The 41,195-nt window shown below is 68.2% G+C and carries 39 protein-coding genes and 1 riboswitch (1 of these 40 only partly in view); of the genes, 14 read left to right on the top strand and 25 right to left on the bottom strand.

What is annotated here, in order from left to right:
• Positions 1-41 precede the first annotated feature (41 nt).
• Positions 42-239, top strand: a riboswitch (cobalamin riboswitch).
• A gap of 112 nt (positions 240-351) precedes the next feature.
• Positions 352-2,505 (top strand): TonB-dependent receptor, encoded by a 2,154-nt coding sequence (locus tag ASF08_RS08520; protein ID WP_056143781.1) that lies wholly within the window; start codon positions 352-354, stop codon positions 2,503-2,505.
• A gap of 46 nt (positions 2,506-2,551) precedes the next feature.
• Here ASF08_RS08520 and ASF08_RS08515 read toward each other — a convergent pair whose 3' ends face one another.
• Entirely contained in the window at positions 2,552-3,109 is a 558-nt protein-coding gene (locus ASF08_RS08515; RefSeq protein ID WP_056143778.1) for a DUF1993 domain-containing protein, read from the bottom strand.
• Positions 3,110-3,204: 95 nt separating this feature from the next.
• Positions 3,205-4,314 carry a hypothetical protein gene (locus ASF08_RS08510; RefSeq protein ID WP_056143777.1) on the bottom strand — a complete coding sequence of 370 codons (1,110 nt, stop codon included), beginning with the start codon at positions 4,312-4,314 and terminating at the stop codon, positions 3,205-3,207.
• Between the two features lie 233 nt (positions 4,315-4,547).
• Between ASF08_RS08510 and ASF08_RS08505 the strand changes: the two genes are divergently transcribed.
• The 3 genes from ASF08_RS08505 to ASF08_RS08500 all read left to right on the top strand — a co-directional run bounded on the left by ASF08_RS08505 (position 4,548) and on the right by ASF08_RS08500 (position 7,713).
• Positions 4,548-6,878 carry a Tex family protein gene (locus ASF08_RS08505; RefSeq protein WP_056143774.1) on the top strand — a complete coding sequence of 777 codons (2,331 nt, stop codon included), beginning with the start codon at positions 4,548-4,550 and terminating at the stop codon, positions 6,876-6,878.
• Positions 6,879-6,983: 105 nt separating this feature from the next.
• On the top strand, positions 6,984-7,286 hold the full coding sequence (locus tag ASF08_RS24655; RefSeq protein WP_156629513.1) for a hypothetical protein: 303 nt from the start codon (positions 6,984-6,986) through the stop codon (positions 7,284-7,286).
• On the top strand, positions 7,261-7,713 hold the full coding sequence (locus tag ASF08_RS08500) for a BLUF domain-containing protein (protein ID WP_056143771.1): 453 nt from the start codon (positions 7,261-7,263) through the stop codon (positions 7,711-7,713). Before ASF08_RS24655 ends, ASF08_RS08500 begins: the two co-directional genes overlap by 26 nt.
• 108 nt (positions 7,714-7,821) lie before the next feature.
• Here ASF08_RS08500 and ASF08_RS08495 read toward each other — a convergent pair whose 3' ends face one another.
• From ASF08_RS08495 to ASF08_RS08460, 8 genes are all read right to left on the bottom strand, one after another.
• Positions 7,822-9,168, bottom strand: coding sequence for an L-serine ammonia-lyase (locus ASF08_RS08495; protein WP_056143768.1), 1,347 nt, complete (start codon positions 9,166-9,168; stop codon positions 7,822-7,824).
• Between the two features lie 119 nt (positions 9,169-9,287).
• Positions 9,288-9,794 (bottom strand): phosphate-starvation-inducible PsiE family protein, encoded by a 507-nt coding sequence (locus tag ASF08_RS08490; protein WP_056143765.1) that lies wholly within the window; start codon positions 9,792-9,794, stop codon positions 9,288-9,290.
• A gap of 70 nt (positions 9,795-9,864) precedes the next feature.
• Entirely contained in the window at positions 9,865-10,422 is a 558-nt protein-coding gene (locus ASF08_RS08485; RefSeq protein WP_018045979.1) for a DUF4337 domain-containing protein, read from the bottom strand.
• Positions 10,423-10,515: 93 nt separating this feature from the next.
• The gene (locus ASF08_RS08480) at positions 10,516-11,562 is read right to left on the bottom strand and encodes a sulfate/molybdate ABC transporter ATP-binding protein (RefSeq protein WP_018045980.1); all 1,047 of its coding nucleotides are present in this window, start codon (positions 11,560-11,562) and stop codon (positions 10,516-10,518) included.
• Positions 11,563-11,566: 4 nt separating this feature from the next.
• Positions 11,567-12,448 carry a sulfate ABC transporter permease subunit CysW gene (gene cysW / locus ASF08_RS08475; protein WP_056143763.1) on the bottom strand — a complete coding sequence of 294 codons (882 nt, stop codon included), beginning with the start codon at positions 12,446-12,448 and terminating at the stop codon, positions 11,567-11,569.
• A complete protein-coding gene (gene cysT, locus ASF08_RS08470; RefSeq protein ID WP_026176312.1) occupies positions 12,441-13,298 on the bottom strand; it encodes a sulfate ABC transporter permease subunit CysT in 858 nt (285 codons plus the stop codon). The genes cysW and cysT overlap by 8 nt, the downstream gene beginning before the upstream one ends.
• A 322-nt stretch (positions 13,299-13,620) precedes the next feature.
• Positions 13,621-14,703, bottom strand: a complete 1,083-nt coding sequence (locus ASF08_RS08465) for a sulfate ABC transporter substrate-binding protein (RefSeq protein ID WP_443136809.1) — start codon at positions 14,701-14,703, stop codon at positions 13,621-13,623.
• Positions 14,704-15,390: 687 nt separating this feature from the next.
• Positions 15,391-15,579 (bottom strand): hypothetical protein, encoded by a 189-nt coding sequence (locus ASF08_RS08460; RefSeq protein WP_026176314.1) that lies wholly within the window; start codon positions 15,577-15,579, stop codon positions 15,391-15,393.
• Positions 15,580-15,974: 395 nt separating this feature from the next.
• Between ASF08_RS08460 and ASF08_RS08455 the strand changes: the two genes are divergently transcribed.
• Positions 15,975-16,196, top strand: coding sequence for a hypothetical protein (locus tag ASF08_RS08455; protein WP_018045985.1), 222 nt, complete (start codon positions 15,975-15,977; stop codon positions 16,194-16,196).
• Positions 16,197-16,457: 261 nt separating this feature from the next.
• On the opposite strand, the gene ASF08_RS08450 is transcribed toward ASF08_RS08455, so the two are convergent.
• The gene (locus ASF08_RS08450) at positions 16,458-16,853 is read right to left on the bottom strand and encodes a hypothetical protein (RefSeq protein ID WP_056143761.1); all 396 of its coding nucleotides are present in this window, start codon (positions 16,851-16,853) and stop codon (positions 16,458-16,460) included.
• 76 nt (positions 16,854-16,929) lie between these two features.
• A complete protein-coding gene (locus ASF08_RS08445; RefSeq protein ID WP_056143758.1) occupies positions 16,930-17,376 on the bottom strand; it encodes a MerR family transcriptional regulator in 447 nt (148 codons plus the stop codon).
• Positions 17,377-17,444: 68 nt separating this feature from the next.
• Between ASF08_RS08445 and ASF08_RS08440 the strand changes: the two genes are divergently transcribed.
• Positions 17,445-18,218, top strand: a complete 774-nt coding sequence (locus ASF08_RS08440; RefSeq protein WP_056143755.1) for a cation transporter — start codon at positions 17,445-17,447, stop codon at positions 18,216-18,218.
• A 224-nt stretch (positions 18,219-18,442) separates the two neighbouring features.
• On the opposite strand, the gene ASF08_RS08435 is transcribed toward ASF08_RS08440, so the two are convergent.
• The 3 genes from ASF08_RS08435 to zapE all read right to left on the bottom strand — a co-directional run bounded on the left by ASF08_RS08435 (position 18,443) and on the right by zapE (position 23,055).
• Positions 18,443-20,791, bottom strand: coding sequence for a xanthine dehydrogenase family protein molybdopterin-binding subunit (locus ASF08_RS08435; RefSeq protein WP_056143752.1), 2,349 nt, complete (start codon positions 20,789-20,791; stop codon positions 18,443-18,445).
• Complete coding sequence (locus tag ASF08_RS08430; RefSeq protein ID WP_056143750.1) at positions 20,788-21,267, bottom strand: (2Fe-2S)-binding protein; 480 nt, start codon at positions 21,265-21,267, stop codon at positions 20,788-20,790. Before ASF08_RS08430 ends, ASF08_RS08435 begins: the two co-directional genes overlap by 4 nt.
• Before the next feature lie 642 nt (positions 21,268-21,909).
• Positions 21,910-23,055 carry a cell division protein ZapE gene (zapE, locus tag ASF08_RS08425; protein WP_056143747.1) on the bottom strand — a complete coding sequence of 382 codons (1,146 nt, stop codon included), beginning with the start codon at positions 23,053-23,055 and terminating at the stop codon, positions 21,910-21,912.
• A gap of 248 nt (positions 23,056-23,303) precedes the next feature.
• Between zapE and ASF08_RS08420 the strand changes: the two genes are divergently transcribed.
• The 3 genes from ASF08_RS08420 (at position 23,304) to ASF08_RS08410 (ending at position 24,734) form a co-directional block, all read left to right on the top strand.
• Positions 23,304-23,978 carry a GNAT family N-acetyltransferase gene (locus tag ASF08_RS08420; protein WP_422395334.1) on the top strand — a complete coding sequence of 225 codons (675 nt, stop codon included), beginning with the start codon at positions 23,304-23,306 and terminating at the stop codon, positions 23,976-23,978.
• Positions 23,979-24,100: 122 nt separating this feature from the next.
• On the top strand, positions 24,101-24,394 hold the full coding sequence (locus ASF08_RS08415; RefSeq protein ID WP_026176318.1) for a hypothetical protein: 294 nt from the start codon (positions 24,101-24,103) through the stop codon (positions 24,392-24,394).
• 70 nt (positions 24,395-24,464) lie between these two features.
• Positions 24,465-24,734 carry a hypothetical protein gene (locus tag ASF08_RS08410; protein ID WP_147832730.1) on the top strand — a complete coding sequence of 90 codons (270 nt, stop codon included), beginning with the start codon at positions 24,465-24,467 and terminating at the stop codon, positions 24,732-24,734.
• A gap of 15 nt (positions 24,735-24,749) precedes the next feature.
• Here the strand turns inward: ASF08_RS08410 and ASF08_RS08405 are convergent, their stop codons facing one another.
• The 3 genes from ASF08_RS08405 to ASF08_RS08395 form a co-directional block, all read right to left on the bottom strand.
• Entirely contained in the window at positions 24,750-25,436 is a 687-nt protein-coding gene (locus tag ASF08_RS08405) for a spermidine synthase (protein WP_056143741.1), read from the bottom strand.
• Positions 25,437-25,549: 113 nt separating this feature from the next.
• Positions 25,550-27,223 carry a formate--tetrahydrofolate ligase gene (locus ASF08_RS08400; RefSeq protein ID WP_056143738.1) on the bottom strand — a complete coding sequence of 558 codons (1,674 nt, stop codon included), beginning with the start codon at positions 27,221-27,223 and terminating at the stop codon, positions 25,550-25,552.
• Between the two features lie 233 nt (positions 27,224-27,456).
• On the bottom strand, positions 27,457-27,678 hold the full coding sequence (locus ASF08_RS08395) for a heavy-metal-associated domain-containing protein (protein ID WP_018045997.1): 222 nt from the start codon (positions 27,676-27,678) through the stop codon (positions 27,457-27,459).
• Positions 27,679-27,961: 283 nt separating this feature from the next.
• Between ASF08_RS08395 and ASF08_RS08390 the strand changes: the two genes are divergently transcribed.
• Positions 27,962-29,464: an EAL domain-containing protein gene (locus ASF08_RS08390; protein WP_056143735.1), complete on the top strand. Its 1,503-nt coding sequence runs from the start codon at positions 27,962-27,964 to the stop codon at positions 29,462-29,464.
• A 117-nt stretch (positions 29,465-29,581) separates the two neighbouring features.
• Complete coding sequence (locus ASF08_RS08385; protein WP_056143731.1) at positions 29,582-30,496, top strand: TIGR01459 family HAD-type hydrolase; 915 nt, start codon at positions 29,582-29,584, stop codon at positions 30,494-30,496.
• 58 nt (positions 30,497-30,554) lie between these two features.
• On the opposite strand, the gene ASF08_RS08380 is transcribed toward ASF08_RS08385, so the two are convergent.
• Together ASF08_RS08380 and ASF08_RS08375 are read right to left on the bottom strand one after the other, a co-directional pair.
• A complete protein-coding gene (locus tag ASF08_RS08380) occupies positions 30,555-31,094 on the bottom strand; it encodes a protein phosphatase CheZ (protein WP_082473128.1) in 540 nt (179 codons plus the stop codon).
• A gap of 55 nt (positions 31,095-31,149) precedes the next feature.
• Positions 31,150-31,533: a response regulator gene (locus ASF08_RS08375; RefSeq protein WP_018046001.1), complete on the bottom strand. Its 384-nt coding sequence runs from the start codon at positions 31,531-31,533 to the stop codon at positions 31,150-31,152.
• 276 nt (positions 31,534-31,809) lie between these two features.
• Here ASF08_RS08375 and ASF08_RS08370 point away from each other — a divergent pair, with 276 nt between their 5' ends.
• On the top strand, positions 31,810-32,823 hold the full coding sequence (locus tag ASF08_RS08370; protein ID WP_056143728.1) for a bifunctional riboflavin kinase/FAD synthetase: 1,014 nt from the start codon (positions 31,810-31,812) through the stop codon (positions 32,821-32,823).
• A gap of 39 nt (positions 32,824-32,862) precedes the next feature.
• Here ASF08_RS08370 and ASF08_RS08365 read toward each other — a convergent pair whose 3' ends face one another.
• The 3 genes from ASF08_RS08365 to ASF08_RS08355 form a co-directional block, all read right to left on the bottom strand.
• Positions 32,863-33,633: an anti-sigma factor family protein gene (locus ASF08_RS08365; protein WP_056143805.1), complete on the bottom strand. Its 771-nt coding sequence runs from the start codon at positions 33,631-33,633 to the stop codon at positions 32,863-32,865.
• Between the two features lie 92 nt (positions 33,634-33,725).
• Entirely contained in the window at positions 33,726-34,367 is a 642-nt protein-coding gene (locus tag ASF08_RS08360; protein ID WP_056143725.1) for a sigma-70 family RNA polymerase sigma factor, read from the bottom strand.
• Positions 34,368-34,415: 48 nt separating this feature from the next.
• Entirely contained in the window at positions 34,416-35,525 is a 1,110-nt protein-coding gene (locus tag ASF08_RS08355) for a patatin-like phospholipase family protein (protein ID WP_238254225.1), read from the bottom strand.
• Between the two features lie 430 nt (positions 35,526-35,955).
• Between ASF08_RS08355 and ispG the strand changes: the two genes are divergently transcribed.
• On the top strand, positions 35,956-37,269 hold the full coding sequence (gene ispG / locus ASF08_RS08350) for a flavodoxin-dependent (E)-4-hydroxy-3-methylbut-2-enyl-diphosphate synthase (RefSeq protein ID WP_187273356.1): 1,314 nt from the start codon (positions 35,956-35,958) through the stop codon (positions 37,267-37,269).
• A 328-nt stretch (positions 37,270-37,597) separates the two neighbouring features.
• Positions 37,598-39,550, top strand: coding sequence for a potassium transporter Kup (locus ASF08_RS08345; protein WP_056143720.1), 1,953 nt, complete (start codon positions 37,598-37,600; stop codon positions 39,548-39,550).
• A gap of 10 nt (positions 39,551-39,560) precedes the next feature.
• On the opposite strand, the gene ASF08_RS08340 is transcribed toward ASF08_RS08345, so the two are convergent.
• Both ASF08_RS08340 and ASF08_RS08335 read right to left on the bottom strand, forming a co-directional pair.
• Entirely contained in the window at positions 39,561-40,445 is an 885-nt protein-coding gene (locus tag ASF08_RS08340) for a cell wall hydrolase (RefSeq protein ID WP_056143715.1), read from the bottom strand.
• Positions 40,446-40,605: 160 nt separating this feature from the next.
• Positions 40,606-41,195: the 3' portion of an aldo/keto reductase gene (locus tag ASF08_RS08335; RefSeq protein ID WP_056143713.1), read on the bottom strand. 250 nt of this gene lie beyond the right edge of the window; only the last 590 of its 840 coding nucleotides appear in the window; the start codon falls outside the window, past its right edge; the stop codon is at positions 40,606-40,608.

Here is a 41,195-nt window from a genome sequence, read left to right as displayed (position 1 = left end):
GGGCTGTTGCCGTGACGTCGTTGACGCGGTCTCCCGGCCTCGACTAGCTTGAGCATGACGGTTCCTCTTCGGGGGATCAAAAGGGAACGCGGTGAGGACCTTGTGTCCGATGCCGCGGCTGCCCCCGCAACTGTAAGCGGCGAGTCCTTCATCAACACGTCACTGGGTGATCACCTGGGAAGACGATGAGAGGGCGGYGACCCGCGAGCCAGGAGACCTGCCGTCAGTCGTGGTCACACGCGAAACGCATCGGGCGGGGTGTCCTGGTGGGGTGTCGGGGCGTTCGCATGTCGCGAAYGCATCGGCTTCGTTCGCGGTGACGTGCCACTGCCGTCGCCCGAGGTTTCGCCCGTGTCCGCCCATCCTCCACGCGCTCTCCATCCCCTCCTCGTCCTCGCGCTGCTGACATCCGCGTCACCGGTCCTCGCCCAGTCCGGCGCGGCGACCACCGCCGAGGCGACCCTCGACGAACTTTCCGTGGCCGCCGACATGCGTCCGCCGCCTCCCGCTGCCGGTCCCGGCCTCGGCGGGGCCACGGGCGGAACTGGCGGGGCCGAAGCGTTCGGCGCCCTGTCCGCTCCCGCGCTGACGTCGAGTTCCGGCGTCATCACCGGCAAGGCCCTCAACGACCGGCCGGTCACCCGCCCCGGCGAGGTACTGGAAGCCGTGCCCGGCCTCATCGTCACGCAGCATTCCGGCGAGGGAAAAGCCAACCAGTACTTCCTGCGCGGCTTCAACCTCGACCACGGCAGCGACATCGCCATCACCATCGACGGCATGCCCGCCAACATGCGCACCCATGGCCACGGCCAGGGCTATGCCGACATCAACTTCCTCATTCCCGAACTCGTCGGCGCGGTGGAGTTCCACAAGGGCCCGTATTTCGCCCGCGACGGGGATTTCGCCTCCGCCGGCTCGGTGCGGATCGACACGATCGACGCGGTGCCCCGCCCTCTCGCGCTCACTTCCCTCGGCAGCTTCGGCTACAAGCGGGCGCTCACCATCGCCTCCGCGCCGCTGGGGGAGGGGACCCTCCTCGCCGCCGGCGAGGCTCAGGTCTATGACGGCCCCTGGGTGGTGCCGGACGATATCCGAAAGCTCAACGGCGTGCTGCGCTACAGCCAGGGCACCGCCCTCGACGGGTTCTCCCTCACCGGCATGGCCTATTCCAACCGCTGGACGGCGACGAACCAGATCCCTCAGCGGGCGATCTCCGAGGGCCTGATCGGCCGCTTCGGCACCCTCGACCCAAGCGATGGGGGTAATGCGAGCCGCTTCTCCCTGTCGGGCCGCTGGAGCCGGTCGGACGACGGCGGCGTCACCCGCGCCAGCGCCTACGTCATCCGCTCGAATCTCAACCTGTTCAACAACTTCACCTATTTCCTCAACGATCCGGTCAATGGCGACCAGTTCCGCCAGCTCGACAGCCGCACCGTCGCCGGCGGCGAGATCGCGCGGGTGTTCAAGGGTGAGCTGTTCGGTCTCGCCATGGAGAACGAGATCGGCGTGCAGGCGCGGTTCGACGACATCCATGTGGGCCTGTTCAACACGCGGGCGCGCACCTCCCTCTCCACCGTGCGCGACGACCGCGTGCAGGAGGGCAGCGCCGCCCTCTACTTTGAGAACCGCCTGCGCTGGACCGAGTGGCTGCGCACCAGCGTCGGCCTGCGCGCCGACGCCTACGACGCCACCGTGAGATCGAACAATCCGCTGAATTCGGGCCATGCGCGGGACGGCATCGTCAGCCCCAAGCTCGGCGTCGTGTTCGGCCCCTGGGCCGGGACCGAGCTGTTCGTGAATTACGGCGAGGGTTTCCATTCCAACGACGCGCGGGGCGCGACCATCACGGTCGATCCGGGCAATCCCTTGTTCCCCCTCGACCGGGTGCCCCTGCTGGTGCGCTCGGTGGGCTCGGAGGTCGGCATCCGCAACCGCTCCATCGCCGGTCTCGAGTCGACCGTGACCCTGTTCCAGCTCGATTTCGATTCCGAGAACCTGTTCGTGGGTGATGCGGGCACCACCGAGCCGAGCCGCCCGAGCCGGCGCACCGGCATCGAGTGGACCAACCACTACGCGGTGACGCCCTGGCTCGCTCTCGACGCCGACCTCACCGTGACCCATGCGCGCTTTGCCGACCGCGACCCTGCGGGGAGCCGCATCCCCGCCGCCCCTACCGCCATCGCGGCCGCCAGCTTTACGCTGGGCGAGTCGCTGGGCTGGTTCGGTACGCTACGGCTTCGCTATTTCGGCCCACGCCCGCTCATCGAGGACAATTCCGTCCGCTCGAAGCCCACCACCCTGGTAAACGGCCGCATCGGCTACAATTTCGACAACGGCGTCACGGTGCAGCTCGACATCCTCAACCTGCTCAACGTCAAGGCGAGCCAGATCGATTATTTTTATGAGTCGCGGCTGCGGGGAGAGCCCGCCGGCGGGGTGGCGGACACGCATCTGCATCCGGTGGAGCCGATGGCGGTGCGGTTGACGGTGGCGGGGCGGTTTTGAGGAATGGGAGCGGGTTGCGGGCAGCCAAGCCGCTCTCCGGTCATGCTCATGGCAGCGATCCGGGCCGGAGATACGCGAACATGTGAGGCACATAGTCGGCTTTGCCGAGCGCGATGCCGTGATGTCGCAAGATGGCGTAGGCGGTGATGACGTGGAAGTAGAACTGAGGCAGAGCCCAATCCCGAGCGTATTGTTCGCCGCTCATATCGAACGTGATGTTGCCCGGAAGCTCGATCGTGATCTGCAGGGTCGCTCCGGAATCGAGGGCATTGTCCGAGAGGCTGTCCAGACGCGCCAATGCGTCGGCGATGCGAGCCCGTGCATCCGCGATTGAGCCGGGCACGTCGCCGGCATTGCGCCCCTCGGCCGCCACGGCAGCAAGCGATTGGGGAATATCTTCGCCGCGAAGGCGGAACGTCGCCTCCTGAGCTTGGTAGGCGGCAAAACACACCTGTGACGCTAACGGGTACATATCCGGTGCCAGACGCGCCGATAGCAGACCATTGGCCGGATCCACCCTCTGATGCTCTGCCTTGTCCAGCAGCCCGGCCAGCGTCCGCAACATGTTCCTGTAGGTCGGTACCAGAAGGTTAGTCAGCGACATAATCAGTCTCGCGTCGACGGCTACTTCAAGGCCTATCCTATTTCCCCGGGAGCGAACACCATGAGTCGACGCTTACTTTTTCCCATTCCGGCCTCCTACGGCCCCACCCGCTTGCGCACCACCATCTCCCCCTTGAACAAGAACTTCTGCGCGCGCTTGCCCGTATCCACCTCCGTGGTGAACACGTTGCCCTTGCTGTCCACGGCGAGGTTGTGGACCCAGTGGAAGTCGCCGGCCATGCGGCCGTTGCGGCCGAAGGCGCCGAGCACTTCGCCGGTGTCGCGCTTGAGGGTGCGGACCTCGTTGTTGGCGCCGTCCGCATTGAGGAGGTAGGTCTGGTCGGGGTCGGGCCAGAGGGCCAGTTCCCAGACCGAGCCGTTGGCGCGGGTGTTCTTTTCCACGAAGAACTCCTTCACGAAACTGCCGTCGCGGCGGAACACCTGGACCCGGTCATTGGCCCGGTCGCAGACATAGACCAGCCCGTCGCGGGCGATCTGGACGCAATGGACCGGGTTGCGGAATTGCTGGGCCGGCGCGGCGGCCGGGTCGTAGGCGGGCAGCGCTTCGTCGGTGGGCGGCTTGCCGTAGGCGCCCCACATCCGCTTGAACGCCCCGGTCTCGGCATCGAACACGATGACCCGGTGGTTGTAATAGCCGTCGGCCACGAAGAGCTCGTTGGTCTCCGGGTCCACCTGCATGGCGGCGGGGCGGCCAAGGCGGGTGGTGTCGAGGCTGTTGGTCTGCGGCCCCTGCTTGCCGATCTGCAGGACGAATTTGCCCTCCGGCGTGAATTTCAGGATCAGACCGTCCTGCTCGCCGTTGCCGGCGAGCCAGACGAAGCCCTTGTGGTCGATATGGATGCCGTGCTCGTTCTGCGGCCAGTCATAGCCTTCGCCCGGCCCGCCCCATGACCGGACGAGGGTGCCCGCCTGGTCGAAGACCAGCACGGGAGGGGCGGGGTGGCAGCATTTGGTGCGCGGCGGCGTGAGGCTCGCCGCCTTCTCGTCATCGGTCAGCGAGCGGGGCCGCTGCACCACCCAGATCCGGTCCTCGGCATCCACCGCGACGCCGGAGGCCTGGCCCATGATCCAGTCGTTCGGCAGGGGCTTGGGCCAAGCCGGATCGACCTGGAAGGTCGGGGGTTCCGCCGAGGCCGCCCCCGCGAAGGCGACGACGAGCGCGGCCAGAGCAAGCCTGAGCCTCATGCGATTCTCTCCCTGACCCGTTTGTTCTTTCGACAAGTCTCCGCTGCGACGAACCCCATGTCCATGGCAGGCAAGCGTGTTCGGCGTCCGCTTTCACGACAATCGGTATCGACACGGGGGGCTTTGTCACGAACACCTCGGCCCGGGAGCCCGGCGGGGCGGCCGGATGCGGTTTGACCACGCTCCGGCCCGGCCTGTAGACACCGCGGCCCCTTCACGCGCGCGAGGATTCCATGGCCGCCATCACTGCAACCATCGCGGCGGAGCTCAAGGTCGCCGAGCGGCAGGTCGCTGCGGCCGTCGAGCTTCTCGATGGCGGGTCGACGGTGCCGTTCATCGCGCGCTACCGCAAGGAGGTCACCGGCGGCCTCGACGATTCCCAGCTCCGCGATCTGGAGGAGCGCCTCGCCTATCTGCGCGACCTGGAGGCGCGCCGCGCCGCCATCCTCGACAGCATCGACGGCCAGGGCAAGCTCGACCCTGCCTTGAAGGCCCGCATCCTCGCCGCCGACACCAAGGCGCGCCTCGAAGACCTCTACCTCCCGTTCAAGGTGAAGCGCCGCACCAAGGCGCAGGCCGCCCGCGAGGCCGGGCTCGGCCCCCTCGCCGAGGCGCTGCTCGCCCATCCCGAACGCGCGCCGGAACAGGCCGCCGCCGCCTTCGTCGATGCGGGCAAGGGCATCGCCGATGTCGAGGCCGCGCTGGAGGGCGCGCGCACCATCCTGATCGAGCGGTTCGGCGAGGACCCGGAACTGGTGGGAAGCTTGCGCGACACGGTCTGGCAGCGCGGCCGGATGACCTCCACCGTCAAGAAGGGCAAGGAGGCGGCGGGCGAGAAGTTCGCCGACTATTTCGATTTCTCCGAACCGCTCACGCGCCTGCCCTCGCACCGCATCCTGGCTCTGTACCGGGGCGAGAAGGAGGAGATCCTCGACCTCGACATCACCGATGCCCCCGGCGACGTGGCCGAGAAGGGCGTGCCCTCCTGGCAGGAACTGCGCATCGCCCGCGCCTTCCGCATCGGCGATCACGGCCGGCCGGGGGACCGTTTCCTGATGGAGACCGTGCGCCGGACCTGGCGCACCAAGCTGAAACCCGCCCTCGACACCGACCTGCGCGGACGCCTGAAACAGGTGGCCGAGACCGGTGCGGTGAGCGTCTTTGCCGGCAACCTGCGCGACCTGTTGCTTGCCGCCCCCGCCGGTGCCCGGCCGACCCTCGGCCTCGATCCGGGGTTCCGGACGGGGGTGAAGGTCGCGGTGGTGGATGCCACCGGCAAGGTCGCGGCCACCGACGTGATCTACCCGCACGAACCGCGCCGGGACTGGAACGGCGCCCTCGTCGCCCTGGCCAAGCTCTGCCGCGCCCATAAGGTCGAGCTCATCGCCATCGGCAACGGCACCGCCTCGCGGGAGACCGACAAGCTCGCCGCCGAACTCATCGCCAAGCAGCCGGAGTTGAAGCTCACAAAGGTGATGGTGTCGGAGGCCGGCGCCTCGGTCTATTCGGCCTCCGCCTATGCCAGCGCCGAATTGCCGGGCCTCGACGTGACCCTGCGCGGGGCGGTCTCCATCGCCCGGCGCCTGCAGGACCCGCTCGCCGAACTGGTGAAGATCGAGCCGAAGGCCATCGGCGTCGGCCAGTACCAGCACGATCTCGGCGAGGGTCAGCTCTCCAAGGCCCTCGATGCGGTGGTGGAGGATTGCGTGAACGGCGTCGGCGTCGACGTGAACATCGCCTCCGCGCCCCTGCTCGCCCGCGTCTCCGGCCTCTCCGAGCGGGTGGCGGCCAACATCGTGACGACGCGGGACGAGAAGGGGCCGTTCCGCACCCGCGCCAGCCTCAAGAAGGTCGCCGGCCTCGGCCCCAAGGCCTATGAGCTCGCCGCCGGCTTCCTGCGCATCCGCGACGGCGACGATCCCCTCGACGCGTCGGGCGTGCATCCGGAGGCCTATCCGGTGGTGCGCCGCATCCTCGCCGCCGCCGGACAGCCCATCCAGGCCGTCATCGGCAACGGCCCCGTCCTGAAGAGCCTCGACCCGAAGCGCTTCACCGACGAGACCTTCGGCCTGCCCACGGTCACCGACATTCTGTCGGAATTGGAAAAGCCCGGCCGCGACCCGCGCCCGGCCTTCAAGACCGCGACCTTCCAGGAGGGCGTCGAGAAGATTTCGGATCTCCGGCCCGGCATGCGCCTCGAAGGTGTCGTGACCAACGTCGCCGCCTTCGGCGCCTTCGTGGATATCGGCGTCCACCAGGACGGCCTCGTCCACATCTCGGTCCTGGCCGACCGGTTCGTGAAGGACCCCCGCGAGGTGGTGAAGCCCGGCGACGTGGTGCAGGTGCGCGTCGTCGAGGTGGATGCCAACCGCAAGCGCATCGCGCTCAGCATGCGCTCGGAGGAAGCGGGCGCGCCGCGACCGGGGCGACAGGAGGAGCGCTCCTCCTCACGCCCCCAGCAGAGACCCGCGCCGGCCCCGGCGCCACGCGGCCCGGCCCCCGACGGGGCCATGGCCGAGGCCCTGCGCCGGGCGGCGGAGGGCAAGGACCGGGGACGCCGCTGACGGCGGCGTGCGTCTCCTCTCCCAGGAGACGATTTCGGGTACCTCGGGCGCGATCCGGACCCAGGCCTAGGCTCTGAATCCCGTGATCGGGCTCTCGGCTGGACGGTGAGCGATCTTCGCGCCGTTCATACCGAAATCTCGGCTGGGACCGTTTCCCGGCATCCGGCACGTCGCGTAAAGACCTCCGCCTGTCGCTGGCCCGAGCGGGGAAGAGGATTCCAAGAGCTGCTTATCGTTGCGTATTCGGATTTGATTAACTTCGCGATCAAACAAGACAATCGGGTCAAGGCCGATATCGTTCGTGCGGCGTTGGTGGGCTGCATGAGCGTCAGAGACGATCATTTTCTTACGCTTCGCTTTTTAACGGAAGTGAAAATCTACGATGATTCACCAACTCGTCTATTATAGCCGTAACGTCGTGCAGGGTAACGACCGCGCAATGCTTACGAATCTGCGGGACATCGTTTCCGCTTCTCAGCGCAATAATAGCAGAGACGGGATCACCGGCTTCCTCATTTTCGACAAGACGTGGTTCATTCAGATTCTGGAGGGTGAGCAAGCCCAGGTGAGTGCCACCTATACTCGGATTGCACGCGACCCGCGCCACGCCACCGCAACCATCATGGATGCGCGCAATGTTCAGAGCCGCTCCTTCCCCAACTGGACCATGGGCGGCGCGATGCGAACGCCAGAGGTGGAAGAAGTCTACCTGCAGCACGGTATCGGAAGCGCGATCGAGCCGACACGCCTGAAGAGCGCCCACGTCATCAATCTCGCCCTCGATCTTCAGGCCTTCGATGCGGCCAAGCGTCAGGCGCAGCGTCTCGCCAGCTAGCCCCGGCACCCGAGGGTTCGCAGAGTGCACGGACGGCCATGGGTTTTGCTCGTCACCGTCTGGATAATCTGCAGAACCGGCCGTGACGGCTGAGACGGGATCGGCGGCTCAACACGCCGCCACGTTCACCGCGAGGCCGCCGAGCGAGGTCTCCTTGTACTTCGCCTGCATGTCGTGGCCGGTCTGGCGCATGGTCTCGATGACCTCGTCGAGGCTGACCCGGTGGATGCCGTCGCCGCGCAAAGCCAGGGAGGCGGCCACCACCGCCTTGTTGGCCCCGAAGGCGTTGCGCTCGATACAGGGGATCTGGACGAGGCCGCCGATCGGGTCGCAGGTCATGCCGAGATGGTGCTCCATGGCGATCTCGGCGGCGTTCTCGATCTGCAGGGTCGAGCCGCCGAGCAGCGCGGCCAGACCCGCCGCCGCCATGGCCGCCGCCGAGCCGACCTCCCCCTGGCAGCCGACCTCGGCGCCGGAAATCGAGGCGCGGCTCTTGATGAGACCACCGATGGCGGCCGCCACCAGCAGGAATTCGCGGCCGCGCTCGTCCGACCAGCCGGGGCAGAAGTCGCGGGCGTAGCGCAGGACGGCCGGGACGATCCCGGCGGCGCCGTTGGTGGGGGCGGTCACTACCCGGCCGCCGGCGGCGTTCTCCTCGTTCACCGCGAGGGCGAACAGGCTGATCCAGTCCATGATCTCGTGGGCCGGCCGGGCGTTGAGGTGGCGGTTGGCCTCCAGGTCCTCGAACAGCTTCTTGGCCCGCCGCCGCACCTTGAGGCCGCCGGGCAGTTCGCCGGTCTGGCGAAGCCCCCGGTCGATACAGGCGAACATCGCGTCGCGGATGGCGTCCAGGCCCTCGTCGATGGCCTCGCGGCTGCGGCTCGCGCCCTCGTTGGCGCGCTGGACCTGGGCGATGGAGAAGCCGGTGCGCAGGCACGTGGCCAGAAGATCGGCGGCGCTGGCATAGGGCAGCGGAAACTCCACCGCCTCGCCCGCGCGGACCTCCTCCTCGCCGACGACGAAGCCGCCGCCGATGGAATAGCAGGTGACCGTGTCGAGGACCGTGCCCTGACTGTCGAGGGCGCGGAAGCGCATGCCGTTGGTGTGCACCGGCAGCACCTCGGTGAAGTTGAAGACGAGATCGGTCTCGAGGGCGAAAGCCGGCCCGCCGAGGCCGAGCCGGCCCGTCCGCTTCGCCTCGGCCACGTATTCGTCCACCCGGTCGGGGTCGATGGCGGAGGGGCTATGGCCGAGGAGGCCGAGGAGGATGGCGATGTCGGTCCCGTGCCCGCGCCCGGTCCAGGCGAGGGAGCCGAAGATCTCGGCGCGGATGCGGGCGAGGCCGGGACGGCGCCGCGTCCGCTCGCGGAAATCGAGGGCCGCAACCATCGGCCCCACCGTGTGCGAGCTCGACGGGCCGATCCCGATCTTGAACAGGTCGAAGGCGCTGATCATCGGTCCCGGTCCGTCTCATCCGCAGCATCGCGCGGCGTCGCGACCGCTCGTCTCATCGGCCTGATCTGAAGATCGGGCCTCGTCTTCGCAAGTGCGAAGCCAGTTCCAAGACGGCGGGATCATTCCTTGCCGGCCACCTCGTTGTCGTCGCGGGCGCGATGCAGCAGGAAGATCGAGATCACCATGGTGAGGATGAGCCCGGACAGCACCCCGAGTTCGATCATGGAGGCGCGGAACAGCGCCTCGCGCTCGGCCGTCATCGGCGCGTGCATCACCTCGGAGGATTGCAGGGTGATGACGAGGACGCGCCGGATCGAGGCGATCAGTCCGACGATGAGGAAGGGCTCGCAGGTGAGCCGCCCCGAGCGCATCGAGACCCGCACCGTGTGCAGGATCTCCACCAGCATCAGCAGGAACAGCAGGCTGTCGACGATCTTGAGGAGTTCGCCCGAGCCCCCGAGATGACGGATCGCCCCGAAGAGCAGGCCCGTCGCGTCGATGAGCGCGAGGATCGCCGTCCCGGCGAGGAGCAGGCCGAGGGCGGCATAGACCGCATGTTCGGTGTGAAGGAAGACGAAGGCCGAGACCCGGGTCAGCCGGCCTTCCTGCTCGCTGTCTTGCGCCATGTCTCGCCTCCCTTTCCTTCAACTGTCGCGAAGGAGGCGAGAGTCCAGGCTCGGTGCCGGGATTCGTGCGTCAGTGGAAGAACGGCAGAACGTGCGGCGCGTAGAGGCCGAAGCCCAGCATCACGAGGCCGGCGAGGCCCAGGAACCCGCCCGCCAGCGTCAGCGCGGCGATGCCGGTGATGACCTGGGCCGAGGCGAGCACGATGCCGATCTGGAAGGCGGCCGAGCCGAACTCGTAATGATGGTAGCGATGGAGCGCGAGGTCGCGGTGCTCCTGCGAGGCCCGCGCCTTCTCCTGCAGCTCCTTGCGCCCGTCGCCGGTGGCGGGGTCGGATTCCCAGCGGGCCATGGTCTTGGCCCATTCCGCGCGCTTGGCCGCGATGGCCGGTGCGTTGGCCGTCTCCGGCGGGATCAGGGCGAGGGTCTCGTCGGCGGTCTTGAGGATGGTGCCGCGGATGGTGCGGGCCTGATAGTAGGCCCATTGGTTGGAGGATTCGACGTTGGCGCTGAGCGCTTCCGTCTGCGCACCCTTGGCCAGGGTCTCGGCCAGCGCCAGGAACAGCGCCAGCACGGAGATCAGCAGCGCGACCTTCTTGTTCGAGCCTTCGATGGCTCCATGACCCGACATGCCGGATGCTCCCTCTCGATTTCGACGGCGGGAGTCACAGCCGATCCGCGGAGGAAGCGCAACCGTTTCCTCCGCGGCGCTGGCGCCGCCCCGTCAATCCTTGAAGACGTAGCCGGCGTTGATCGTCAGGCCGACCTTGCGGCCGGCGGCGAGGCGGTGGGTGTCGGAGGCCTCCACCACCACGGTCTTGCCCTCGGAGCGGTCCACCTCGATCCGCTGGCGGCCCTGGCTGCGATAGGAGGAGCGGACATGGCCTTCGAGATGGGCCTGGTCGGGCTCGGCGAATTGCAGCTGCCACGGCCTCGCATAGAGCTTGACCGGGCCGACGAGGCCGGGCGGTGCCTTCACCGGGGTGAGGCGGCCGTTGACGCGGACCTCGCTCCCCTGGGCGATGGCCTCCACCTCGATCGTGTCGCCGAGGAACTTGAGCACGGTGGAGGAGACCGGGTTCTCCTGGACCTCGTCGGGAGTTCCGATCTGTTCGAGGCGGCCCTTGGACAGGACGGCGACGCGGTCGGAGAGTTCCAGCGCCTCGTCCTGGTCGTGGGTCACGAAGATCGTGGTCTGGCCGGTGCGGTCGTGGATCTCGCGCAGCCAGCGGCGCAGGTCCTTCCTCACCTGGGCGTCGAGGGCGCCGAAGGGCTCGTCCAGCAGCAGCACGCGGGGCTCCACGGCCAGAGCGCGCGCCAGCGCGATGCGCTGGCGCTGGCCGCCGGAGAGCTGCGACGGGTAGCGGTCGGCGAAGCCCGAGAGCTTGATGAGGTCGAGGAGATCGCCGACCCGGCGCTTGATCTCGGCCTTGGCCGGCCGGTCCGCGCGCTTGCGGGCGTTGAGGCCGTAGGCGATGTTCTCGGCGACACTCATGTGCTTGAACAGGGCGTAGTGCTGGAACACGAAGCCGACGGCGCGCTCCTGCACCGGAACCCGCGTGGCATCGTCGGCGCCGAAGATGATCCGCCCGCGATCGGGGAAATCGAGCCCGGCGATGATGCGCAGCAGCGTGGTCTTGCCCGAGCCCGAGGGGCCGAGCAGCGCCAGCAGCTCTCCCGCCCGCACGTCGAGGGAGAGGTCGTGCAGCACCGCCGCGGTGTCGAAGGTCTTCGACAGCCCCTCGACCCGGATCGCCGTGGACGATCCCACCGGGTCAGTGGCCCCGTGCGCCGGCTGCGATCTCGGCGCTGAAGCGCCATTCGAGAAGGGATTTGACGAGGAGGGTGACAAGAGCGAGGCCGGCAAGGAGGGAAGCGACGGCGAAAGAGGCAACGAAGTTGTACTCATTGTAGAGGATCTCCACGTGGAGCGGCAGCGTGTTTGTCAATCCGCGGATATGGCCCGAGACCACCGACACCGCGCCGAATTCACCCATCGCCCGGGCGTTGCAGAGGAGCACGCTGTAGAGCAGCCCCCAGCGGATGTTGGGCAGCGTCACCGTCCGGAAGGCGTGCCAGCCGGAGGCGCCGAGGGTCAGCGCGGCTTCCTCCTCCGCCGTCCCCTGCTCCTGCATCAGCGGGATCAGCTGGCGGGCGACGAAGGGGAAGGTGACGAAGATCGTGGCGAGCACGATGCCGGGAACGGCGAAGATGATCTGGATGTCGTGCGCGAGCAGCCACGGGCCGAGGAACCCTTGAGCGCCGAAGACGAGCACGTAGATCAGGCCCGAGACCACCGGCGAGACCGAGAACGGCAGGTCGATGAGGGTCACGAGCAGGTTCTTGCCGCGGAATTCGAACTTGGCGATGGCCCAGGAGGCCATGACGCCGAAGACGAGGTTGAACGGCACGGCGATGGCCGCGGTCAGCAGGGTGAGGCGGATCGCCGAGCGGGCATCCGTTTCGGAGAAGGCGGCGAGATAGGCCGACCAGCCCTTGGCGAAGGCCTGGATGAACACCGTCACCAGGGGCAGCACCAGGAACAGGGCGAGGAAGACCACCGCGATCCCGATCAGCAGCGCGCGGACGGCGAGGCCTTCGGTGACCACGCTCCCGGCGCGGGCGGGGGGCTGGGTGGTGGCGAGGGCGCTAGACATATCCGAACCTCCTGCGGCTCCAGGCCTGGATCAGGTTGATGGCCAGCAGCGTCACGAACGAGATGCCGAGCATGATCGTCGCGATGGCGCAGGCGCCCCCGTAATCGAACTCGGAGAGCTTGATGACGATGAGGAGCGGCGCGATCTCGGAGACGTAGGGCAGGTTGCCGGCGATGAAGATGATCGAGCCGTATTCCCCGACGCCGCGGGCGAAGGCGAGGGCGAAGCCCGTGAGCACCGCCGGGATCAGCGGCGGCACCACCACCTTGATGAGGGTGTGCCAGCGATCGGCGCCGAGGGTGGCCGAGGCCTCCTCGATCTCCTTGTCGATCTCTTCGATGAGGGGCTGCACCGTCCGCACGGCGAAGGGCAGGCCGATGAAGACCATGGCGATGTAGATGCCCACCGGCGTGTAGGCGGCCTCGATCCCCAGCTTGGCGAGCTGTTCGCCGACGAGACCGTTGGGCGCATAGAGGGAGGCCAGGGCGATGCCGGCGACGGCGGTGGGCAGGGCGAAGGGCAGGTCCACCACCGCGTCCACGATCTTGCGGCCGGGGAACCGGTAGCGGGTCAACACCCAGGCGATGAGGAAGCCGAAGACCGAGGCGGTGAGCGCGGCGAGGAGCGACACGCCGAAACTCACGCGCAGGGCGCTGGCGACGCGCGGATCGGTGGCCACCTCCCAGATCCCCCACAGGCCGAGGCCGGAGGCGCGGGCGACGAGGGCGGCGAGCGGCAGCAGCACGATGATGCCGAGGCAGGTCAGGGTGTAGCCGAAGGTGATGCCGAAGCCCGGAATCACGCTGGGCTGACGGAAGCGTCGTCTCGGACGCAGAGGGGGCTCTGCCATGGGGTGGTCCTGAAGTGGGTCGCCTCGCTCACGCATCGGCGGGTCGGGAAGCGGGTGCGGTGTCCGGCGGAAGGTCGCCCTCCGCTCCGCGGGCACCCTCGCCGTGACGGCTAAGGGTCACACATTTCGCGGTCTGCGCTGACGAGCCCTCCTCCCCCTTGTGGGGAGGAGTTGGAGGTGGGGGTGGTCGGGCGACCCTCAAGCTGCGGAGGCAAGCGGCGCCACCCCCACTCCTGACCTCTCCCCACAAGGGGGAGAGGGACGCGCTCTGCCTGCAGCAGCAGATGTAGGAATCCCGTAGCCGCGACGGGGGAGGTCCGCGTTATTGCGGCGGCTTGCTCAGCTGGTCGAACAGGCCGCCATTGTCGAAGTTCTTCTTCTGGATATCGTCCCAGTTGCCCTGGAGATCCTCGATCTTGAAGAGCTTGAGCTCGGGCAGCTGCGCGAGATGCTCGGGCTTGGCGGCCTCGCGCTTGATCGGACGGTAATGGTGCTTGGCGAAGATCGCCTGTGCCTTGTCCGTGTAGAGGAACTGCAGGTAGGCCTCGGCCTGCTTGCGGGTGCCCTTCTTGTCGACATTGGCGTCGACCAGGGCCACCGGCGGCTCGGCGTAGATCGAGGTCGGCGGCACCACGACGTCGAACTTGTCGCGGCCGAACTCGTCGAACACGAGATAGGCCTCGTTCTCCCAGGTCGGCAGCACGTCGCCGAGACCGCGCTGGGCGAAGGTCACGGTGGAGCCGCGCGCGCCCGTATCGAGCACCGGCACCTGCTTGTAGAGCTGGCCGACGAAGGCGTTGGCCTTGTCGGCGTTCTTGCCTTCCTTCTCGTAGGCGTAGCCCCAGGCCGCGAGGAAGTTCCAGCGCCCGCCGGCGGAGGTCTTCGGGTTCGGCGTGATCACCTTCACGTCCGGCTTCACCAGGTCGCCCCAGTCCTTCACGCCCTTCGGGTTGCCCTTGCGCACCAGGAACACCACGGTGGAGGTATAGGGCAGGCCTTCGTTGGGCAGTTTGGTGCGCCAATCTGCAGGAATCTTCTTCGAGATGCGGCTGATCGCGTCGATGTCGGAGGGGATGCCCAGGGTCACAACATCGGCGGGGATGCCGTCGATGACGGTGCGGGCCTGCGAGCCCGAGCCGCCATGCGCGGCCCGGATGGTGACCGTCTCGCCGGTCTTGGCCTTCCACTCCTCGATGAAGGCCGCGTTGATCTCCTTATAGAGCTCCCGCGTCGGATCGTAGGAGACGTTGAGGAGTTCGGTCTGCGCCTGGGCGGCGCCGGATGTCAGCAGCGCGGAGCCGAGCCCCGCCGAGACCAGGCCGACCGAACCGGCGCACAGGGCGAGGATACGCCTTCTCCGGGAGAGACGGCGGGCGTTGGGCGTCGAGGACATGGTCGAGCTCACAGGGTTGTCTCCGGCTACGTCGCGGCGCGGGAACGTTGCCGTCCCGATGCCCCGGTGATGCTACGTTTCGTTCTTTTTAAAGAACAATGTCAAGCTTGGCCGGATTGGCGTTACTGAGCTTAGATAGGTAATTCTCCTTCAAAAAACGAGGTCTAGAAGAACTCCCGGCGGCATGGAGAACGAAAATCTCTCCGTTCCCGGCGATTTGGAACAAGATGCTCAGGGAAGCTGGTTCTTTAGAAAGGACGTTCCGCCCCGGATCACGCGCCGATCCGCATGGCGGACTCCGGCCGATCGCGAGGGCCGCTAGGCCGGCGAATCGGCGAAACGGAGAGCGGGGCCGGACGGCGTCGGACCGATCCATGGAGGCACGACGAAGCGCCGGTTGCGGCATGCCGCGACCGGTCGTCCGGGCTGGGTGGCTCTCGCTGTGTCGAGGGCCGTGATGTGGAGGCAGGCTGGAACGCCGAAGCGTCTCGCGGGGGCCGTTCAGTCGGAGGCGAGGGCGACCAGGGAGAACAGGGTCGCGAGCAGGATGTTTCCGGCGACGACGAGAACGAGGACGGTCATGGGATCGGGTTTCGCGGGTTGGCTGCGGACGGGCCGGGCAGGTCCGGCGCGTTGGCGGAACCCATAGCACCGCAATTCTGAACGGCGTGTGTCGTCCCGCTCATCCGGCGTGACGAGTCAGCCCTTCGTGCGGCCGAGCTTCGTCAGCAGCGTCTCGATCCGCTCGCCCACTGGTTCGACCAGTGAAGCCGCATAATGGGTGCGCAGGTTCAGCCCGAGATGGCGTCGTACGCTCGCGGAGAGCGCCACCGGTCTTGCCCGGTGTGCTCGACCGTCCTGCCCGTCATCCGGCTGCATTTTGGTCATGAGGGGTGGCTCCGCTCATACTCGACTTTCTCACGGGTGAGTGAGTCGGTCGTGACCAGAAGGCTCCCACGGATTGGTTAAGAACAATTTTATCGATTCCGCGAAAGACGCATGCGGCCGAGCTTTGCCGAGCGCCGCCAGTTTTCCTCTTTCCTGTCAATGACATTTTACATTTCCAGAGCGAAATAAATCCGCCGCCCGTCCCTCCAGGAGGAAATGGCACGCCTGCAAAGGGTTGCCTCCGGCCGACCCCTCGGCCGACCCGCCGACAGGGTTACCGAATGGTTTCCGGCTGTGGACGGCTGCACCGAAGCGGGGTTACAACGCTCTCGCTCGCTGAGTCGGATTCAAGTGTTCGGAGAGCAAAAACTGCACGAAGGGGAGATCTTCAAAGAATGCAGACCATCACCATCACAGTGCGAGAGCGCGACACCGTATTGGCGGCATTGCGTTACTATCAATTCTATCGCCTTCAGGGCCATCCCTTCGATCCTCGGCAAGATCACCTGATCGATGCAATTGCAAGCCACTCAGGTGAAAGTCTAGATCTTGCGGAGATCGATGATCTGTGCGCCGGCATTCAGGGCAACAAACACGCCCTCAGCGCCGCCGCCTAGGCCCCCCGAAGGGATCCTCCATCGACGGCGGCGGCCTTCCCACGCCGCCTGAAAGACAAGGGACGGGCGAGCCGGCACGCAGTCCGCGTCCGTGCCGATACGACGCCGGTCGGGGCGGATGTCCGAGACGGCCTCAAAAGAAGAAACTTCTCTTTTCACGCTTTGCCGGGACATCCCCACGACCCGCCGCGCCATCGCGCAACGGGCCATCCTGCGGGCCACAGGCACCGTGCCGGGCTCCCCCGGCCGGTGCGCCCGCGCTCACGGAGCCGTGGCAAGCTGGCTCTTGGCGCGCTGCAGCGCGGCGTTACAGGCCTGGGCGTCGCCCTTGCCGTCGGCGGTGCGGGCCTCGTCCAGGGCGACCTTGGCCTGCATCGCCGCATCGGAGCCCTTGCCGGCCTCGGCGGATTTCTCCGGCGGAGCGGCCGGGGTCGAGGCGTTGCCTGCCTGCCCGGTCTCTCCCTGGCCTTCCCGCGCGCCGGCCGCCGCCTTGCCCGAGGTCGAGGCCGAGATGGCGCCGGTCGCCTCCTCCTTCACCTTCGCTTCGAGGCGCGCGATCTCCTCCGAACACGGGGAGGCGAGGACCGGGCCGGCCACGAGGCTGGCGGCGAATCCGGCGGCCAGTACGGCGGCGAAGGAACGGGGTCTCTGAAACATGGGGCATCCTCAACGGGCGGGTCTGTGACGGGACAACCCGCCGCCCGCCCCTTCGGCTCCGCCGGAGCGGCGAAGTTTACGCCTCGGCGAATCCCGGCCGCGCACCGCCATGGTCGTGGTCGCACTCGCCGTGATCCGCCAGAACCTGGATGACCCGGCACTCGCCCACCCGCCCGTGGCCGCATTCCGTCACCATGCGCTGCAATTCCGTGCGCAGGGAGACCAGCCGGGCAATGCGCTGCTCCACCACCGCGAGGTGGCGCCGCGCCAGGCGGTCCACCTCGGCGCAGGATTCCTCCGGCTGCGCGCTCATGGCGAGAAGTTCGCGAATCGCATCGACCTCGAAGCCGAGCTCGCGCGCGTGCCGGATGAAGTTGAGCCGCGCCACCTCGGCGTCGCCATAACGGCGCTGCTGCCCGTCGGTGCGCGGGGGAGAGGGCATCAGCCCGACCTGCTCGTAATAGCGGATCGTCGGCACCTTCACCCCGGCGCGGCGCGACAGGATTCCGATCGAGAACGTCATTTTCCGCTTGATCCTCTAGTCGCTAGAGCTTGTAGGCTCCTGTCTAACGACGAAACGAGGAGACAGCCATGGCCGAATCCTGCTGCGGCACGAGCCAGAACCAGCCCGACATCCACACGCACGCGCATGCTCATGCACCCGGCGACGGGCATCACCATGCCGCCGCGGCGCGGGCTCCGACAGCCTCGGCGCACGAGGAATCCTGCGGCTGCGGCGGCGGCGTTCCGGTCTTCGACGGGGTCGATCCGCGCTACAAGCGGGTGCTGTGGTTCGTCATCGCCCTCAACGGCGCGATGTTCGTCACCGAGATGGCGGCGGGCCAGGCGGCCGGATCGCAGGCGCTGAAGGCGGACGCCCTCGATTTCCTGGCCGACACCGTCACCTACGGCCTCAGCCTCGCGGTCATCGGCGCGAGCCTTCGCACCCGCTCGTTGGCGGCCCTGGCCAAGGGGGTGAGCCTCAGCCTGATGGCGGTCTGGGTCTTCGGCTCGACGCTCTACCAGACCCTCGTCCTCGGCGTGCCGAGCGCGGAATGGATGGGCGGCATCGGTCTGCTGGCGCTCGCCGCCAACGTCGCCTCGGTCCTGCTGCTGATGCGCTACAAGGACGGCGACGCCAACGTCCGCTCCGTCTGGCTGTGCTCGCGCAACGACGCCATCGGCAACATCGTGGTGATGGGCGCGGCGCTCGCCGTCTGGGGCACCACGTCGGCCTGGCCTGACCTCGCGGTCGCCGCCCTCATGGCCGGCATCTTCCTCTCCTCCTCGGTCCAGATCCTGAGACAGGCCTGGGGCGAGTATCGGGAGGAAGGCCGGGAGGGGCGGGCGGTGGCGGCTGAGTGAGGTTCGAAAGGCGATTCCGCCTTCGGCATTTCCAACCCGGCCCCTCATCCTGAGGCGCCGGAGCGCAGCGGAGGCCTCGAAGGAGGCCTCCAGTTCGCGCAGTCGGCGCTGGACCCCTCCTTCGAGGCCGCTTCGCGGCACCTCAGGATGAGGTGGAGGACTGGATCACGTGTCGAACGATGTGACCCTCCGGCCCAAGTCTTCGGGCCGAAGGGTCTTTGTGTTTACGAGCTCAGCTGGTCGCGGATCGGCAGCTGCCGGATGCGGCGGCCGGTGGCGGCGAAGACCGCGTTGGCGATGGCCGGCGCCACGGGGGGGACGCCCGGCTCACCGACACCGCCGAGCGGGCGGCTGTAGTCGTTGTTCTGGATCAGGTGGACGTGCAGCTCCTTCGGGGCGGCGTCGAGACGGGTGATCTCGTAGCCGTCGAAGTTGTTCTGCTGCGCGCGCCCGTCCTTGAAGGTGATCTCGGCCGACAAGGCCAAGCCCATCCCCATGACGACGGCGCCCTCCATCTGCGAGCGGATACGCTCCGGGTTGACGTGCGGTCCGCAATCGACGGCGATGTCGATGCGTTTGACCGAGACCTCACCCTTGGACCCCACCTCCACTTCGGCCGCCACCGCCGTATGGGTGACGAAGCTGTAGTGTCCGGCAATGCCGAGGCCCCGTCCCTTCGGCAGCTTCCGGCCCCAGCCGATCCCCTTGGCCGCCGCCTCGATGACCCCGCGCAGGCGCGCCGTCTCGATGGGATAGCGGGCGGGATCTTCGCCGTAATTCCAGACATCGCCGATGCTGGTCGGGTCGATCACCCGGTCGGGGCCGATCAGGGCCAGCAGGTACTCCTTCGGATCCTTGCCCGCCGCATGCGCCAACTCGGCGACGAAGGACTGGATCGCGAAGGCGTGCGGGATGTTCGAGACGGAGCGGAACCAGCCGATCCGCACATGCGCGTCCGCCGCCGGGTTCTCGAGGCGGATGTTGGGCACGTCGAAGGGCGTGTTGGTCAGCCCCATCCCGAGCTCGAAGGGCAGCTCGTTCTTGGCGCCGGCCGCGAAGATCGAACCGATCGTGGGCGCGGCCGAGCGGTGGAGCCAGGCCACCGGCATGCCCTTGTCGTCGAGCCCGGCCTCCAGGCGCTCCACCGAGATCGTGTGGTAGTAGCCGTGATGGAGGTCGTCCTCGCGGGTCCAGGTGAGCTTCACCGGCGCGCCGTCCACGGCCTGCGAGCACAGGGCGGCCTCGAGCACGTAGTCGGGCTTGGACTTGCGGCCGAAGCCGCCGCCGAGCAGCGTCACGTTCACCCGCACCTTGTCGGCGGGCAGGTTGAGCTTCTTGGCCAGCCGGTCGTGGGTCGCCTGGGGAGCCTGGGTACAGGCCCAGGCCTCGCAGAACCCGTCCTTGATCCGCACCGTGGCGGCCGGCGGCTCCATCGGGGCCTGGACGAGATGGGGCACGAAATACTCGGCCTCGATCCGTTGCTTGGCCTTGGCCATGGCGCCGTCGACGTCGCCCTGGTTGCGCACGACCTTGCCGGGCGCCCGCGCTGCCTTCTCCAATTCGCCGCGGAAGGCAACCGAATCGTAGTTCGCGTTCGGGCCATCGTCCCAGGTGATCTTCAGGGCCTCGCGGCCCTTCATCGCCGCCCAGGTGTTCTTGGCGATGACGGCGACGCCGCCGATCGGCTGGAACTCGGACGGGATCTCGGGCGCGTCGATCTTGAACACCTTGACCACGCCGGGGACCTTCATGGTCTCGGCATCGTCGTAGCTCGCCACCTTGCCGCCGAAGACCGGCGGGCGGGCGACGAGGGCGTAGAGCATGCCGTCGAGGCGGGTATCGAGGCCGTAGATCGCCTTGCCGGTGGTGATGTCGCGGTTGTCGATGAGGCCGATCTTGCCCTTGCCGATGAACTTGAAGGCCTTGGGGTCCTTCAGGGTCACGCTCTCGCGGGCGGGCACGGCGAGTTCGGCGGCGGCCGCCGCGACATCGCCGTAGCCCAGCGTGCGCTTCGACTTGGCGTGGGTGAGGACGGAGTTCTCGGCCTTCACTTCCACTGCCGGCACGCCCCATTGCTTGGCGGCGGCCTGGACCAGCATGGCCTTCGCCGCGGCACCGGCATGGCGCAGATGCGGGAAGAAGTGGCGCAGGCTGCGCGAACCGTCGGTATCCTGGTTGCCGAACCGGGCTTCGTCACCCCAGGCCTGGGCGACCTTCACCTTGGCCCAATCGGCCTCGAGCTCGTCGGCCACCACGAGGGCGACGGAGGTGCGCACGCCCTGGCCCATCTCCGAGCGGTGGCAGGTGATGGTGACGGTGCCGTCCGGCGCGATGGCCACGAACACCTTCGGGTCGTCCTGCCAGCCATGCGGCATGGCATCGGCGCCGAACTTTTTGGGACCCTCGGCCTTCTCCTCCGCCCGCGCGGAATCGCGCCAGGACAGGGCGAGCACCAGGGCGCCCAGTCCGCCGAGCATGGCGCGGCGGCTGACATTGGCGAGAGCGCTCGGCGCTTCGGGGGCGGCGGTCGTCTCGGTGGCGAGGTCGGCCGTGAGCTGTGCGTCGTGAATCACAGGCGCTCTCCCTTGTTGGCGGCCGGCGCGTTTCCGGCGGCCTGGTGGATCGCGGCGCGGATGCGCGGATAGGTGCCACAGCGGCAGAGGTTGCCGCTCATGGCCTCGTCGATCTGGTCGTCGCTGGGCTTCGGGGTCTCCTTGAGGAGGGAGGCCGCCTGCATCATCTGCCCGCACTGGCAGTAGCCGCATTGCGAGACGTTGAGGTCGCGCCACGCCGCCTGGACCGGGTGGTTGCCGTCGGGGGAAAGCCCCTCGATGGTCACCACCTCCTGGCCCTCGGCCGCGGAGATGGGGGTGACGCAGCCACGCACGGCGGTGCCGCCGAGATGGATGGTGCAGGCGCCGCAGAGGGCCTGGCCGCAGCCGAACTTGGTGCCGGTGAGGCCGACTTCGTCGCGCAGGAACCACAGCAGCGGCATATCGGGATCGCCGTCGAAGCTGCGTTCAGCCCCGTTCACGGTGAGTTTGATCATCGGTGTATCCTGTCATCGCTCAGGCCACGGACCGGACGAGATCGGCTGGCCACCAATCCGTCGGGCTCGCGAATACCTCGGAGGTCGTCAGTCAGGCGCGGGGCGCGCGCGACATGGTCGCCGTCCCGCATCGAACGTCTTTGAGGTGCGGCAGCGGATCCGGCGCCCCTCGACAGGGAGCCGTCGCAGTGCACGAAGCGCCCACGCCCCGTACCTCATAATGAATCCAATTAAACGGTCGGGGTGCTGCAGTGCAACGGCCGGCAGCCAGGGGCGCCGCTTTCGCGAAGCTCGGCCGCGGATTCGATGTGCTGTTGCGCACGGCGCGCATCGGGACCGTGCGACGCTTTCGACGGTCGCTCGTTGTCTATGCCGCCCCTGCCGACATCGCTCCGGCTGAGGGCCAAACCTTTCGAATCACGCTGATATCGCTGCGGTCACATTGCCCGATCGGTCGGTCCGCTCAGATGCTCATGCCAAGGTGGATCATCCCGGCGGACCACCTCATCCTGAGGTGCCCGCGTCAGCGGGCCTCGAAGGAGGCCTCCAGTCGTCGCGCGATCCTAAGGAGCCCTCCCTCAAAGCCGCTACACGGCCCCTCAGGAGGAGGCAAAGCCTTTCAGAACCACCGCAAACGGGCGATCAGGTCTCCACGAGACCGGAGCTGGACCCGCTCGCCTCGGAATCCCCCCGCCCGTGCGGCAAGGCGAGGTATTCCGACGATCGCATCTCGATGAGGCGCGACACCGTGCGGTCGAACTCGAACGCCTCGCGGCCCTCGGTCGCCGTGTAGAGACCGGTCGGCTCGGCCGCCGCCGAGGCGATGAGCTTCACGTGGGCGTCGTAGAACGTATCGACGAGGGTGATGAAGCGCTTGGCCTCGTTGCGGTTCGCCTCGCCCATCACCGGGATTCCCGAGACGATCACCGTCTGGAACGACTGGGCGATGGCCATGTAGTCGGAGGCGCCGAGCGGCTGGGCGCAGAGATCGGCGAAGCCGAACCGGGCGACGCCGGCGGCCTCCTCCGGCACGGCCACCTCGCGGCCCTTCACCCGGATCGTGGCCGGCTTGCCCCTCGCCTTGCCGGTGAGGCCCTTGAAGGCCTGAGTGAGGGCGGCCTCGGCCGCCTCGTCGGCGGGCACGTGATAGACCGAGGCACCGCCGAGCTTCTCCAGGCGGAAATCCGTGCGGGAATCGAGGCGCAGGATCTCGACCCGGTTCTTCAGCTCCGCGACGAAGGGCAGGAACAGCGCGCGGTTCAGTCCGCCCTCGTAGAGCCGGTCCGGCTCGACGTTGGAGGTGGCCACCACGGTGACGCCGCGCTTGAACAGCGCCCCGAACAGCCGCCCGAGGATCATCGCATCGGCGATGTCGGTGACCGTGAATTCGTCGAAGCAGAGCAGCGTCGCCTCGTCGGCGAGCGCGTCCGCCACCACCGGGATCGGGTCGTCACCCTTGGCCGTGCCCGCCTTGAGTGCCTGCCGGTGGGCATGGATGCGCTCATGGGCATCCGACAGGAAGCCGTGGAAATGGACGCGGCGTTTCTTGCCCGGCGCCGCCTCGTGGAACAGGTCCATCAGCATGGTCTTGCCGCGCCCGACGGAGCCCCAGATGTAGAGACCCTTGGGCGGGCCTTCGCCGTCGCCGCTGCGCCCGAACAGCCAGCCGAGCGCGCTGCCCTTCTTCGCCCGTCTGCGCCGGTCGAGATCCTGGACCAGCCTGTCGAGGGCCTGCACCAGATGGATCTGGGCCGGGTCGCGCTCGATGGCGCCGGACGAGACCAGCATGTCGTAGCGTGCCGCGACCGGACCGGGAGGAGAATCGCCGCCCTGCGAACCGGCGGACGGGGCGGAACCTGAGGGGGGACTCACGACGATGGCGACCTCGGATACGAGACGGCGCGATGGCCGCGCGCACGTCGATGGAACCGGTCCGGCGACAGGCCCGAAGACCGGTCTGCCGCGCGTCGCCGGGGGGATCAAGCGTGGCGCGCCGGCGGGATGACGTTTTGTTGCGTTGCACAAAACCGAGGCCGATGCCATCTGGTGGCCTCCTCGAGGGAGGTTACGCCCGGAGCCCGCGCAGCCTGCGCGTTGTCATTCCGGAGTACGGCACCACGATGCCCGACACGATTCCGACCGGACCGAATGTCCGGCGCCTCTGGCCCAGCGACCGTGCCATGGTCGAGGCCTATTTCCTGCGGCTCGACCCCGATACCAGAGCCAACCGCTTCATGGCCGCCCTGAGTGATGCAGCGGCCGTCGCGTATGCGGCCCGCGCCCTCACGGTCGAGGGGCTGGTCTTCGGCGGCTTCGTCGAGGGGACGCTGCGAGCGCTCGGCGAATTGCGCCCGCTCACCGGCCCCGTGCCGGGGCTGAGCCTCGGCCGCGACGCGGAGGCGGCCTTCGCCGTGGAGCGCGGTTTCCGCCGCAACGGCCTCGGCCACGCCCTCTTCCGGCGGATCGTCTCGGCGGCGCGCAACCGCGGCGTCCGCGACCTGCATGTCCGTTGTCTCAGCCGGAACGGACCCATGCGCGGACTCGCCACGAAGCTCGGCGCCGTCGTGACCCTGGCCGATGGCGATGCGGAGGGGGCTCTCGTCCTGGCCCGTCCGACGCCGATCTCCCTCTGGCGGGAGGGTCTCGACGAGGCGCTGGACTTCACCCTGGCGGTGGCCGCCGCGGCCGAGCCGCTGAAACGGGCGGCGTGAGAGAGGGCGTCACCCGGCGGATTGGCGGCGGTGCCGCCCGGCGCTATCCTCCGCTCCCACCGGGCGGCGCATCCGCCCGGCACCCCGCTCGAAACGATCGCTCCGCCATGAGATCCTGTGCCATGAGATCCGCGCTCGCCGCCTGTATCGTCCTGGCTCCGCTCACTGTTTCGGCACAGGAGCGGCCCGCGACCCCCGCCATGCTCTGCGCCGACGCCGCCGCCCTGGTGAACCGCGTCGGCGCCATCGTGATGACCACGGGGCCGATCACCTACGACAGGATCGTCCGCGACGGCGGCTTCTGCCCCCTGCCGGAAGCGCCCAAGCCCGCCTACGAACTCACCCGTGACGTGGCCAAATGCTTCGTCGGATATGTCTGCCGCGACAAGTTCAACGAGGGCAGCACGCGCGACTGAGCACCGCCACGCGCCGGCGCCATGGCCAAGCTGTCACCGTGTGGCCCAGTCTCCACCCAATGGCCGCCGCATGGCGCAGTTAGACCCGGTCCCGTTCGTCATGATCGAGGGGGCTTGCCGCATGACCATTGCCGAGAATCCGGTCCAGGATCGGCGACCGCCGGACGGTGCCGCCACGGTCCGTCTGGAGCTTTGCGTGGCGCATACGCTGCGCGTCATCGCGGCGGCCCGCACCGAGCGCGACGACGCGCCGGTGAAGGCGGCCCGACGCCAACTCGCTGAAATCTATGGCGTAACCCGCCTCAACCGACGCCTGGAGCGCGGTCGACACTCGGCCTGACACGCTCCTCTGGCTTCAGCGCCGGGCGCGGCCGGACTTCGAAGCGAGCCAGATCGTGTGGCGGGCGCCGCTCGTGACATTGGCCCGCACCGGCACCTCCTCCACGGAAAACCCGCCCCGGCGCAGGCGCTGGGTGAAGTGCCTGTCGGGATGGGCGGACCACACCGCCAGCACCCCACCCACCCGCAAAGCCGCCATGGCGGCAGCCAGACCCATCTCGTTGTAGAGCCTGTCGTTTTCGGGCCGGGTGAGGCCGTCGGGGCCGTTGTCGACGTCGAGCAGGATGGCGTCGTACGCCGAACTGTCCGCGCGGATCGCGGCGACCACGTCGCCGATCCGCAACGTCACCCGCTGGTCCGACAGCGCATCGGCCGACAGATCCCGGAGCGGCCCGCGCACCCAATCCACCACGTTCGGCACCAGTTCCGCCACGACGAGTTCGGCGTCGGGCCGCAGGGCATCGAGTGCCGCCCGCAGGGTGAAGCCCATGCCGAGACCGCCGATGAGGAAACGCGCCCCCGCGCGGCCTCCGACCCGCTCCGCCGCGAGGGTCGCCAGCGCCTTCTCCGAGCCGCTGAGGCGGCTGTTCATCAGCTCGTTATGTCCGAGCTGGATCGAGAATTCGGTGCCGCGCTGAAGCAGCCGCAACTGGCCCGCATCCCCGGGGATCGGTGCGGTGTCGAGGACGAGCCAGGGAATCATGAGCGGGGCCGGCGGGACTGCATGCCGACCCGGCTATCACAACCGGGGCGAGGGATCACGCGAGGCCGGGCAGGCACCCCTCCCCCGACAGGGGAGGGGCCATTGGCATCCGGCTAGAACAGGCCTTCGATCTGCCCGTCGGCATCGAGATGGATGCCCTCCGAGGCGGGGACCTTGGGCAGGCCGGGCATGGTCATGATCTCACCGCAGATCACCACGACGAAGCCGGCGCCGGCCGAGAGCCGCACGTCGCGCACCGAGATGGTGTGGCCCGAGGGCGCGCCCATCAGGTTCGGGTCGGTGGAGAACGAGTACTGCGTCTTGGCCATGCAGACCGGCAGGTTGCCGTAGCCGTCCTTCTCGAACTGGGCGAGCTTGGTGGCGGCCTTGGATTCCACCTGGATGTCGCCCGCGCCGTACAGCTTGGTGGCGATGGTCCGGACCTTGTCGGTGAGCTTGGTCTCGGTCTCGTAGGCGAAGGTCAGCGGCTTCTGCTCGCCCTCAGCCAGCTTGACCACGGCCTGCGCCAGCTCCTCGGCGCCCGCACCCCCTTCAGCCCAATGCTTGCAGGTGATGGCCTCGACCTGGAGCTTGTCGCGGCACAGCTCCTTCAGCTTGGCGTGCTCGGCATCGGTGTCGGCATAGAAGTGGTTGACGCCGATGACCACGGGCAGGCCGAAGCCGCGCACGTTCTCCACGTGGCGGGCGAGGTTGGCGAAGCCCTTCTCCAGGGCGTCGAGGTTCTCGGAGCCGAGTTCCTTCTTGGAGACGCCGCCATGCATCTTGAGGGCGCGCACCGTGGCGACGATGACCACCGCCGAGGGCTTCAGCCCCGCCTGCCGACACTTGATGTCGATGAACTTCTCGGCGCCGAGATCCGCGCCGAAGCCGGCTTCGGTGACCACGTAGTCGCCGAGCTTGAGGCCGGCGCGGGTGGCGATCACCGAGTTGCAGCCATGGGCGATATTGGCGAAGGGGCCGCCATGGATCAGGGCGGGGTTGCCCTCCAGGGTCTGGACGAGGTTCGGCTGCAGCGCGTCCTTGAGGAGCACGGTCATCGCACCCGTGGCCTTCACGTCGGCGAGCGTCACCGGCTTGCGGTCGCGGGTCTCGGCGATGACGATGCGGCCGAGGCGGGCCTCGAGGTCGTCGAGGTCACGGGCGAGGCAGAACACCGCCATGACTTCCGAGGCCACGGTGATGTCGAACCCGTCCTCGCGCGGGAAGCCGTTGGCGACGCCACCCAGCGACTGGGTGATCGACCGCAGGGCGCGGTCGTTCATGTCGACGACCCGGCGCCAATGGATGCGGCGCACGTCGATGTTGAGCTCGTTGGCCCAGTAGACGTGGTTGTCGATGAGGGCGGCGGCGAGGCTGTGCGCCGAAGTGATGGCGTGGAAATCGCCGGTGAAGTGCAGGTTGATCTGCTCCATCGGCACGACCTGGGCCTTGCCGCCGCCGGCGGCACCCCCCTTCATCCCGAAGCACGGGCCGAGCGAGGGCTCGCGCAGACACATCACCGTCTTCTTGCCGATGCGGTTCAGCGCGTCGCCGAGACCCACCGTCGTGGTGGTCTTGCCCTCGCCGGCCGGGGTCGGGCTGATGGCGGTGACGAGGACGAGCTTGCCCTCGGGCTTCGATTCCAGCGACTTGATGAAGGCGTGGTCGATCTTGGCGATGTGCCGGCCGTAATGATGCAGCGCCTCGTCCGGAATGCCGATCGTCTCGGCCACCTGCGTGATCGGCTTCAGGGTTGCCGCGCGGGCGATCTCGATGTCTGAGGGCATAAGTCTCTCCCGGTCTGTCGTCGCGATGGCGTGTCGCGCGGGCGTTTATTGTGGAACGTCGTGTGTTCGGGGCGTCGGGCATCGGCGCCGCGGGCACCATGCTTCACCGTTGTCATCACTGTGAGCGATGGAGCAAGCAAAAGCGCGTCGGAATTTTTCAACGCGTCTGCAAAATTTCATTTGAAAGCACGGAATCGCGCATGGATCGCCCGCAACGGTGGATGGGGCCGGCGTCAGCCCGACATCGCCGTTGCCGTGTAGCCGGCCTGGTCCAGGGCCTCGGCGATCGTCAGGGACTGGGCATCGGTGGTGATCGCCACCCGCCCATGATCGCGGTCGACGGCGATATGCGCCTCCGGATCGATCCGGAGGATCGCCTTGCGCACGGCCTCGGCGCACCCGTCGCAGGTCATGCCGTCCACCTGCATCAGCAGGTCCACCCGTCTCGCGTCCATCCACCCGCTCCCGTCGCTGGGTCATGTCCCGCACCCATGTAGAGCCAAATCTCCTCCCGCCGCGAGGGGCAATGGCCCCGGCGGCCTCCGCGCCGATGCCAGACTGGCTGAAGCCAAGCTTGGAAGCTCATGCAACACATGGCAAAAAACCGGTTCACTCAGCCTGCGCCCATCTTGTGGGACCTCGTCGTCTCGGCGACAACCGGAGCCTGTCCCGACTTGCGGAATCCGTGGCCGGGACCCTGCATCTCCGCTCGATCGTCGTGAGGGTAAGAGTATTCCGATGGCCCGGATCGTCGGCCGACGCACGGTCCCGTGGCTCCTGAGTCTCATCGGGTTCGTAGTCCTGGCGCCGCTCGCAGTGATCTCCCCTATCGGCGGCGCCTTCGGATTGGCGGCCATGGGCGGCTTCGTCGCCATCCTGGCCGCGCGCCGGGCGCGTCAGCTCGACCAGCGCTGCGAGAAGCTCTCGGGGGAATTCGACATTCTCTCGCAACGCCTCGTGCGCCTGGAGACCGTGGCCCGCCTCATCGCCGACCAGCAGATGCGGATCGAGCGCGCCCGCGCCGACGAGGCCGAACCGGCACCGGCACAGGGCAAGCAGGCTGGGAATACCGCGGTGGAGGTCGCCGTCGAGGAAGTCACGGCGGAAATCGGCCTGCTCAGCGGCATCGTCCGCGAACTCGCCGCCGTGGTCGCCACGCAGGATGGTGAGATCGCCCGCCTCAAGGCGCCGCCGCCGGCGGCTCCCGCCCCGACCCCGGTCGTCCGGCCGGCCTCCCGTCAGGCCGTCCTCGATGCCCCCGTCGTCCCGCCGCCTTCCCCGGCATTCCGCAACGAGATGGGCGGGACCCCCTGGGTGCCCCGAGCCTGGCCGCCGCTCGAGCGGTCCGAGCCCGTCACGGACCGGGCGCGGCCGGACCGGAGCCACGATGCGGTCATGGTCGCGGCCTTCGACGGCGACGGGCTCGAGGTCCATCTCCAGCCCATCGTCTCCCTGCCCCAGCGCAAGGTCGTGTCCTACGAGGCACTGGCGCGCCTGCGCCTCGGCGCCGACATCCTCAAGCCGGAACTGTTCCTGCCGGTCCTCGAACGCCATGGGCGGACGACCGAGCTCGATCGACGCATGCTTCCCCTGGTCGCCACCGTGGCACGCCATCTCAGCGGGCGCGGCAGTCAGGCCGCGGTGACCTACGCCCTGTCGCCGCATTCCCTGTTCGAGCCCGGCTTCCTGCGCACGCTGCCTCGGCTGCTCGTCGGCGAGCCCGGCCTGTCGGGACGCCTCGTGATCGCGCTGCCCCAGTCGAGCTGGCGCAGCCTGGACGCCGAGCAGGCGGGCGCGCTGGCGGAACTGCGCGGTCGTGTCGGCTTCGCCCTGGACCGTCCCGTGGACCTGCGCCTCGATCCGCTGGCCCTGGCCGACCGGGGCGTCAGCCAGGTCAAGGTCCCCGCCGATCTCCTGCTGCGTCCCGATTCCCGCCAGGCCATGCCCGATATCGCCCTCGACGATCTCGTCGCCTCCCTGTCCCGGGCCGGCATCCGGCTCGTCGCGGAGTCGGTGGAACGCGAGAGCGACGTGCCGGATCTCATCGATCTCGACGTGCCGCTGGCGCAAGGCACCGTCTTCGCTCCGGCGCGGGCCGTGCGGGCCGAAGTTCTCGCCGCCGCTCCGCCACAGGCCGCGCCATCCCCGGCGCCGCCTCCGTCCCGAGAACCCGGCGGCGACGATCCGGAACCGCCGCCGCAGCGTCGGCCGTTCCGCGATTTCCTGCGCCGCGCCGGCTGAGGCAGACTCGCCCGGACCCCGGCGCGTCGATAGCGCTGCGTTGATTTCAGGGCGTGGGCGGCCTAACCGGTCAGCCATTCTCGATGCCCCCGATACCTTGCCAGTCAGGCCAGATTCATGAGCGAAACGATCGCGCGCGCCGCATCCTCGGCTGCGGTTCCGATTCTGGGCGGGCTTTCCGCCGTCGCCGAGCGCTACGACCTCATCCTGTGCGACGTCTGGGGTGTCCTGCATGACGGGACGCGGGCCCATGCGGGGGCGGGCGAGGCGCTGATCCGATTCCGCACCCTGCCCGAGGACGGTCGCCGGCGGCGCGTCATCCTCGTCTCCAACGCGCCCCGCCCCTGGGCCGGCGTTCGGACCATCCTCGACGGCTACGGCGTGCCGCGGGAGGCCTACGATGCCATCCTCACCTCCGGCGACCTGACCCGGCGGCTGATCGCCGAGCATCCGGGCGAGCGCATCCACCATCTCGGGCCGGAACGCGACGCGACCATCTTCGATGGCCTCGACATCCACCTCGTGGCGGCCGGGGAGGCGGATCGCGTGGTCTGCACCGGCCTGTTCGACGACACGACCGAGACGGCGGAGGATTACCGTGAGACGCTGGCCGGGTTCCGGGCGCGGGCCGTGCCGATGATCTGCGCCAATCCCGATCTGGTGGTCGAGCGCGAGAAGAAGCTCATCCCCTGCGCCGGTCTGATCGCGCAGGCCTATGCGGAGATCGGCGGCGCGGTGACCTATGCCGGCAAGCCGTACCGCCCCGTCTACGAGGGGGCGCTCGCCATGGCGGCTGAACTCGACGGTGGCTCCGCGCCGGACGTCGCCCGCGTCCTCGCCGTCGGCGACGCCCTGCGCACCGACATCGCAGGGGCGGCGGCCTACGGCATCCCGAACCTTCTGGTGGCGCGAGGCATCCACGCAGAGGAACTCGGCGTTCTCGCCGAGCACGACACGCTCGGCGAGGTGTCCGAATGGCTTGCCCGGCAGGAGGTTCGCCCGGATGCCGTCATCGAGCGGCTGATCTGGTAGCGTTCCCGGATCTCATCGGCCCCGGATCTCATCGGCCCCAAGCGGCGAGACCCGCCGATCAGGAGAACAGGGCGTCGATCTCGTCCTGGGCGGTGGCGGGCCCCTTGATCTGCGGTCCGTTGAGGAGGAGGAGCTCGGCTCGCACCCGGCGCTCCACCTCGGCCGGGTCGACGCCGCCCTCATCCTTCGCCTTCACCGCGGCGGCAAAACGCGTGAGGCGGCTTTCGAGCTGGCGCAGGGATTCGCTCACCTTGGCGATCCGCTGGCCCGTGATGTCCTGGAACGTGCACGCCTCGAAGATGTCGTTCATCCGTGCCTCGACGGCGGCGCGGTAGTTCTTGTCGTTGGGCAGGCTGAGGATTTCCTCGGCCGCATTCATGATGGAGTTCGTCGCCCCCGCTGTCGCCTCGACGACGCTGCCGAGCTCCTCATGCGCCATCGGCAGACGGTCACGGGTGAGCTCGTTTGCCCGCAGGGCCGCGATCTCCCTGCGGACATGCGCGATGTAGTCGGCGATCTCGACCAGCTCCCGGATCAGCGACGGTCGCGTCGATGCCGGGTCAGGGCTGGCCGTCCGTGACTTTTCCGCCATGGCCATCGCTTGTTGCTCCACGATGCTGTGAGTCGCCGAAGAAAGAGATCGGGTCTGCGGCTCAAGCGCCGCAGACAGCCTCGATCTTGCTTTTCAGCGTCGCCGCATTGAAGGGCTTGACGATGTAGTTGTTCACGCCGGCCTTCTTGGCCGCGATCACGTTCTCGGTCTTCGATTCGGCGGTGACCATGATAAACGGCGTGGTGCGCAGGGCCTCGTCGGCACGCACGTGGCGCAGCAACTCGTAACCGGTCATGGGCTCCATGTTCCAATCGGAAATCACGAGGCCGTATTTGCGGTTCTTCAGCCGGGCGAGGGCGGCGGTTCCGTCAGAGGCATCGTCGACCTCTTCGAAGCCGAGCTGCTTGAGCAGGTTGCGGATGATGCGGACCATCGTCTGATAATCGTCCACGACGAGGATCGGCATGCCGAGATCGAGGGCCATGGGTCGGGGTGCTCCGTCGGTGCAGGGCCGGTGCGGCATGCCGCGAACCGGGAAAGTGGCAAAAAATTGGGGGAAGCGCCGCCTCGCGCCGCCTCTCGTTCGTGAAAGTACCTCGCCCAGCATTGCGAAGCGGTTAACTGCGCAATGGATCGCGCATCCTCCGTCGATCGGGCGGCCGCTTCCCTTGACCCCCCTCCGGCTTTTCGACAGGTTCCCGCGCGGAATCCCCCACGGTCGCCGCTTCGGCCGCAGCTTCTTCGAGACCATTTGAACCCGATGGCGCCAGCCGACGATCCTTCCGTGCGCCCCGGAGCCGCTTCCCCGTCGGGGCGGCCCTTCACGATCTGCCGCGAGGACGAAGCGGTGCCGGCGGCCCTTACCGGCGCCATCGCGGCGATCGGCAATTTCGATGGCGTTCACCGGGGCCACGGCGCTCTCGTGGAGGCCGTCCGCGAGGAGGCCGACCGGCGCAGCGTGCCGGCGGTGATGCTGACCTTCGAACCGCATCCGCGCGCCTATTTCGCCCCCGACCTGCCGATGTTCCGGTTGACGGGACCCGCCGCCAAGGAAATCGTCTTCGCCCGCCTCGGCCTCGACGGCCTGATCGTGCGCCGTTTCGACGCTCTCATGGCGGGGACCACTGCCGCCGAGTTCGTCCACGGCCTGCTCGTGCGCGATCTCGGCCTCACCGGCGTCGTGATCGGCCACGACTTCCATTTCGGGCGGGGACGCGAGGGAACGCCGGAGGTGCTGGCCCGGCTCTGCGCCGAAGCCTCCCTGGCATGCCGGATCATCCCGCCGGTCTCGATCGGGGAGGGCGAGGCTCCCGTCTCGTCGAGCGCGATCCGGGAAGCCCTGCGACAGGGCGACGTCATTCGCGCGAACCGGCTTCTCGGCTACCGCTGGTTCGTCTGCGGAGAAGTCCGGCACGGCGACAAGCGCGGTCGGACGCTGGGCTATCCCACGGCGAATGTGGCTTTGCCCGATTGTGCCCTCTCTCACGGCATCTATGCCGTCCGCATCGGGTTGCCCGATGGAACGGTGCGGGACGGCGTGGCGAGTTATGGCCGTCGTCCGACCTTCGACGACGGCGCGCCCTTGCTCGAGGTCAACCTGTTCGGTTTCTCGGGCGATCTCTACGGCCGGACCATCGCCGTGGAGTTCCTCGGCTACATCCGCGGCGAGGAACGTTTCTCCGGCGCCGAGGCGTTGATCGCCAGGATGGATGTGGATGCGGCCGAGGCGCGCACGCTCATCGCGAACGACCGAGTTCCGTCGATGATCGGCTGAGATCCGACGCGCGACGGCCGGGCCGCGCCATCCGGCGGATCAGCGCTTGGCGGGATCGATCGAGGCGAGGCGCCGCGCCGCTTCTTGCAGCGCGTCCTTGTGCCCGTTGCCGCTGAGCGCAAAGACCGAGCGACCCGCCGTCCAGTAGACGGTCTCGCCGTCGCCCGGGCTCGTCACCTCTCCGGTGAAGGCCGCCTCGTTGGTGCCCCGTGCCGCGAACAGGGAGATCTCGCCGAGATCGGGGGCGTCGATCATGACCTCGACCCCGGCCCCGTGACGCGCGGGCACGATCTGGACGTCGCGCACGGACCAGTCCCCCGGCAGGTCCGGTAGGACGATGCCGGTGGCACCGGAGATGCCGGCCTTGTCGTAGCTCGGCGAGGCGGGCGAGCCGAGGCGGGCGCGGATCTGGGCCACCTCTCTCGCCTGGCGCGCATCGGCGACCAGGGCCGGATCCACCGGGGCGGCGAAGGTGTCGGGCACGCCGAACACGCCGGTGTCCGAATGCGCGATCCAGCCGGCACCCACGAGAAGCACGATCACCGCCGCCCGCTTGAGCCGCTCGCCCACGCGCCGCCAGGCCATGGACCGATCGAGGCGGCGGGCCGCCGCGCGGTTGCGCTCCGGTCCCGGTCCCGGCAGTTGCGCGAAGGCCTGGCGCAGGGCGTCCCTGTCATGCATCTCGGCCATCACCCGCGCCGCCGCCTCCGGCGTGCGGGCGAGATGAGCTTCCACCTCGAGCCGGCGCATGACGTCGAGTTGGCCGTCGACGAAGGCGGCGAGGTCACTGTCGGTGATCGGGTCGATCATGACGGTCGTATCCAGTTCAACGATCGGAAACGGCGATGCTTCCATACAGTCCTGGTACTCGGAGGAGCCGAGTACCCTCGAATTCTGTGCGGTTAAGAGCCGCCAATGGCTTTCGACGCGAGCCGGACGTCCTGCCGGGAATCCTGGCCGTTCCAGTCGCTGACGAGGCGCAGATGCGGTCGTTCGGGTCTGGCCGTCCCCGAACCCGGCGAGGATTCGGAGCGGCCGCGGCCGGTCTGGCCTTCCTCGAAGGCGCGCAGGGCGGCGCGACCGCGACCGAGGCGGGACATCAGCGTGCCGATGGGAATTCCGAGCACGGCCGCGGCATCCGCATAGGCCATGCCTTCGAGGGTCACGAGGTGGAGCGCGGCGCGCTGCTCCTCCGGCAGGGTCAGGAAGGCCTGACGGATCTGGGCGAGACGCACCTGTCCCTCCTGGGCGGGCGGCACGCTCTCGTCGCCCATCTGGACGAGGGCTTCGGCATGGCGGGCTTCCACCCGCTTGCGGCGCTGGTCGTCGATGAAGACGTTGTGCAGCACCGTCATCATCCAGGTCCGCAGGTTGGTGTTCGGCCTCACGGAGAGACCGGATTCCAGCGCGCGGACGAGGGTGTCGTGGACGAGGTCGTCGGCCTTCAGTGAGTCGCGCGTCAGCGAACGCGCATAGCGTCGCAGCGGGACCAGCAGGTCGACGATGGAGGAAGCGGAGGCGGTCTGGGTGGGTTCGGCCGTCATGCTCAGTTAACGCGCGAGCCCGGCCGGCTAATCCGGCCGGCCGGAACCCTATTGATAGGTCGCCTTGAGATTGAGCGTGCAGGTTCGCCCGATGCCCTCGTAATGCTCGGCGAGCCAAGCCTGCGCCGCCGCGCGGCCCTTGTCGCGCAGCCCTTCGAACACGCGCATCCGGGCATCCATCCGCGAGGAGGCCTTGTAATCGTCGAGGGCCCCAGTCCCATCGATGCGATGGACCAGCATGCGATGGTAGTCGTTGCGGCCGAGCACGCCGTCCTCGATCAGCCCGTCGACGAAATCGATGGCGCGCAGTTCCCGCATCAGGTTGGCGTTGAAGGTGATCTCGTTGAGCCGGTCCTGGATCTCCTCGCGCGAGCGAGGGGTCTCGCGGCGTTCCACCGGATTGATCTGAACCAGCACCACGTCGCGGGTCCGGGCACCGTGGAAGAGCGGGTAGATCGGCGGGTTGCCGAGATAGCCACCGTCCCAATAGGGCACGCCGTCGATCTCCACCGCCTGGAACACCGTCGGCAGGCAGGCCGAGGCCATCAGATGGTCGATGCTGAGGGAATCCCGCTCGAAGACGGCGAGCTTGCCGGTCCAGACATTGGTGGCCGAAACATAGATCCCGGCGGTCTCCGCCGTCCGGAGACGTTCGAAATCCACGTGCTTGGCCAGGGCCTTGCGCAGCGGGTTCACGTTGAGCGGGTTGGAGACGTAGGGGCTGGTCCTGAGCGCCCGCGTCCAGAAGTCCAGAACCGGGTTCTCGTTCCAGAAGTCGAAGAGCCGGTCGAACACGCCGCGCTGGGCCGGCCACAGGTCACCGTCGAGGCTCGCCTCGCGCCAGAACCGGTCGAGGGCGGCGCGGGCGCCCTCCGGCCCTCCGGCGATCCAGCCATCGACCATCACGACCGCGTTCATCGCCCCGGCACTGGCACCGGTGACGGCCTCGAAGGCGAGGCGGCCATCCTCGATCAGGGCATCGAGCACGCCCCAGGTGAAGGCGCCGTGGGCGCCGCCGCCCTGCAGGGCCAGCGCGACGGTCTTCTCGGCATTCGGACCGGCCAGGCTGACGGGCGGGCGCGAGGCGGGGCGCGGCGGCGCCACTTCCCTATCGGTAGAGGGCGAATCGACCGGGGCAGGCTGTTGGGAATCGAGCATCGTCAGCTCCACGTGGCAGAATTGCACAGACGCATCGATAAAGTGCGCATGGGCATACTGCATTGCAGCATCAAAGGTCGCAGGGCAGCAAAACGGTGGCTGCATGGATCGGTTCCGCTTGGGCCGTTCCTGTGGCGGACATGTCGCACTGCGCCAATTCCCTCGACATCGCCCATGGGATAAGACATGTCAGCCGACGCTGAGCCAACGTGTTGCGCGTGGTCCGTCCTGCCCCCTGGTTTCACCATGCGGTAAGCGGGCTTGACGCATGCGGCGCGCCATCTCAGCTAACCGGCAGGGGTCTAGATAACCGGACCCTTCACCCGATCTTCGCAAAGGATCGGCAGGATTCGATACCAGACGACCATGGCCGGGCGCTCGCTTCAGGGCAGGGCAGGCCAGGCCATAAGCAAGGTCAGCGATGGACGCCATGATGGAAGCCACTTCCGCCGATCCGTTCGGCCCCGGCATTTCGATTACCGGCCCGGAGATCGCCGGTCCGACGCCGCGTCACCGCACGGTGGGGGTCACGGTGGGTGAGGGCGAGGGGGCCGTCACCGTCGGCGGAGGCGCCCCGGTCGTCGTCCAGTCGATGACCAACACCGACACGGCCGACATCGATGCCACCGTGGCGCAGGTCGCCGCCCTGTCGCGGGCCGGCTCCGAACTCGTGCGCATCACCGTCGACCGCGACGAGGCGGCCGCCGCGGTCCCGAAGATCCGCGACCGTCTGGCCCGCATCGGCGTCCATGTGCCCCTGGTGGGCGACTTCCATTATATCGGCCACAAGCTTCTCTCCGATCACCCGGCCTGCGCCGAGGCCCTGGCCAAGTACCGGATCAATCCGGGCAATGTCGGCTTCAAGGAGAAGAAGGACACGCAGTTCTCGACCATCGTCGAGCAGGCGATCCGCTACGGCAAGACCATCCGCATCGGCGCCAATTGGGGCTCGCTGGACGAGGCCCTGCTCACCCACCTGATGGACGAGAACGCCCGGTCCGCGCGTCCCATCGATGCCCGCGCCGTGATGCGCGAGGCCATGGTGCGCTCGGCCCTGTCCTCGGCCCAGCGCGCCGAGGAACTCGGCCTTCCCAAGAACCGGATCATCCTCTCGGCCAAGGTCTCGGCGGTGCAGGATCTGATCGCGGTCTACCGCGAGGTCGCCAGGCGCTCGGACTACGCGATCCATCTCGGCCTCACCGAGGCCGGCATGGGCTCGAAGGGTCTGGTCGCGGCCTCCGCGGCCATCGGCGTGCTGCTCCAGGAAGGCATCGGCGACACGATCCGCTATTCGCTGACCCCGATGCCCGGCGGCGACCGCACCGTGGAGGTCAAGGCCTCGCAGGAACTCCTGCAGACCATGGGCTTCCGCACCTTCGTGCCGATGGTGGCCGCCTGTCCCGGCTGCGGCCGCACCACCTCGACCACGTTCCAGGAACTCGCCCGTGACATCCAGAACTGGATCGTCACCTCGATGCCGGAATGGAAGAAGACCTATCCGGGAGTCGAGGGCCTGAATGTTGCGGTGATGGGCTGCATCGTCAACGGACCCGGCGAATCGAAGCATGCCGATATCGGCATCTCGCTGCCCGGCACCGGCGAGACCCCCACCGCACCGGTCTTCATCGACGGCAAGAAGGCAATGACCCTGCGCGGCGCCACGCTGGCCAAGGATTTCGAGACGGTGGTGATCGACTATATCGAGCGCCGTTTCGGCCAGGGCGCCCGCACCGCCGCCGAGTGAGCCCGTCCGTCGTGACGCCCGTCGCCCCGCGCTGCTCCGGCACGCGGGGCGACTTCGCTCGCCTTCCCGGGGAAGCCTTCCCGGACATCACGGGATCGTCGTTCTCGGCGTCACACCCGCATGATACGACTTTGGCATGCTTCGCGCTGGGAGCCGTCGTGCACCGGTACCTCAGGGGCCGGCCGCCGGTTCGGCCGCGACGTGTCCGTGTGAGGCGGGACAGAGGAGCGCTCACGGCTCGCCCGTCTCCGTCGCTACGTCACGCTCCAAAAAATCCGAGCCTCCCCATTCGATTCCTTTCCCCGTCGCAGAAGCCTGATCGCAGCGCATGACGCAAACCTCCATCCCGAGCGTCCCCGGCGCTCAGCCAGGCCCCGCGGCCCATCCCGAGACGGGGTCGGGCGAGCATGGGTCGGGCAATCACGGGCATGGGAAGACGAACTTCTGGACGCTGGTCGTCGGCTCCGTCGGCGTCGTCTACGGAGACATCGGCACCAGCCCGCTCTACGCCTTCCGTGAGGCGCTCGGCCCGGCGCGGGCGGACGGCATCCTGCTGACCGAGGAAGTCCTCGGCACGACGTCGCTGATCCTCTGGGCACTCCTGCTGATCGTCACGATCAAATACGTCGTCATCCTGCTGCGCATGGACAACAACGGCGAGGGCGGAATCCTCTCGCTGATGGCCCTGGCCCGCAAGGCGCTGGGCGGGTCGCGCATCGTGTTCATGCTCGGGCTGCTCGGCGCCTCTCTGTTCTACGGCGACGCCGTCATCACGCCGGCCATCTCCGTACTCTCGGCCGTGGAGGGCCTGAAGCTCGTAACCCCGGCCTTCGAGCATTACGTGCTGCCGATCACGGTGGCGATCATCTTCGCCCTGTTCATGGTCCAGAGCCGGGGCACCAGCAAGGTGGCGGCCTTCTTCGGCCCGATCATGGTGGTCTGGTTCCTGGCGCTGGGGCTCGCGGCCCTACCGCACATCGTCTCGCGGCCGGAGGTCTTCCAGGCGTTCAATCCCTGGTACGCGGTGCACTACCTCCTCGGCCACGGCACCGGGGCCTTGGTTGCGCTGGGCGCGGTCTTCCTCGCGGTGACCGGCGCCGAGGCGCTGTTCGCCGATCTCGGGCATTTCGGACGCCGGCCGATCCAGGTGGCGTGGCTCGGCCTCGTGGCGCCGTGCCTGACCCTGAACTATCTCGGCCAGACGGCGCTGGTCCTCAACGTGCCCGACACGACGGATCCGTTCTACCAGCTCGTGCCCGAATGGGGCCTTCTGCCCATGGTGATCCTGGCGACCATCGCCACCGTCACCGCGAGCCAGGCCGTCATAACCGGGGCGTTCTCCCTGTCGCGCCAGGCTATCCAACTCGGCCTGCTTCCGCGCCTCGAGATCCGCCACACCTCGGAATCGCATTCCGGCCAGATCTTCCTGCCGCAGGTGAACATCCTGTTGCTGATCGGGGTCGTGGTCCTGGCGATCCTGTTCCGGTCGTCCTCGGCCCTGGCCTCCGCCTACGGCATCGCCGTGACGGGAACGATGCTGCTGACCGCGAGCATGGGCTTCATCGTGCTCTGGAAGTCGTGGAAATGGTCGCCGATCGCCGCCGCCGCCGCGATCATGCCGTTCATCGTCATCGAGTTCCTGTTCCTGCTCTCGAATCTGCTCAAGGTGTTCGAGGGCGGCTACGTGCCCCTCGTGCTGGCCGGGATGCTCATCATCGTGATGTGGACCTGGGTGCGGGGCGTGAACATCCTGTTCAACAAGACCCGCAAGACAGACGTGCCGCTGCTCGAACTCGTGGGCATGCTGGAGAAGAGCCCACCCCATCACGTGCGCGGCACGGCGGTGTTCCTCACCAGCGACCCGTCCATCGCCCCGGCGGCCCTGCTGCACAACCTCAAGCACAACAAGGTGCTGCACGAGAAGAACGTGATTCTCACGGTCGAGACCGTGGACACCCCCCGTGCAAGCGAGGCGGACCGTATCCGCATGGAGCCGATCGGCCCGCACTTCTCGAAGATCGTGATGAAGTTCGGCTACATGGAGCAGCCCAACATCCCGCGGACGCTGACGCTCCTGAAGAAGCAGGGCTTCAAGTTCGACATCATGGCGACGTCGTTCTTCCTGTCGCGCCGTTCGATCCGCCCCGCCGCGCATTCCGGTATGCCGCTCTGGCAGGACCGGATCTTCATCACGCTCGCCAAGAACGCCAACGACGCCACCGACTTCTTCCAGATCCCCACCGGCCGTGTCGTGGAAGTGGGGACTCAGGTCACCGTCTGAACCGGCCGGGTCACGGCCTCGGCAGGTTGATGACGGGCGGCGGCGGTGGCGCCTCGGGGGCAAGGGCCGCCAGCGTCGCCGGGCTCTTGGCATGGGCGGCGACACGCGTTCTCGCCACCGGCTTCGATGAGGCTTTGAGGTGCGCGCCCTGGCCTACGGCGGAGTGGGAGGCGGTGACCGCGCGATCCGGTTCCGCCTGAGCCGTCGAGGCGGGCTGCGTGCCCGTCACCTCCGGTAAGGCGGAGGCCACAGGTGTCGCCGGAACACCGGCGGGAGCAGGATTCGCGATGGCCTGGACCGGTGCGGCCGGAGCCGCCTCCGAGGCGGTCGGCGTCGGGGCCGCTGCATAGGCCAGGGCGGCCGGCGGCCGGGCCTGCTCCACGGCGCCGGGCTTGCGCTTCTCGTAGAAGGCGTTGCCGCCGGCCACCGCCACGTAATGCATGTTGTTGTAGTGGAACGTGCGGCCCGCCGTGTGGAAGTACATGGCGCGGCCGACCTTCGGGTGGCGCTGGCCGGCCAGGACCGCGTCGGCCGCGTCCGCGACCTTGGTCAGGTCCTTCTCCGCCATGGGCTTGGTGAGCACGCCGGTGGCGAACTGTCGGGGCTGGCCGACGACGGCGCAGATACCGCCGTTCGGGAAGGCGGCGGCTTCGAGGCGGTTCATCACCACCGTGCCGACGGCGAGCAGGCCTTCGGAATCGCTGCGGTTCGATTCGAAATACATGGCGCGGCCGAGACAGTCGCGCTCTTGGTCGCTCACCGCCATGGGTTTGGCCGCAAGGCCCGGGCCGCCGAGGGAGCCGGTCGTGGTGGGGGAATTACAGGCACCGAGGCCCATCGTCGTCATCAGCAGGACCCCGTAGAGTCCCGTCGTCGCCGATCGGGGATACCCCATGCCGTCTCGCTCCCGTCCGTTTCCTGGACGGCCTAGCTCGGCGGGAAATGTGGTTTCTTTTCGGATACGGTCCGGGAGGTTCGCTCATCTTCCCGATGCTGTGGCTTGAGGGTCACGCCCGGCTTTTCTCTCTCCGGCCAGGGCGAACCCGATCCGTGCCTCAGAGCATCGGCAGGTGCGCGGGTTTGGCCCCGCGCGGAAAGGCATCGTCGAGGCACTGCCATTGACCATCGGTCAGCGTCAACTCGCCGGCGGCGGCGTTCTCCTCCACATGCGCGATTCGCGCGGCCTTCGGGATCGCGAGGACGGAGGGCGACCGCGTCAGCGCCGCGAGGGCGACCTGCCGCTGCGTCGCTCCCGTCTCGGCGGCGATCTCTCCGAGCACGCGTCCGCCGGCCGAGTCCGGCTCGGGGAAGTCGTCATGGCCGAAGGGGCTGTAGGCGACCAATGCGACGCCATGCGCCGCGCACCAGGGAAGGACGGCGTGTTCGATCGCCCTTTCCCCGAGATGATACAGCACCTGATTGCAGGCGATGCGGCCCTCGCCGGCTACGGCGAGAGCGTCTTCGAGATCGGGGACGTCGAAATTACTGACGCCCCAGGAGAGGAGCTTGCCCTGCCGGACCAGGCCCTCGAAGGCACCGATGGTTTCCTCGAGCGGAATCCCGCCCCGCCAGTGCAGGAGATAGCTGTCGAGCCGGTCCGTCTTCAGGCGCGCCAGCGAACGCTCGCAGGCGGTGATGACGGAGC

It is taken from the genome of Methylobacterium sp. Leaf85, from assembly GCF_001422125.1.
Taxonomy (GTDB): domain Bacteria; phylum Pseudomonadota; class Alphaproteobacteria; order Rhizobiales; family Beijerinckiaceae; genus Methylobacterium; species Methylobacterium bullatum.
Note: the sequence above shows the minus strand (reverse complement) of the source record. Positions and strands in the feature narration are given on the sequence as shown.

Excerpts from the sequence above, each read along its gene's own strand:
- ASF08_RS08515 (WP_056143778.1), bottom strand. The coding sequence starts at position 3,109 with ATGTCGCTGACTAACCTTCTGGTACCGACCTACAGGAACATGTTGCGG.
- ASF08_RS08510 (WP_056143777.1), bottom strand. The coding sequence starts at position 4,314 with ATGAGGCTCAGGCTTGCTCTGGCCGCGCTCGTCGTCGCCTTCGCGGGG.
- ASF08_RS08505 (WP_056143774.1), top strand. The coding sequence starts at position 4,548 with ATGGCCGCCATCACTGCAACCATCGCGGCGGAGCTCAAGGTCGCCGAG.
- ASF08_RS08500 (WP_056143771.1), top strand. The coding sequence starts at position 7,261 with ATGATTCACCAACTCGTCTATTATAGCCGTAACGTCGTGCAGGGTAAC.
- ASF08_RS08495 (WP_056143768.1), bottom strand. The coding sequence starts at position 9,168 with ATGATCAGCGCCTTCGACCTGTTCAAGATCGGGATCGGCCCGTCGAGC.
- ASF08_RS08490 (WP_056143765.1), bottom strand. The coding sequence starts at position 9,794 with ATGGCGCAAGACAGCGAGCAGGAAGGCCGGCTGACCCGGGTCTCGGCC.
- ASF08_RS08485 (WP_018045979.1), bottom strand. The coding sequence starts at position 10,422 with ATGTCGGGTCATGGAGCCATCGAAGGCTCGAACAAGAAGGTCGCGCTG.
- cysW (WP_056143763.1), bottom strand. The coding sequence starts at position 12,448 with ATGTCTAGCGCCCTCGCCACCACCCAGCCCCCCGCCCGCGCCGGGAGC.
- cysT (WP_026176312.1), bottom strand. The coding sequence starts at position 13,298 with ATGGCAGAGCCCCCTCTGCGTCCGAGACGACGCTTCCGTCAGCCCAGC.
- ASF08_RS08460 (WP_026176314.1), bottom strand. The coding sequence starts at position 15,579 with ATGACCAAAATGCAGCCGGATGACGGGCAGGACGGTCGAGCACACCGG.
- ASF08_RS08455 (WP_018045985.1), top strand. The coding sequence starts at position 15,975 with ATGCAGACCATCACCATCACAGTGCGAGAGCGCGACACCGTATTGGCG.
- ASF08_RS08450 (WP_056143761.1), bottom strand. The coding sequence starts at position 16,853 with ATGTTTCAGAGACCCCGTTCCTTCGCCGCCGTACTGGCCGCCGGATTC.
- ASF08_RS08445 (WP_056143758.1), bottom strand. The coding sequence starts at position 17,376 with ATGACGTTCTCGATCGGAATCCTGTCGCGCCGCGCCGGGGTGAAGGTG.
- ASF08_RS08440 (WP_056143755.1), top strand. The coding sequence starts at position 17,445 with ATGGCCGAATCCTGCTGCGGCACGAGCCAGAACCAGCCCGACATCCAC.
- ASF08_RS08430 (WP_056143750.1), bottom strand. The coding sequence starts at position 21,267 with ATGATCAAACTCACCGTGAACGGGGCTGAACGCAGCTTCGACGGCGAT.
- zapE (WP_056143747.1), bottom strand. The coding sequence starts at position 23,055 with ATGCTGGTCTCGTCCGGCGCCATCGAGCGCGACCCGGCCCAGATCCAT.
- ASF08_RS08420 (WP_422395334.1), top strand. The coding sequence starts at position 23,304 with ATGCCATCTGGTGGCCTCCTCGAGGGAGGTTACGCCCGGAGCCCGCGC.
- ASF08_RS08415 (WP_026176318.1), top strand. The coding sequence starts at position 24,101 with ATGAGATCCGCGCTCGCCGCCTGTATCGTCCTGGCTCCGCTCACTGTT.
- ASF08_RS08410 (WP_147832730.1), top strand. The coding sequence starts at position 24,465 with ATGGCGCAGTTAGACCCGGTCCCGTTCGTCATGATCGAGGGGGCTTGC.
- ASF08_RS08405 (WP_056143741.1), bottom strand. The coding sequence starts at position 25,436 with ATGATTCCCTGGCTCGTCCTCGACACCGCACCGATCCCCGGGGATGCG.
- ASF08_RS08400 (WP_056143738.1), bottom strand. The coding sequence starts at position 27,223 with ATGCCCTCAGACATCGAGATCGCCCGCGCGGCAACCCTGAAGCCGATC.
- ASF08_RS08395 (WP_018045997.1), bottom strand. The coding sequence starts at position 27,678 with ATGGACGCGAGACGGGTGGACCTGCTGATGCAGGTGGACGGCATGACC.
- ASF08_RS08390 (WP_056143735.1), top strand. The coding sequence starts at position 27,962 with ATGGCCCGGATCGTCGGCCGACGCACGGTCCCGTGGCTCCTGAGTCTC.
- ASF08_RS08385 (WP_056143731.1), top strand. The coding sequence starts at position 29,582 with ATGAGCGAAACGATCGCGCGCGCCGCATCCTCGGCTGCGGTTCCGATT.
- ASF08_RS08380 (WP_082473128.1), bottom strand. The coding sequence starts at position 31,094 with ATGGCCATGGCGGAAAAGTCACGGACGGCCAGCCCTGACCCGGCATCG.
- ASF08_RS08375 (WP_018046001.1), bottom strand. The coding sequence starts at position 31,533 with ATGGCCCTCGATCTCGGCATGCCGATCCTCGTCGTGGACGATTATCAG.
- ASF08_RS08370 (WP_056143728.1), top strand. The coding sequence starts at position 31,810 with ATGGCGCCAGCCGACGATCCTTCCGTGCGCCCCGGAGCCGCTTCCCCG.
- ASF08_RS08365 (WP_056143805.1), bottom strand. The coding sequence starts at position 33,633 with ATGATCGACCCGATCACCGACAGTGACCTCGCCGCCTTCGTCGACGGC.
- ASF08_RS08360 (WP_056143725.1), bottom strand. The coding sequence starts at position 34,367 with ATGACGGCCGAACCCACCCAGACCGCCTCCGCTTCCTCCATCGTCGAC.
- ASF08_RS08355 (WP_238254225.1), bottom strand. The coding sequence starts at position 35,525 with ATGCTCGATTCCCAACAGCCTGCCCCGGTCGATTCGCCCTCTACCGAT.
- ispG (WP_187273356.1), top strand. The coding sequence starts at position 35,956 with ATGATGGAAGCCACTTCCGCCGATCCGTTCGGCCCCGGCATTTCGATT.
- ASF08_RS08345 (WP_056143720.1), top strand. The coding sequence starts at position 37,598 with ATGACGCAAACCTCCATCCCGAGCGTCCCCGGCGCTCAGCCAGGCCCC.
- ASF08_RS08340 (WP_056143715.1), bottom strand. The coding sequence starts at position 40,445 with ATGGGGTATCCCCGATCGGCGACGACGGGACTCTACGGGGTCCTGCTG.